Raw genomic sequence first — 56,842 nt, 5'->3', positions numbered from 1 at the left:
CGTCCGAGTTGATCGATGGCTAATTGGGCGCGCTTGCGGAGGGCTTCGCGTTCTGCGGATAATTTCTTGCGCAAGGTAGCGAGAGGCATGGACATGCGGTTCAGTGGGGCGAGTAATGCTTCGTGGCGCTCGAGGAAGCTCCAGTAGAGTGCGGTGAAGGGGCAGGAGCCGGGGCCGAGGGACTGCTTGGGGTTGAGGCTACAGCGCCCGCAGAAGTCGGACATCTTGTTGATGTAGGCGGCACCGGAGATGTAGGGCTTGGTCGCGGTGAGGCCTCCGTCGGAGAAGGTGGCCATGCCGAGGACGTTCGGCTCGACGACCCAGTCGTAGGCGTCGATGTAGGCGAACCAAAACCAGTCGGTGAGTTCGCGCGGAGAAAAGCCGCAGAGGGTGGCGAGGTTGGAGAGGACCATGAGGCGGGTGATGTGGTGCGACCAGCCGTTGGCGATGACGCCCGAGACGACGGTGTCCATGCAGTTCATGCCGCTGGGCTTGCCCCAGTAGACGGGCGGGAGTGAGAGGTTGGCGTTGAGATGGTTTGGTGAGGCTCCCACCCAGGTCTCGGAATCGTGATCGTTCTGGTCCATGCGAAAAGCAGGTCCTTCGCTCTGCTCAGGATGACAATCTTGAGGGAGGGGGTCGAGAGTGCGGAAGCCGTCGGTGGCTTCGTGGAGGTGACGCATGAACTCGCGCCAGCCGAGGACCTGGCGGATGAAGCCTTCGGCGCTGGCGAGCGGAATGAGGCCTTCGGCGTGGGCGGCAGCCACATCTTCGACGAGCTGCTGCGGACGGAGCAGGGTCAGGTTTAACAGCGGCGAGGTGAGGGAGTGGAAGAGGTCGGGATGCTGGGTCGACATGGCGTCCTCCCACGGGCCGAACCAGGGGAGGAGTCGCTCGAGGGCGAAGCGCCAGGCGGTTTCGGCGTCGGCGCGGGTGACGGCGAGATCGAAGTTGTCGAGGGAGCCGAAGGTGTCGGGATGGCGTTCGAGGATCATGGCGATGACCTCGCGGGTGAGGTCGTCGGGTGCGAAGGTCGGACGGATGGGAACGGCGATCTCGTTGCGCCAGGGCTTGCGATTTTCGGCGTCGAGTGAATACTTGCCGCCGACGGGTTTTGGAGCGGAGGTGGAGTGGGCGCGCTCCATCAGGAGGCCGGTCTTCTGGCGCATGTGGCGATAGAAGGTGTCCATGAGGTAGCGCTGTCGCAGGGGTTTGGTGGCGGCGTTGGGGAAGGCAGTGGTGAAGTCGGCGGAGGTGCTTAGCCAGGCGGTGTCGGGAGCGAAGGTGATGCGGAGGCCTTCGGCCTGGGCGGACTGGAGCTCTGTGCGGAGTTCGCGCTCGGCGGGGCGGTTGGTGGTGAGATCCTGCCACTGCCACTTGTTCTGGAGTTCGAGGAGTCCGTGGCTGAAGCTGGTAGGCGAGGCTCCGTAGACGATGCGGCAGCCGCGCTGGGCCTGCTCGAGCGCGAAGTGACGCATGGCGCTGAGGACGAGGGTGAGCTTCTTCTTGTGATATGGACGGCGCGTGCCTTTGGCGAGGGACTCCATGAAGACGAGGACGGTGTGTTGCGGGTCGGCGTCGGCGAGCGGGCCGACGGCGTCGTGGAGGCGATCGTAGGGAATGTAGATCCAGCGACGGGAGCGCGCCTCAGCGGCAGAGGGCTCTTGTGTTGCGATCTGTTCGAAGAAGGCGGCCATGAGGTTATGACACGCGAGCGGGGGAGGGATGACAAGCGCGGGCTTTGATGAGAGCAACGCTGAGGTGAGGTTGCGATGACGAAGCGGATATCGGTAAGAGGTTTCTGTTTAGCTTAGAGCGGAGAGTGCTTGAGCCTGGAGTGAGGGAGGTGGCTGCGTTATCGTTTTGAGTATGAGCGGTGAACGGGTAGTGAAGATGTGGGTGATGGTATTGGCAGCTCTGCTGACGGCGACTGCTGGTGCGGCGACACCGGTGTATGGGTACAGGGTGATGGCGACGTATCCTCATGCGACGGGGAGTTATACCGAGGGGTTCTTCTATCTGAACGGGCTGTTTTATGAGGGCACGGGATTGAAGGGGCACTCGCAGGTGGTGGCGGTGGAGCCGAAGACGGGCGTGGTGAAGCAGGTGGTGGATCTGCCGCCACAGTACTTCGGCGAGGGGATCGTGGACTGGGGGCCGAATCTGTATGAATGGACGTGGCAGTCGCATGTGGGGTTTGTGCGCGACCGCGCGACGCTGAAGGTGCTGAGCCAGTTTACGTACAGCGGCGAAGGCTGGGGCATGACGCGGACGGACAAGGAACTAATCACGAGCGATGGCACGAGCACGCTGACGTTTCGCAACCCGAAGGACTTTCACGAGGTGCGGCACATCGTAGTGAAGGACGAAGGGATAGAGGTACAGGAGTTGAATGAGCTGGAGTATGTGAAGGGCGAGATCTATGCGAACGTGTGGCACACGGACAGGATTGCGCGCATCTCGCCGAAGGATGGACGGGTGCTGGGATGGATCGATCTGACGGGGATTCTATCGTCGATGATCCAGCTGGACAGCGAGGCGGTGCTGAACGGGATTGCGTATGACGCCGAGCACGATCGGCTGTTTGTGACGGGGAAGCAGTGGCCGACGATCTTCGAGATCAAGCTGGTGCCGAAGAGCGCGGCTCGCTAGTTGCTCGATGGCTTTTCGATGTGGTCGATCACGAGGGTGTTGATGGGGCCGGTGGCGGGTTCGAGGCGCAGGCCGAGCTGCTCCTGGATGGCTGTGAGGAGCGAGGGCAGAGCGGTGTCGTCTGCACCGTTGTCTGTAGTGGGTGCGGGAGAGTCTGGTTTCCAGTTCAGAGCGTAGTCGAAGTTTCCGGTGAGGCCGGTGCGATCGATGACGACGCGATCGAGCTGACCGGCGCTGTTCAACGAGCGAATGAGCATGGCGACGGGCGCGACATGACCGGCGATCTGCCCTGTAGTGGCCATGGTTCCAAGCTGGACGTGCTGGCCCTGCGGGGAGATGTACTCAGCGGGTGGGTTGTCGCCGGAGAGTTTGAGCTTTGGGCCGCTCTTTGCGGGGACCAGCGCGTAGACGCGGCCCTGGCGGACTTCGGTGTGGGTTTTGAGTTGGAAGCGCTCTGCGAGAACGGCCTGCAGAAGCTGGCTGCGCATCTCGATGTACTGCTCGCGATTGAGATTGTGCAGCTTCGACAGGTCGGCATCTGAGACCTTGCCAACCACGTTGAACTGGTCACCAGCCCACGAGGGCATGTTGACGATGTGGTCTTCGGCGAAGTCGTTGCCGAAGGCGGCGAGAAGCAGGAAGCGGAAGGGTGCGTGCTGGACATAGATGCCGTCGGCGCGGAGGCTGATACTGCCGTCGTGGGAGTCGCTGGTGTCGGGCTTTACGGAGAGTACATCGAGTGGCGGGGCCTTGGTCGGTGTTTGCGCGTGCAGAGCTGCAGCGAGAAGAAACAGGGTGAACGACAGGAGAGGTTTGTGCCGCATGTAGGCATCGTACGCGCGAGGACAGATCGCGCACTATCGAGCAGAGATGGCTGCGCTGAGGGAAGATCGGTTGGAAGTCGATGTCCGAAAGGAAAGCGGCGATCTCAGGAGTTGAGATCGCCGCGTGATGTTGCTGCGTGCTGTTCCAGGGAGGCTCTGACTACGTTCAGTCAGGATCAAACACCCGCACCCTCCGGGGCTAAAGCCCCGAATTTTCTAACGTCTTTTTATGTACGGGCTGAAGCCCGTACCCTTCAAAGCGGGTTGGTGCAGAACTTCCCGTAGCACAGGGTGATGACTGCTTTGGGACGAGCTACTTGCCGACCACGATGATGGAGAAGGTGCCGGGAAGCATGGGTGGGCGTGCGGGACGAGCACCGGGGGTGGCGGGTTCGGGGGCCGGGCCGAATTCTCCTGTCGCGGTGATGATGTGGTCGGTCTTCGTGTCGAGGGTGAGCGTCTTGGCGCGGACTGGGGTGGTGACGGTCTGCTCTACGGAGAAGGAGGTGGGAGAGCTTTCCTTGATGATGGTCAGCGTGCCATCGCCCTGAGAGCTGAAGACTTCGCTGGTTTTGGGATTGAAGACCGCGCCGTCCGAGCCGGTGCCGATGGGCAGGGCGTCGAGGATTTTGCCGTCGGTCGCACTCAGGATGATCATGTTCTTCTTATCGCGGCATGCGGCGAAGAGAACGAAGTTTTTGGCGTCGATGGCGAGGCCAGCGCAGCCGCCGCCCTTGCTGGAGATGTCGTACTTGCCGGTCATCTTCATCGTCTTGGTGTCGACGACGGCGATGGCGTCTTTATCTTCGAGGTCGATGAAGAGATGTCCCTTGCCGTCGAGCTGGGCCTGTTCGGGTGCGCCGCCGAGATCGATGGTGCCGAGGATCGCGCCGTCTTTGGCATCGAGCACGGTGACGTTCGGCGCGGAGTGGCTGAGGATGTAGACGCGGCTGGTGGCGGGGTCGTCGAGATAGCCATCGGGATTGCCCTGGACATTGAGTGAGGGCTTGAGGACGGCAAGGGTCTTGAGGTCGAACATGGCGACACCCTTGGAGGTGGCGAAGCCGTGATGAGTGGCGACGTCTACGGCGACGCCGTGCGCGCTGATGCCGGGGATAACACCGACTTCCTTGAGGCTGTCGAGATCGTAGGCGTGAATGCTGCCTGCGGGGCCAGAGCGGGCTATGAAGAGGCGGCGATCGGTGGAGTCGGCTGCGACGTAGTCCCAGCCACCTTCGCCGCCAACCTTGACGGTCTGAAGGATCTTGTACGGGCCGCTTTGGGCGGACGCGGAGACGGCGAGGCACGACAGGGCGGCGAGAGTGAGGGCTAGGCGCATGAACGGATTATGCACTTATGGACATGAACGCCAGCTTAAGTTGCACCGTGATTTTGCGGGTGGTCGACTTTCAGCTGGCGTTCGTTGACTACTCTTCGCCGACCTTGAGGACGGCGAGGAAGGCTTCCTGCGGGATGTCGACCTTGCCGATGCGCTTCATCCGCTTCTTGCCTTCTTTTTGCTTGTCGAGCAGCTTCTTCTTACGCGAGATGTCGCCGCCGTAGCACTTGGCGATGACGTTCTTGCGGATGGCCGTGACGGTCGAGCGAGCGATGATCTTGGAGCCGATGGCGGCCTGGATGGCAACCTCGAACATCTGGCGGGGGATGAGTTCGCGCATCTTTTCAACGAGGACCTTGCCGCGATCGTAGGCGGAGTCGCGGTGAACGATGAGGGAGAGCGCGTCGACGGGGTCGCCGCCGATGAGGATGTCCATCTTCACCATGGGCGAGATCCAGGTGCCGGAGAGGTGGTAGTCGAGCGAGGCGTAGCCGCGGCTGACGGACTTGAGGCGGTCATAGAAGTCGAGGACGATCTCGTTCAGCGGGAGCTCGTAGGTGAGCATGACGCGGGTCTCGGAGACGTATTCGATGTTCTGCTGGCGGCCGCGCTTGTCTTCGACGAGCTTGAGGATGTTGCCGACGTACTCCTCGTTGGTGAGGATCTTGGCGATGATGACGGGCTCTTCGATGGCTTCGATTTCGGTGGGGTCGGGCCAGCGCGAGGGATTGTCGACGGTGAGGACGGTGCCGTCGGTCATGGTGATGTTGTACTGCACGCCGGGGGCGGTGATGATGAGGTCGAGATCGTATTCGCGCTCGAGGCGTTCCTGGATGATTTCGAGGTGAAGCAGGCCGAGGAAGCCGCAGCGGAAGCCGAAGCCGAGGGCGACCGAGGATTCGGGCTCGAAGTTGAAGCTGGCGTCGTTGAGGCGCAGCTTTTCGAGAGCGTCGCGCAACATGCCGTGGGCGTGCGAATCGACGGTGTAGAGCCCGGCGAAGACCATGGACTTGATGTCTTCGAAGCCGGGGAGCGCGTCGGCGCAGGGGCGGTCCACGTGGGTGATGGTGTCGCCGACCTTGGTGTCGGCCACGTTCTTGATGGTGGCGACGAAGAAGCCGACTTCGCCGGCGGAGAGCTCCTCGAGGACGATGGGCTTGGGCGTCATGACGCCGAGGCTGTCGACTTCGAACTGGCGATTGTTGGACATCACCTTGATCTTGTCGCCTCTGCGCAGGCGGCCATTGATGATGCGGGCGAGGATGATGACGCCCTTGTAGGCGTCGAACCAGCTATCGAAGATGAGGGCCTGGAGAGGAGCTTCGGGGTCGCCCTTGGGCTGCGGCACGAGATGCACGACGGCTTCGAGGATGTCGGCGACGTTGAGGCCGGTCTTGGCGGAGACGCAGACGGCGTCGTCGGCGGGTAGACCCACGGATTTTTCGATCATCGCCTTGGTGCGCTCGATGTCCGCGGAGGGAAGATCGATTTTGTTGATGACGGGGATGATTTCGAGGCCGTTGGAGATGGCGAGGTAGGCGTTGGCGAGGGTCTGGGCCTCCACGCCCTGGCTGGCATCGACGACGAGGAGAGCGCCTTCGCAGGAGGCGAGGGAGCGGGAGACTTCGTAGCTGAAGTCGACGTGGCCGGGGGTGTCGATGAGGTTCAGCTGATAGTTGTGGCCGTCGGAGGCCTTGTACATCATGCGGACGGTGTGGGCCTTGATGGTGATGCCACGCTCGCGCTCGAGGTCCATGGCGTCGAGGACCTGGGCCTGCATCTCGCGCTGGGTGAGTGAGCCGGTTATCTCGAGGAGACGATCGGAGAGGGTGGATTTGCCGTGATCGATGTGCGCGATGATCGCGAAGTTGCGGATGTACTTGGGGTCCATGCTTTGTTTTCTTGGGTCCGGAGGGAAAAATCCTTGAACTCTTAGGCTAACACCGCTAAGGAGGCAGGGACGGGCTAATGCGGACGTGCTACTCTGCCGATGCGCTGTACTGAGTACGTAGAGAAGAAGGTGCGCGTGGCAACCATTGAGGACGGGCCTGGAAGTGGACGAACGTTGAACCACAGGCGTCGCCTCGGCAGCCTGGATGGCCTGCGCGGTCTTGCCGCGCTGATGGTGTTGTGTCACCATCTGTGCCCGTTTCCTGGCGGGCATCCGGTGGCGATGGTGTGCGCGACGCTGTGGCTTGGGGTGGACCTGTTCTTCGTGCTTTCGGGGTTCCTGATTACAGGTGTTTTATATGACACCCTGGGGCAAAAAGGATTCTTTCGCGTCTTCTATGCAAGGCGAGCGTTGCGGCTGATCCCTCTCTATGGAGTGGTGGTGGCGATGGTGATTGCGCTGAATGCTGCGATGGGTGGGCGGCTGACGGTGTGGGCGGTGCCGTACTTCGTGTATGCCAGCAATATCGTGCGCGATATGGGGCTTCCGATCGGGGTCGTACCGAGGCTGGATGTGTCGCATCTGTGGTCGCTGGCGGTAGAGGAACAGTTTTATCTGCTGTGGCCGCTGGCGATGTTTCTGGCGCGAACGAGAGCGCGGGTGCTGTGGCTATGTGGAGCCGGGGTGATGCTTTCGGTAGGGCTCAGGTTTGTTGCCGTGGCGCATGCGGGCAGCTTTGCGTTGGGGACTCCGTATTTTGAGCTGCCGATGCGGCTGGATGGGTTGCTGCTGGGCGGAGCGGTGGCGGTGGTGCTGCGCAGTCGGGAGGGAGTTGCACGGCTGAGCGCTGCGTGGCTGTATGCGGCGATGGCTGCAGGGGCTTTGGGTGTGGTGACGAGCTTTGCGGTTGCGGGGCATGGGTCGATGTTTAGTGCGCCGATGGTGAAGTACGGGTATGGATCGGCAGCGGTACTGTTCGCGGCAGTCGTGGGGCTGGCTGCGAGGAGCGAGACGCTGGTGGCACGCGGATGCAATCAGCAGATGTTGCGGACGCTGGGCAGGTATAGCTACGGGCTGTACCTGATTCATCTGATCGCGCGACCGTGGTACCTGGAGACAGTGGCGCGGCTGCAGGGGCGATGCAGTGGAGCGTTGGCGTATGACGTGGTGAGCGTGGCGATGTTTGTCGGCTATGTGGCGTGGTGCTTCGGTGTGTCGGTGCTGTGCTACGAGTTTGTTGAGAGGCGATTTCTGCGCAGGAAGGGACGCTTCCGCTACAGCGAGGAGCGAGGCACGATGGCTGCGCGTGAGACCGAGATGCTGTTCCAGAACGGGGCCGCGATCGATGGAACGACGTGAAGCAGGAGCCGCGCATGGTTCGTGAATCGATTGCGAATCAAAGCAGCGCGATGCGGGTTAACGACGATCAGCCCGTACAATGAGAGGGTTGATGTCGAGACGCAAACCAAGTTTTTCTGAGCAGCATAGCGGGCCCCGGCCGGGAGTCGCGGCAATGGTTTTTGCCGCGGCGATCTGTGCTCCGTTGTGGTCGACGGCGGCGCGCGCAGAACGTTTTTATAGCGATCTTTCCGCACGGCCGCAGCAGAGCATCGGGGCGAAGAGTGGTGCGGCTGCGAATGGGGTGGCTGCGAGCAGTGAAGCTGCCCAGCAAGAAGCTGCGGCGCAGTACGCGCAGAAGGTGCAGGACCTGATTACGAAGGCCGAGGCGAGCTATCGGTCGGGCCTGGACAACTACAACGCCAATCATCTGGAGGCAGCGCGGCAGGATTTTGATGCTGCCGTGGACATGATGCTGTCGAGCGGCTTCGATCTGAAGAGCGACCCGCAGCTATCGGATGAGTTTGAGCGACTGCTGTCGAGCATCAACTCGCTGGAGCTGCTGGCGCTGCGGCAGGGGAACGGATTCTCGCCCGCGCTTGAAGCGGCGCCTGTCGACGCTGCGGACGAGGTGACGTTTGCGCCCGACCCGGCGCTGCTCGGCAAGGTGACAGCGGAATTGAAGACGACGACGTCGGATCTTCCACTGGTGGTGAACGACTACGTTGCAGGCTGGATCGATGCGTACAGCAACAAGCCGGCACTGCGAGCTCACCTGGTGCATTCGCTGGAGCGCGCGGGCAAGTATAAAGACATGATCTCGAAGATCCTGCGCGATAACGGGGTACCGCAGGATTTGATCTACCAGGCGGTGACGGAGTCGGGATTCCAGCCGCAGGCGTTGAACCGTGGCAGCGGAGCGGGTGGCATGTGGCAGTTCATGCCGTTTGTGCAGAGCTACGGCCTGTCGAAGAACGGGTACTTCGACGAGCGGTTCGATCCGGAGAAGTCGACAATTGCGTATGCGAAGTACATGAAGACGTTGTACGAGCTCTTTGGAGACTGGTACCTGGCGATGGCGGCGTATGACTGGGGTCCGGGACGGGTGCAGCATATCGTGAGCCGCACGGGGTATGCGGACTACTGGGAGATCTATCGGCATGGCGGGTTACCTGCGGAGACGAAGGCGTATATCCCGAGCGTGATCGCGGCAATCATCATGGCGAAGAACCCGAAGCAGTATGGGCTGACGGATTTGAACTACGATGCGCCGGTGAAGTTCGACACGGTGACGACGGAATACTCGATAGATCTGCGACTGGTGGCAGACCTGACGGATTCGACGGTCGCGGACGTGGTGGCGTTGAATCCTGCGCTACTGCGGCTGGCGACGCCGACGGACATGAGCTTCGACCTCCACATTCCGACCGGCACGAAGGCGGAGTATCTGGATCGGCTGCAGAACATTCCGGAGCGCAATCGTGCGAGCTGGCGTTTCCATGTGGTGAAGCCTGGCGAGACGCTGGATGAGATCGCGGCTGCGATGCATTCGCGACCGAGCGAGATTTCAGAGTTCAACGAGTTGAAGGCGGAGCATCCGATTGAAGAGGGTGACGAGCTGGTGATCCCGGTGGCCGCGGCTTCTTCGTCGCATGGACAGGTACGTTACACGATGCGTCGCAGCGATACGCTGGTCACGGTGGCGGACCGTTTTGGTGTGACGGTAGAGCAGCTGCGCGAGTGGAACAAGTTGAGTTCGAGCCGCGTGGCACCGGGTCGATCGCTGTATGTGGCCGAGCCGATTCGACTGGCTCCGACAAGTCGCGCAGCCCGTGGCAAGCATGGTCACACGAAGGGCTATGCATCGGCACGCGGTGGTCGCAGCACGCGTGAATCGCATGCAAGTGCGCATGCTGTTCACGGCAAGAATGCACCGGCGAAGAGGTCGAGCGCACCTACAAAGAAGAGAAGACGCTGAAGTGTTTTGCGAAGAGAGTGACGAAGAGATCGTGAGGCAAAGTTCACTACTGCAAAATTTTCGTGTTGCACCAAAAAAGATGCTTGCTATTTCCACCTGTGGAGCGTAATTCTGTCACTATCGTCCATGTGTGATCTGCGTGTTGTCCAAGCAACGCATCACACAGATGAGAGAGTAAGAGTTCCACATCAACGAAGCGCAGGATTGAAACGCTAGCAAGTTCGGAGAGATCATTCATGTTTCACGACGAAGAGACGATCAAGATGTACGCTGCTGGTTTCGACGACGATGCGTTCGATGACGACGCCAACGATGTGGACGACGAAGACCTCGACGATGAGGACGAGGAAGAAGAGGAGTCTTCGGTAGCCCCGGATACTCATGCGGAAGAGGCTGAAGTGTACGCTGCTCCGTCGACGCCGGTGGAGCCGTACGAGCCGCCGACGCATCTTTCTTCTGTTCCGGAGCCAGCTGTGGCGCCCGAGCCTGTGGCTCCTGCGGCTGTGAAGAAGGCTGCAACGAAGAAGGCACCGGCGAAGAAGGCTGTTGCGAAGAAGGTTGTCGCAAAGAAAGTTGTTGCGAAGAAGGCAGCGCCTGCCAAGAAGGCTCCCGCGAAGAAGGCGGTAGCGAAGAAGGCAGTGAAGGCTGTGGCAAAGAAGGCACCCGCGAAGAAGGCCTTGGCAAAGAAGGCCGTCAAGAAAGCTGCGGGTAAAAAGATTTCAAGTTCTGCCGCGAAGAAGTCCGGTGCTCTGCGCGGCGGTAAGACTGCCCCTAAGAAGGTGGTCGGCAACAAGGGCACCAGCAGTAAAAAATCAACTATGAGAGGTACGACCGTGGCAACTAAGAAGGCAGTAAAGAAGGCTCCCGCAAAGAAGGCAGTGAAGAAGGCAGTTGCGAAGAAGGTAGTTGCCAAGAAGGCACCCGCCAAGAAGGCAGTTGCCAAGAAGGCTCCTGCGAAGAAGGCCGTCAAGAAGGCTGTTAAGAAGGCCGTCAAGAAGGCTCCTGCTAAGAAGTAGTTCTTCTTTCTAACCACAACCAAGGCAAGCAAAAATGCCCGAGCCTCCTAGGAGGTCCGGGCATTTTTGCGTCTGCCGATGAGGTCTCGGCAGATTGATTACTTCTTCATGGAGTCGATGGTGGCGAGGACTTCGGTGCTGTGGTTGGGGATGTCCTTCACGTCCCACTCCTTGACGACCTTGCCACTAGGGGAGATGAGGAAGGTGGTGCGAGCGGCGTAGTGCATGTCGCCCATGCCCTTAAAGGGAACGCCGTAGGCATCGATAGCCTTGTGGTCAGGATCGGCGAGCAGCTTGAAGGTGAGGGAGTCCTTAGTGCAGAAGGTCTTGTGGCTCTCGACGGTATCGAACGAGACGCCGAGGACGACGGCGTTGGCGGCGTCGTACTTAGGAAGATCGCGCTGGAAGTTGTGGGCTTCGATGGTGCAGCCGGAGGTCATGTCCTTGGGGTAGAAGTAGAGGACGACCCATTTGCCTTTGTAGTCAGAGAGCGAGACCATCTTGTCTTCCTGCGAGGGCAGGGTGAAGTTGGGCGCGGCGGAGCCGAGGATGGGCATATCGGCAGCCGGAGCCGCGGCGCGGGCGATGTGGGCGGTGGCGAGGCCGAGCGCGCAGACAAGCGCACCGGTGAGGCTGAACGCAAAGAGTTTGTTACGTGTCATCGAAGTCTCCGTCGGATCTGTTGGGTGCTGCTGGTGGGAAAACTGTCGGCGAATGCCGGAGGCAGATTCGCGAAGGCCGCGTCGCCGACTCTAATCCTACGCCGGGATTGTGAGGTTGGGCAGAGGGAAGTGCTATGTGGAGGCGGGAATTGTGGTGTCGCCAACGATGGCAATGCCTGCTGCGTCTGCGGCTTCAATCATCGCTTCGCGGTCGAAGAGCAGGGTTCGTCCGGCTTCGATGCAGAGGCAGGTAGCTCCGGCGGAGCGCATGGTTTCGATGGTGGGAACGCCGACGACGGGGACATCGAAGCGCATGTCCTGCTTGGGCTTGGCGACCTTGACGACGGTGAGGCGGCGGGCGAGGGTGCTGGCGTCGGCTGCTTCTCCGGGAACATCGAGTGTGCGGAAGAGTTCGCCAGCTCGCAGCAGTTCACCCGCTCTCAAGATCGTGGCGTCGGTGCCTTCCATGGCTTCGACGGCGACGCAAGCACCTGCGGCGATGACGACGGTCTGGCCGAGGTCGAAGCCAGCGATGCAGCGGGCGACGCGGAGGCCGTAGTCGATGTCGGCGAGCTCGGTGGCGTCGGGCGGCCGTGCAGTGAGCGTGCCAGCGGGGGCGAGCATGGGCTCGAGGAAGGCAGTGGACGAGAGCAGGGTGATGCCTTCGTCTTCGAGGACCTTGGCGACGGCGCCGAGCAGCATGTCGGTGTTGCGGGTGCGAAGGTTGAGGAGCAGCTTGGCGAGGCGCCAGTCGGGACGGATGCTGGAGAAGATCTGCTTGTGCTTGACCTGACCCGCCATCACGGCACGGGTAACGCCTTCGCGCTGAAAGGTTTCGATGAGGCGGGAGAGTTCACCGAGAGAGAGCCAGTGAACGCGGATATGTTCGGGGTCGGCGGAGGCGAGGGTGTCGATCTCGGGTGAGGTCTCTTCCTTGATGGCGGCGACGACGACGCGGAGGCCGTGAGCGCGCGCGGCGTCGAGGAGCAGGAACGGGAAGCGGCCGTTGCCTGCGATGAGGCCGAGGATACGCGCGCTGTCGACCATCGTTATTTGATCACGCCGCGTTCGCTTTTGGCTACGAAGTCCGCGAGGTAGCGGACGTGGTCGCCTGCGTCGCCGGATGCGAGCATGTCGTTGATTTCGGCGAGGGCCTGGGTGGTGTTGCGCTTGCCGCTGGTGAGCAGGCGCATCGCGGTTGCGAGCTCGCGGAGTTCTTCCGGGGTGAAGCCCTTGCGCGCGAGGCCGACCTTGTTGATGCCGTAGGCATGGTTGTTGCGCTCGATGGATGTGAGCGAGTAGGGCAGCACGTCTTGCGTGATTGTGGTGCCTCCGCCGATGTAGGCGTACCTGCCGATGGTGCAGAACTGATGCACGGGAGCATTGGCGCTCAGCGTGGCGAAGTCCTCGACGGTGACGTGGCCGGCGAGGGTGGCACCGTTGGGCAGGATGCAACCGCTGCCGATGACCGAGTCGTGGCCGATGTGGACGTAGGCCATGATGAGGTTGTCGGAGCCGATCTTTGTAAGGCCTCCGCCGCCGGTGGTGCCGCGTGAGATGGTGACGTACTCGCGGATGGAGTTGTTATCGCCGATCTGTACGCGGGTCGGTTCGCCTGCGTACTTGAGGTCCTGCGGGGAGATGCCGATGCAGGTGAAGGAGTAGACCTTGTTGCCCTTGCCGAAGGTGGTGTGGCCGTCGAGGACGACGTGCGAGACGAGCTCGCAGTCTTCGCCGAGCACCACGTTCGTACCGATGGTGCAGAACGGCCCAACGGTGCAGCTCGCCGGAATGACAGCACCTTCAGCGATGATGGCGGTGGGGTGGATGCTCACGCTTACTTGGCCTCGGGCTGTGGTTCGGGCTGTGGTTCGGACTTAGGGGTACGCACGCGTGGAACCAGCGCGGCGGTGAAGGTGGCGTCGGAGACGAGCTTGCCGTCGACGGTGATCGAGCCCTTGAGCTTGACCATGGTGGTGCGCCAGTTGAGGACGGTGACCTCGATGCGCAACTGATCGCCGGGGGTGACGGGGCGGCGGAATCGTGCGGACTCGATGCCGGTGAAGACCATGAGTTTTTCTTCGCGCTCGGCGGCGGAGAACTCGGTGAGCAGCAGAGCGCCGCCGGCCTGAGCCATGGCCTCCACCTGGAGCACGCCGGGCATGATCGGGTAGTCGGGGAAGTGACCGGTGAAGTGCGGCTCGTTCATGGTGACGTTCTTGATGGCGACGACGCGGGTATGGCGCTCGATCTCGATGACGCGGTCGATGAGGAGGAAGGGGTAGCGGTGCGGGAGGATGGACATGATCTCGACGATGTCCATCGTTTTTGAGGGAGGCGGTGTGGCAGATACTTCTGGAGACAGATCACTCATAGCGTGGCTCAGAATATCACTCTGGCGCATCGCTCCGGGTTATTTGACCCTCTTCATGAGGGGTCGGTTGGGATCGAAGAGGTCGGCAGGAAGGTGCTGATTGTAGGTGATCTTGGTGAAGAAGCGCTGCTGCGTCATGTCGCCGTTGTGCAGATAGGTGATGGAGTAGGGCGTCTGGATGCCCTGGACGAGGTGGTAGTCGTCGAGCTGCTGCTCGTCGTGGTTGAGGTCTTTGTAGATGGGATCGTGCCACTGGAAGCTGATGCTGAGAGGGAGATGAGTGGCTTCTTCTAGCTCGATGGTGACGGCGTCGTTGTCGGCGGTGACGACGCTGACCTGCTCGGCGAGACGGCGCTCGACCATATTTGTGCCCTCGTAGGTGATGAGGGTGTCTGGGCGTTTCAGCCAGTCGTGGACGACGGTTTCGAGCGAGTGGGCGCGACGGCGCATGTAGTCGGCGACGTCCTTTTCGGGCAGAGGATGGGAGCCACGGTACGTGATCTCGTAGCCGTTGTCCTTGGTCCAGACCTCGGCGAGGTCCTTGTGGTTGGTGGCGATGAAGAGGCCGGAGTGGGTGATGATGATGACGCGCTCGCCGACAGGGTTGGCACGGTAGTATTCCTCGAACTGGGGGGCGTCCTGGTGGGGTAAGCCCTTGTAGAAGGTGGCGGCGCGGCCTTCGAAGGCCCAGTCCTCTCGATTGAGCCACGCGTCGCCGCCGAGTGCCTGCACCATCTCGTCGAGCTTCTTGCGGCCTTTGCTGGTCTCTCCGCTGGCGGGCTGGGATTCGGGGCCGGCCTGGGCGCTGGGGATGGCGGAGGCCTGGGCGTGTGTCTGCTGCAAGGGCGCAAGGAGCGTTGCGGCAACGATGGCGGAGAGGGAGAGACGGGTTGAGAATCGCATGGAAAGTCCTGACTAGCCGACGAGCACTGCGCCGCCGTTCACGTTGAAGATCTCGCCGGAGATGAAGCCGGCCCACGGGGTGCAGAGAAAGACGATGGGACCGGCGATCTCGTCGGGGTCGGCCGCGCGGCCCAGCGGGATCAGTCCCAGTGCTTTCTTGGACGCGATCGGGTCGCTGAGGGTTCCAGCGGACATTTCGGTGACGACCCAGCCGGGGGCGACGCAGTTGCACAGGATGCCCTGCGGGGCGAGTTCGCTGGAGAGGGATTTGGTGAAGGAGAGCAGAGCGCCTTTGCTGGCGGCGTAGTCAGCGTGGAAGGCCTCGCCGCGCTGCGCGGCGGTGCTGGCGACGAGGATGATGTGGCCGCGCGTGCCGGAGGTCACAGGCTGCTTCAGCATGTGACCTGTGGCTGCCTGGACGAGGCCGAAAACGCTGTCGAGGTTGATGCCGAGGGTGACGCGCCACTGGTCGAGGCTCATGGTGGCGATGGATTGATCGTGCGGCGGCCAGATGCCGTGGTTGACGATGAGGGCGTCGAGCTGGCCGAACTGGGCGATGGCCGCAGCGACGAGGGCCTGACCATCTTCTACGCTGGCGAGTTCCTGCTGGAGGGCGCGGCAGAGGTCGGTGCCGCCGCACTCGGCTACAAGATCGTTGGCTTGCTGCGCGGCGCTGCGATAGCTGAAGACGACGCGTGCGCCTGCGCGACGGAAGAGGCGGACGGTGGCGGCTCCGATGCCGCGCGAACCGCCGGTGACGAGGACGACTTTGCCAGCGAGCGACAGGGAGAGTCCCGGCGCGGATGTTTCGATTTGCATAGGTCGAAGCTATCGGCTGGAGGAGGCGTTTGCAAGCCGGAGCACGACATAGATATTGCTGTCACGGGAGCGAGGAGCGCTGGTAGTCTTAGGCACGCTTCAGCAAGTCCACTTCAAACACTTTGGGAGTGTCGCGCCATGAAGTATCTCTACCTCGTCTGTCGTATCCTGCTGGCCGTTGTGTTCATCGCTTCCGGAGCAGACAAGCTCTTTCGCCTGTTTCCGCATCCGGTCATGGTGCCGGGAGATCCCCAGACCATCCTCTTTACTCTGCTCTTTACCAGTGGTTGGATCAAGGTCATCGGCGTCGCGGAGCTCATTGGCGGCCTGCTCGTGCTCTACAGCGGCACCGTACCGTTCGCGCTAGCTCTGCTGGCCCCCATCACGGTGAACATTCTGGCTGTCAGCTACCTGATCGCGGGCGGTGGCAAGGCGGCGATTCCGGGGCTGGTCGTGACCGCTCTGGAACTGGTGCTGTTCTATGGGTATCGAGGGAGCTTTGCGGGGATCTGGACGACGAAGGCGACGCCGACGGTGTAGCCGACTTTCAGGCGATGACTTCGAAGGGGCGCATCATGTCGTTGGCTTCGTGCTCGAGGACGTGGCAGTGGTAGAGGTACTTGCCGGGGTAGCCCTCGAAGCGGACGATGATGCGGGTGATCATGCCGGGAGGGCACTGGACGACGTCCTTCCAGCCCATCTCGTTCGGCTCGGGCTGTAGCGGCTCGCGGATGGGGTGCATGCCTTTGTCGTTGCGGTAGGCGAAGACGTCGAAGAGCTGGCGGTCGAGCACCTGAAAGCGGACGAGATGCAGGTGCATCGGGTGCGTGTCTTCGGTGAGGTTGAGGAACTCCCAGATCTCGGTCGAGTTCAGCTTTGGCGTCTCGGTGACGGGCTCGTGCCAGTGCTTGCGGTTCAGCAGCATGAGCATGGAGTTGCCAATCTTATCGACATACTCGTTCAGCGTGATTTGGCGCGTAACGGTTGCGGAGGTGACGGGCGTGCGTTCCATAGGGCGCAGTGTCTTCGGCAAGGCGAAGGATGTCCCGGCCTCCGCTTTGGCAGCGACGCGGAATTGCAGGACTTCGAGCGCCGCGTTCTTGAGGTGTACGGTCTTACCAGCGGACTGCGAAAAGTCGACGAGGATATCGGCGCGCTCGGCGGGAGCGAGGTTGAGCTGGTGCATCGGCACAGGGGCGGCGAGCAGGCCCTGGTCGCTACCGATCTGATGGCCGGTGACGCCTTCGCTGAAGGAGAGCGCGAAGAAGCGGCTGTTGGCGGCGTTGAGAAGGCGGAGGCGGTAGACGCGAGGCTCGACGTGGACGAAGGGCCGGATCTTGCCGTTGATGAGGATGGCATCGCCGTAGAACTCGGGCACCCAAGGGTGCTCCGGATCGCCGGAGTCGAGGTAAAGCAGCTGGCCGTCGCGGGTGAAGTTGCGATCGTAGAGCGTGAGAGGTAACTCGTACTTTCCTGTGGGGAGCTGTAACGTCTCTTCGACTGCGTCGCGCACCAGGCACATCCCGACGAGGCCTGCGTAGACGTTGAGGCGGTTGAGGCCCATCGCATGGTCGTGATACCAAAGAGCGGTGGCGTCCTGCTGGAAGGGATAGTTCTGCACGCGGGATTTGCCGGGGACGTACCAGTCCTCGGGGTAGCCATCTTCAGACGATGGATTCTTGCCGCCGTGCATGTGAACGCAGGCGCGGACCTCGGGAACATCGTGGCCGCAGCCATGCAGGCTGAAATCGACGGGCAGGAAGTGTTTGGTGGGCAGATGGTTGATCCACTCGACGCGCAGGGGCTGGTTGGAGCGGGCCTCGATGAGGGGAGCGAGGGCGGTGTCGCCGTAGCTCCACATGCGGGTGGGCGGCACGTCGCGATGCACCTTGACGTGGATCTCGCGCATGGTGATGCGAATGTGCTGGCCGCTCTTGCCAGAGGAGGCGACGGCCTTCTGAGGCAAGGGCAGCTCGTCGACGAAGGGAGTGAGCTCGAGCGAGTGCAGCATGGGGACCTTGGGAGCGGCTGCACCCATAGGCATGGTCATCTGCGTGGCGAGAGTGCTGGCAGGGAGCTTGCGAGCGGCGAGCGCGGTGACTCCGGTGGCGGAGACCTGCAGCAGGAATTGTCTGCGGGTTGGGGACAAGGCGGTGGGTCTCGTTTCCGGCGGCTCGGCGGCAGCAAAAAGGCACGCACTCTGGGTTGAGAGCGCGTGCCTTCAGGCTACGTGGTGAAGATGAAGCGATTGTGAATGGGGCGCCGAGCGGGCCGCCCCGTGGAGCTAGTTGCCGGTCGTGACTGCGCCGGTGGTGGGGTTGAGCAGAACCACGTTCGGGTTGGGGGCAACGCCGTTGGTCTGCGTGAAGTTGAACATGTTCATCAGCGACCCGGCGGAGGAGTCGAACGAGCCGGTACCGATGCGCTGGCTGCTGAGGAAGATGTCCTCGATGAAGCGGGTGATCGACGCCTGCTCGGTGAGGGTGGTGTCTACATAGTTCTTCTTGGCGTAGGGGCTGATCACGAGCAGCGGCAGGCGGGGACCTTTGCCGCAGCGACCGAGAACCGGGTTGCCGTTGGAGTTGGGGCCGGCGAAGGTGGCTGCCGGAGCTGTGCTGCCCGCGACGGTGCTGTTGCAGATGGCGGCGTCAGAGCTGCTGGTGGAGCCATTCACGATGTCGGTGAGGTGGTCATACCAGCCGTCGGAATCGTCATAGGCGATGATGATGGCGGTGTTCTGCCAGAAGGGCGAGTTCTGAATGAGGTTGATCTCGTTCACGATGAAGGTCTGCTCGTCCAAGGGGTCAGAGTAGCCAGCGTGGGCATCCTGGTAGCCGGGTGCCTTGAGGAACGAGACGGAGGCCATGGTCGGGGTGGACGCGGTGAGAGCTGCGTTGAAGTCGGCGGTGTCGTACTCGTGGTTCGCGCCGGTGGCATCGTTCGCGCCGACCACTACACCCGCCGTGGGACGGTTGTGGAGCGGATTGGCGGTGCTGGGCCAGTACTGGAAGGGCTGGTGGTGGGGGATGTAGTCAGCCTTGAGGGGGTTGCCAGGGATGTTGACGGCAGCTGTGGTTCGCGCGCAGTTGGTGGTGCCGTTGGCGTTGGTGGTGCTCAGGTTGAAGCCACCTTCGAAGAAGCCCCAGGTGACGCCGGCAGCGGTCATGAGATCGCCGACGTTCTTGCCAGTCATGCTGAAGTTGGCCGTAGCCGAGGAGCAGACGTCGCCAGCAGGGTCTTCGTCGTTGATGTCGGTGTAGCTGCCCTGACCGTCGGGGATGACGCCGGAGGCGATGTTCGCGTAGGGGACGGTGTAGGTGACGCCGTTAGTCTGACCGGCAGCGAGTTCGAGAGCGCCGGGGGTCGAGGGGCCGAAGGTACCGCCGAAGGAGTGGTCGTTCATCGCGTAGTGCTGGGCGTAGTTCCAGAGGGCGCTGACGGTGTTGCCGTCGTAGTAGCCCATGGTGAGGGCCGTCGTGCTTGCGTTGCTGGAAGAGCCGGTCTGGGTGGCCAGGGCAGCTGTATCAGCTGTTCCAACGGAGAGCGGGAACATGTCCATCTTGCCGTTGTCGAACGCAACCTGCTCAGGGTTGTAGTTGTGGTCCTGGTCGGCCGTGGCTGCCTGCTGCGGGGTCAACCGGAACGGATTCGATGCGGAGTTGCCGTTGGACGAGGCGAGGTTGGGGTTCGCCGTCAGCAGGCCGGGGTTCGAGATGTAGTTGTTCGGGGTCGTCGTACCGGCCGCGGCGGTGAAGGTGGTGCCGCCGGTGTTGGCCGCGTTCGGATAGGTGCCGAAGTAGTGGTCGAAGGAGATGTTCTCACCGTAGATGACGACGACGTGCTTGATGGCAGTGGAGGGCGCAACGGCGACGGCGGTGGCCGGGGTGGTGACGGTGCCGGGCGTGGAGAGCACACCTGTGCCTCCGCAACCGGTGAGAACGAGGGCAGCTAGGGATGTGGCAGCGCAGTATTTGCGGAACATGATGTTTCGTCCTCGAGGCAAAGTGAGTGGAAGTACCTCTCACTGAATAAGCGAGGCCTATGAACGGTCGTTGAACCGGAGGTTAATTCTCACCGGGTGACGACATTTATGTAACCAAACGCGGGGAGTTGACGCGGCAGGGAAAGATTCGTCTAAGGCCAATTTGAGAGCAGTCAGTCCTGATTTTCCTGAAAATGCTATACTCGCGATTGCTCAGGTTTTGGCGATGCGTCGCCAAGGGCTCCAAATTTTGAGAAATGCATGGCCGCCATGGAGGCGAGCCGTGGAGGCTGCTTATTCCACCGTTAGATAAACGCTCCGCTAAGTCCTTTATTCGCACCAACGAACGTATCCGCGCACGCGAAGTCCGCGTGATCGACGAGAACGGTGAACAGCTCGGCGTCATGGCGCCTTTCGAGGCGCTGAAGATGGCGCGCGAGAAGTCGCTTGACCTAGTCGAGATCTCGCCGAATGCCGTACCGCCGGTCTGCAAGATCCAGGACTACGGCAAGTTCCTGTATGAGAAGGACAAGAGCGATCGCGCTGCCCGTAAGAAGCAGAAGGTCATCGTTATCAAGGAAGTGAAGTTCTCGGTCACGGTAGATGAGCACGACTATCAGACCAAGAAGAACCAGGCTGTGCGCTTCCTGAACGATGGCGACAAGGTGAAGGCGAGCCTGCGCTTCAAAGGCCGCCAGATGGCTCACCGCGATCTCGGTTACAAGATCATCAACCGCCTGATCATGGACATTGGCGATGCCGGCACGGTGGAGTTTATGCCGCGCATGGAAGGCACCACGTTGCACGCGATCATTGCGCCGACGAAGAAGGCTGAAGTGCAGGCACCGGCTCCGCCGCGTCCGCCACGCCCGGTGGTTGAGGCTCCTGCCGCTGCTGCAGCGACTCCGGCCCCGGCTGCTACCGATGCGCCTGTCGCTGCTGAGCCCGCGACGAAGTAACGATTCAATCGAACGCGCAACGCCCGCGATAATCTCTCGCGGGCGTTGTGCTGTCTGAGGCGAGATCTAGCGCTCCAGGCCCCACTCGTTGACAAGATGGAAGCCGCGGTCGAGCAGGGGATAGTGCTGCGGCAGCGGCACGCGGGAGAGGTTGAGGGTGGGCTCGGTCTTGGCGCTGTCTTTGATGGGCGTCAATATCAGATGGGTGGAGTCGGGTTTGGTGAAGGAGTAGTTCACGCCATCGTCGCCGTGCGCCTGCACGTAGAGGGTGAAGGTCTTTTTCTTGTCGTTGATGTCGGCTCCGCCACGCCACAGGGCGTTGTCGGCGGCGCGGGCCATCACTCGACCGCTGGGCTCAAAGTAGAGGTCGGTGAGCGGCAGGCCATCGCCGGTGAGGAACGGCTTGGGCTGGCCTGCGAAGGTGGCTGAATCGACGTGCCACTGGCCGGTGATGTCGGCTGGCTTATTTATGTTGGCGCGCATGTGTTTGTATTGTCCCCAGCCTTGCACCAGCGGGAGGATGGCGCCGGAGAAAAGGACGAGGGCGAGGATGGCGGGCTCGATGAAGCGCTTTTTGCCGGTCGTGCCAAGGGGCCAGGGCGACCACGGTAGCGTGGGTGCAGCTGGCCGGTGCTGCCAGAAGAACTGGAAGAGCGGACGGAGGTCGGGGATCACGAGGACTATCGCCATCAGCAACAGGTGGCTGGCGTAAAGCTTTACGGGGACGTCGAAGAAGAAGTTGTAGAGCACGACATTCGAGACGACGAAGGCCGTGAGCAGAGCGCCGAGGAGAGCGGTGCGGCGGAACAGGATCAGCAGGCCGGAGACGACCTCGACCGCGCCGCAGATCATCTCGTAAAGCGGGTTGAGGCCAATCATGGTCCAGAGGAGGGTCATGGGCGAAAGGTTGCCGAAGGGCTCGTTCAGCACGGCGAGCGAGGGTGGGGCCATCTGGAAGGGATAGAGCTTGGCGAAGCCGTAACCCATCATGGCGACCGCGAGCGTGAGCCGCAGGATGAAGCGGAACCAGCCGAAGAGTCGAGGGTAGGCAAGGCTGCGGCGGTCGAGCAGCGTCCACAGCAGCGCTGCCGTGATCGCGAGGGAGAGCATGAGGCCGGCGGCGGTCCAGTCGATGACGGTGTCGCCTGAGCCGGTGTCATGGAGCTTCGCGCCGATGCCGTGGATGTGCGAGTGATGCTGCACGAGCCATTGAGCGCCGTGCTTGAACGGCCACACGAGCCAGTTTTCGATGTGCTCGCCGATGTGGAACGGGATGACCTCCCACAGAGTCGCATTGCCGCAGCAGAGGGCGTAGAGCACGAAGTAGCAGAAGGCGAAGCGAAAGGCGATGCGGGTGGGAACATTCCAGCGGGGAGTGTCGACGAAGGTGGCGTCGTCGGCGATGGCTAGAGTCGCGGGGCCGGGAGGCAGTTCAGGCACGGGGGAAGAACCTTTCACTGAGAGATGAGGTTTGGCTTGATTCTGATGATCCGATATACGAGCGTCAACCCGATTTTGTTCGCGATCGGGCTATCAGTGGCGCAAAGATTGCAGTGCTGCTTTGGCAGCGTTATGGCCGCACATGCCGTGGACGCCTCCGCCGGGTGGCGTGGAGGCGCTGCAGAGGTAGAGGCTGGGGTTGCTGGTGCGGTAGGTGCTCATGGTGGGGCGGGCGATCAGTTGCGGCAGGGTGAGTGCACCACCGGAGATGTCACCGCCGATGAGGTTGGGGTTCCACTGGGCGAGGCTGGCGGCGTTGCTGGCGTGACGCGCGAGGACGCAGTCGCGGAAGCCGGGGGCGAAGCGCTCGATCTGGGAGTCGATGATGTGGGTGCGGTCGTCGTTGCTGCCGCAGGGGACGTGGCAGTAGGCCCAGGCTGTGTGTTTGCCTGCTGGGGCGCGTGTGGCGTCGAAGAGGCTGGGCTGGACGAGGAGGACGTACGGTTTGTCGGTGTGGCGGCCATGGAAGGCGGCATCTTCCGAGGCGGCGAGTTCGGCCAGGGTGCCGCCGAGGTGGACGGTGGCGGCCCGTGCGCAGGCGGCGTTGGCCCAGGGGATTGGCTGGCTGAGCGCGTAGTCGACCTTGAAGATGCCGGGGCCGGGTTGAAAGCTGCGGAGACGTTGCACGTAGCTGGGAACCAGGGAGTCGCCTGCGATGCGGATCAGGGCTTCGACGCTGGTATCGAAGAAGGTAGCGTCGGCGGGCGGGAGTTGGCTCAGTTGCTCGACGTCGACGCCGGTGACGATCTGGCCGCCAAGGGATTGCAGATGCTGGGCGAGAGCGTTGGTGAGCGACTGGCCGCCTCCGGCGAGGATGGGCCAGCCGCTGGCGTGGGCGGCGGCACCGAGCAGCAGGGCGGCGGCGGCGCTGGACAGGTTCGTCAGCGGCAGGACCGAGTGCGCGGCGAGGCCAGCGAAGAGCGCTTTGCTGCGCTCATCTTGGAAGGCGAGGTTGGCAAGGGCTTGCGCGGGCAGCAGAGCGGGGAGACCGAAGCGTGCGGTGAGAAACGGGTGGTGAGGGAAGCGCAGGAGTGGGCCGGTGACATCTTCGAGAAGCGCGGGGAGGTTGTGGGCCGTGGAGGCGAAGAGGGTGTGCCAGGCGCGGGCATCGTGCCGGGAGAGCTGCGTGGCCATCTCGGCAAGATTCTGCTCCTGCACGACTGCATCGCCACCATCGAGCGGATGGGCGACGGGGGCATCCGGCTGTATCCAGCGCAGGCCGTACTGTTCCAGCGGAAGTGTGCGGAAGAACGGGCTGGCTATGCCGAGCGGGTAGGCGGAGGAGCCGAGGTCGTGATGGAAGCCGGGGAGCGTGAGCTCGGCGGTGGAGCAGGCGCCGCCGAGGCGGTGATTGCGCTCGTAGAGCGTGACGGCGACGCCCTGCTGGGCGAGGGTGATAGCGGCGGCGAGGCCGTTGGGTCCGGAGCCGATGATGTTCGCGGTGCGCAGGGGCATCGTCAGGAACCGGCACCGTCTTGTTGTGGATGCTGGATGGAAAGACTTTGGTTGTGACCGCTCACTTTATTCGAGCAGCTTTGAAGGGGCGGGGCTTCAGCCCCGCCATTCACCCCCAGGTTGAATTGTGGCTTTAGCCACTGAGGGAGCGGCTGTAAGTTAAGGCTCGAATCTTTCCCGCAGATGGCGCGCCCTTCAGGACGAGCCGACAGAGCGTTCTTGCGTATGTATTCGCAGTGATGATCCCAATCGACGAGGTCGCGAACTCTATGGTCTGAGAAGCCTGCTTGCCAGATGTCTCCCTTCCACTCAAAGGCGCAGCGAGCCTCAAAGGAAAAACCAACTTTGACCAGCTGGACAGCTTTTTCAAGCGGGACTGTTTGACTGAGGAGCAGATGAATGTGGTCAGGCATGATGACGAAGTCATGCAGGTGAGTCTGTTCTTCGTAGCGCGCTAAGGTGCCTAGGAAGAGCGTAGACCATCGCTCATTTCTAAAGAAGCATTGGCGACCAGAAGTCTGGAAGGTAACGAAGTAGGTCTGGTCGGCTTGCCGGAAGAGTTCTCTGCTGGGGCGCATCCGTTCCCTCTGGGGCTGAAGCCCCTTTCTTTTCTTGGGCAGCTAACGGCGGGGCTGAAGCCCCGCCCCTTCAAAGCATGACTACTCAGTCCACTTTATTCTTACTTGCTTCTTGCCGAGACGCAGCGTCGGCGACTCGCCCAGCTCCGCTCGTGTGAGGGTCTTGCCGCTGAACTTGTCTCCGTTGACGGAGACGGCGTTTTCAGCGAGCTTGCGGGTGGCCTCGCCAGCGGAGGCTGCGAGCCCGGCTAGCTGCAGGAGCTTGGCGATGCGTAGGCCAGCGCCGTCGACGGCAGCGAGACCTTCTGCTGCGAGCGCTACAGACACCTCGGGAAGGTCTTCGGCTACGCCTTTTTGCTGGAACTGCGTCGCCCAGTTTTCTGCGGCTTGGTCGGCGTCTGCCTTGGAGTGGAAGTCTGCCGTGATGCTGTGGGCCAGATCTTTCTTGGCCTGCATGGGGTGCAGTTCTCCGTTGGCGACGCGGGACTTCATAGCGTCGATTTCGCTCTGCGGGAGATCGGTAAGGTAGGTCCAGTACTTCCACATCAGCTCGTCGTTGATGCTCATCAGCTTGCCGTACATCTCGGTCGGCGGCTCCTTGATGCCGATGGCGTTGCCGAGCGATTTGGACATCTTCTGTACGCCGTCGAGACCTTCGAGGATGGGCGTCATGAGAATGATCTGCGGCTTCTGGCCTGCGTCGCGCTGCAGGTCGCGGCCGCGCATCAGGTTGAACTTCTGGTCGGTGCCGCCGAGCTCGACGTCGCACTCGAGGGCGACGGAGTCGTAGCCCTGCGCCATCGGGTAGAGGAGCTCGTGGACGCTGATGGGCTGCTCGTCCTGGAAGCGCTTATGGAAGTCTTCCCGTTCGAGCATCTGCGAGACGGTGAATTTGGCAGCGAGACGGATCATGCCCTCGAAGCCAAGCTTGTCGAGCCACTCGGAGTTGTAACGGACCTCGGTCTTGTCGCGGTCGAGGATCTTGAAGACCTGTTCCTTGTAGGTCTCGGCATTGGCGTCGATCTCGGCGCGGGTCAGTGGCTTGCGCGTGACATTCTTGCCGGTGGGGTCGCCGATGAGCGCGGTGGAATCGCCGATGAGGAAGATGACGGTGTGGCCGAGCTGCTGAAAATGCTTCAGTTTGCGCATCAGCACCGTGTGGCCGAGGTGGAGATCGGGCGCGGTGGGATCGAAGCCTGCCTTGATGCGCAGGGGCTTGCCGGACTTGCGGGATTCTTCGAGGCGAGCGGCGAGGGCCTCAGGCGCGGAGGCGGCGGCAGGGGGAATAATCTCGGCTGCGCCCTTGGTGATGAGGTCGAGCTGGTCTTTCACCGGAAGAAATGGCACCGAAAGAAAGGGTACTGGGAGGGAAGCGGTTTGCGTGTCTGTGGGCATGATGGATAGCGTCAAAGAAAAGTATAGATGCTCGGCTCGGCTGAGATTCGGCCTGGCGGGGATTCTGATGGATGCTTGAAAGGCTGAGGTGCCTGCTTGCCGGATAAGGTTCACAAACGCGAGGTGGAGGCGGGACGCGAGCCCAAGGTGTGCGCTGCATGTGGCCGCACGATGGAGTGGCGCAAGAGTTGGGCGAAGAACTGGGACGCCGTGAAGTATTGCAGCGACAGGTGTCGCGGGGCCAAGGTGTCCGAGCAGGATCGTGAGCTGGAGCAGACGATCCTGCGATTGCTGGTGGAGCGAGGGGCGGGCAAGACAATCTGCCCGAGTGAAGCGGCGCGGGCGGTGGCTCCAGGTGAGGAGAGAGCCGCCTGGGAGCCGTTAATGGAGCCAGCACGGTCGGCTGCGCGAAGGCTGGTCGCGGAGGGAAAGCTGGTGATCGTGCAGGGTGGGCGGGTCGTCGATGGTTCTACTGCAAAAGGACCCATCCGTTTACGACTGCGATGAAACGGAGTTCGCGTGGTGATGGCTGTCGATCGGGATGTTGCTGTCTAAGTGGGGATGGCGACGAAGAAGGCAGCAAAGAAAAGCTCTAAGAAGAGCTCAGCGAAGAAGAGTGGTGGTCAGGCTTGCTGGCCGGGCTTCAAGCGGGTTCCGGGCACGAAGGCCGGAGCCAAGGGTAGCTGTGAACCGAAGGCGAAGCAGACGGCCACGGAGAAACGTGCAGACAGCAAGGCGGCTGCGGCGAGCAAGCGCGAGAAGACGGGGCACGACTAAGGTTCCTGACAGTTTCTGTCAGGAGCGAGCGATATACTCGGGCGCATGGATGCCGAACGAGCGCGGGCTTTTCTGCTGACGCTGCCGCATGTGGTGGAGACGCAGCAGTGGGGGGATAACCTCGTCTTCTGGGTGGGAGACAAGGCGATTGGCGGCAAGATGTTTGTGCTGCTCGATCTTGGCTCGGGGCTGTCGAAGGGCGTGGTTTCCTTCTCTGCTGGACCGGAGCGCTTCAATGAATTGCTGGAGCTGGAAGGGGCAATTCCTGCGCCGTACATGGCGCGCATCCACTGGGTCGCGGCGGAGCACTGGGGCGTGCTGCGGAATGCAGAGTGGGAAAAGGTACTGACGGCGGCTCATGCGATCACGCTGGGCAAGTTGCCGCCGAAGGTGCGTAGGGCGCTACTGCTTCCTCAACGGGAGCAGAAGCGGCTGATCGTGGAGCGGCGACGGTTGCTGGCGGAGCGGGAGGCGGCGAAGAAAGCGGCTGCTGCGAAGGTTCGGAAGGCAGGCTAGAGCATTTCTCCCGATGATCGGTATCTTGAAAGAGTTGTTCAGCGGCGTTTTCATCGGGGAAAACGCCGCTGAGAGCCAAATCCCTGCTCTACACCTTCGGGAGAAGTGCTCTAGCTGCGGAGGCGTTCGCGGACTTCTTCCCGGCTGAGGTAGAGGAAGAACAGCAGATCGAACAAGCCCTGCACGATGTACGGACCTGCATGCGTGCGGACAAACAGAAAGAAGTATCCCGCAGCCATGAGCGCACAGCCTGCGGTGACGATCGACCATCCCCAGCGCTTAAGGCGCAGCAGACCGAAGACGCCGATGATCATCAGGGTGCAGACGCCGAAGAGGCTATAGCGGGTGGCAACCCCTCCAGCGAACTGTCCACGCAGCGCTGCGAAGGCGTTGATCATAGCAATCAAGAGAAGGAAGACGCAGATCATCGCCATGCCGGGGAGCAGCGGCTGACGTACGGGCGGAATCTGGGGTGTGTCGGACATGCGGATGGTTCCTTACAACGTGTGCAGATAGGCGAGCAGATCGGTGATGTCGTCCGACTCGATGTTGGGCTGTGCGGGCATCATGCCGTGGCCACGCAGAATGGTGTCGGTCACGCGGGCGTCGTTGGCAGGCGCACCGGAGTGCAGATACGGCTTCTTGAAGACGCTGATCAGCGGCGGGCCATGCAGGGAGTCGTCGCGGCGATCATAGTGGCAAAGCGAGCAGCGCTGCTCGAAGACCTCGTGGCCGCGGCTCTCCTGCGTGGTGAGCTGATTGAGCGGCGTAGGCGGAGGGTAGGAGTGGCAACTACAGAGGAGGGAGGCTAGGGGAGAGAGGAGAAAAGCAAAGGCGAAGCCGCTACGAGTTCGGCAGTAGGCACCTTTCCTCACTCCTCTCTCCCTTGTCCCCTGCATTACTTCGCTACGTCCTTGAAGATTTTTTCAGCGAGGTAGTTTTCGATCTTGGCCTGATCGTGCAACATCTCGTAGTAGGCGCCGGTCAGCAGCTGGGAGCGGCTGTCGTGGAGCTGCTGGCGAATGGCCTGCTGGACGCGGGGATCGGAGAGGTCGCGTTGTCCGGCGGCGTCCTTGCTGATGAGTTTGTAGATCGAATAACCCGCAGTCTTATGCGTATTGGCATCGAGCAGTGGCAGGATTTCGGTGGTCTCACCTGGCTTGAGCTTGACGATAGCTTCGTAGGTTGCGGGGTCGCCCTTCATCTGCGACTCAGCCACAAAGCCCATATCGCCCTGGTTCGGAGCGGTGTCCTGGCGTTCGGAGAACATGGCTGCGAGCTGGCCGAAGTCTTCGCCGGCATCGATGCGGTTCTTCAGAGCCTGGATCTTCTTATGCGCATCTTCGTCGCCGTTGGCCTTGTTGTTCTGGAGGTTGCCGGAGGGAGCAGAGCCTTGATCGGTGACCTGGATCTGGGCTAGGTGATACTGCGGCTCGCGAAGATTGAACTCGGCCTTGTGCGCGTTGTAGTAGTTGGTCACGTCGCTGTCGGTGACGCTGATCTTGGAGTTGATCTCCTTGTTGAGCAGCTTGGTCTGGGTGAGCGAGCGGCGTAGGTCGCGGCGGAGCTCGTCGATGGTGAGGTTCGAGGCCTTGAGGCGCGCCTGGAACTGCTCCTCGGTGTAGGGAGCCTTCATCTCGGCGATCTTCGCGTCGACATCGGCATCGGAGGCGACAAGGTTCTGCTTGGCCGCGCGCTGCTCGACGATCTCTTCGCCGATCAGCTCCTTGAGGATGTTCAGCTTCAGCGAGTCGGACTGATCGGGCGAGGGCGACTGCTGCTGCGGGTTGGATGCCAGCTGCTGCGCGTAGACCTTATCGACTTCAGTCTGCTGAATGGGGCGACCGTTCACAGTAGCGACGACGCCATCCTGCGGGCCCTTGTGGCAACCGCTGAGCAGGACGAAGGAGGAGAGAAACAGGAGCGAGGTGTTACGACGAAACTTGACCATGGGGGAGGGCTTTTCCTGACTCAATAACAGTGAAAATCACGGCAGCTGCTGGAACGGACCGGCCGCTCTTCGACTCACTAAGTCTACAGGATTCGGGAGATTATTGGGACTGTGGCGCGGGAAGTGAAGACGGACGCAACCGGGCCCGGACGCGCTGCAAGGGAAGTTCGAGGGTGTACCGGAGAGCCGTGGCGAAGGCGAGGCTGAGGACGAAGGCCAGGGGACCGGTGAAGGTGAAGCGGTCCGGCCAGCGGCGCGTAAGCACGTTCAGGATGAAGTCGTGGCTGAGGTAGAGGACGTAGGAGATCCAGCCGAGGTACCGCAGCGGCTTCCACTCCAGCCAGCGAAGGGAAGTACGGCCAATGTTAGGAAGGATGAAGCTGAAGATGATGTAGAGGGCGAGGGCTTGCAGGGTGTAGCGCAGGGACTCCTTGTAGACGATGCTGCGGGGTAACAGCGAGGCGGCCAGCACGAGCAGAGCGGCGATAAAGGCGAGGCTCTGGTGGTGTGCAGGGAGGATGGAGCGATCCTGCTTTTCGCTGGCGCCGATGGAGACGGGGTTGTTAGTGAGTGCGAGGACTGAACCCCAGAGGATGGAGTCGAGCCGGGCGTCAGTGGCGTAGTAGGTCCAGAGGTGTTGATTGTGCAGGACGGCTATCAGGATAAAGCGCCAGAGCAGTTCGAGGAGGCAAAAGCCGATGAGCAGGCGAGTCTGGGTGGAGCGTGCGATGCGACTGCGGGCGAGGGCGAGGTAGACGAGCGGGAAGAGCAGGTAGAAGTGCTCTTCTACGCAAAGGGACCAGATGACGTTCAGGCCGAGCGGAACCCAGGCCTTGAGGTCGAGCACGACGGTGTAGTTGTAGTAGTAGAAGAGCAGCGAAAAGAAGCCCTTCCAGTTGCCCACGGACTCATGCAGTGCGAAGTAGGCGAAGGCGGCGCTGAGGGCATAGACGACGTAGAGCGGGACGAAGATGCGCAGCGCGCGGCGCAGGTAGAAGTCGCGGAGGGCGATAGTTCCGGTGGCTGCGAGCTCACGGCGCAGCAGGGTGGTGATGAGGTAGCCGGAGAGGAAGAAGAAGATGGTGACGCCGAGCGTCGCGGGGATGTAGTAGCTGATGCCGGGCAGGGCATGGGCCCAGAAGACAAGCAGAAAGGCGATGGCGCGGGTGCCGTCGAGACCCGGGATGTAGAAGCTGGGTTTTTCGTTCGCGGACAAGAAAAGCTCCTAGCTGCTGGCTCCTAGCTTTTAGCCAAGAGGCTAAGAGCTAAAGGCTAACAGCTAGGAGCTGTGACTCAGGGCGGGGATTACAGAGCGCCGAGTTCGACGACGCGGACGCTGGTGATCGCGTCGACCTTACGGAGTTCGGCGATGGCCTTGTTGAGTGCGTCGGCTGCTGGGGTGTCGATCTGGACGACGGCGAGCGCGTTGCCGTGCGTCTTGCTGCGGCCGAGGGCGAAGTTGGCGATGTTCAGCTTCGCCTCGCCGAGGATGGTGCCGATACGGCCGATGACGCCCGGGACGTCCTGGTTGCGGATGATGACGAGGGTCCCGGCGAGCTCCGCCTCGATGTCGATGCCATCGTAGCTGAGCAGGCGCGGCGAGTGGCCGTGGAGAACGGTGGCGAGCGCGGTCCAATCGCCATGCTCGCTGCCGCGCGTCCAGTGGAGGCCGAGGCGCAGGGTTGCGCCGGTGCCTCCGGAGACGTGCTCGCGCTTGTCTTCCTGCACGCGGATGCCGCGTTCGCCAGCGACGGCGGAGGCGTTGATGCGGTTGACGCCATCGGCACCATGAAGCGCACCGGAGATGGCCGCGTTGCGGATCATATCGGTCTTCAGCTGCGCGAGACGACCGTTGTAGGTGAGCGAGATGGACTCGGTGCTGCTGCTGCCGTCGCCGCCAGCGTGGCTGAGAAGCTGGCCGAGGCGGGCAGCCATCTCGATGTAGGGCGAGACTTCGCTGTACTCGTCTTCAGAGAGCGAAGCCACGTTGACGGCGTTTTGAACGACGCCGAGCTTGAGGTAATCGCGGACCTGATTGGCGAGCTGAATGCCGATGGCCTCCTGCGCTTCGTCGGTGGAACCGGCGATGTGCGGTGAGAGGAGCACGTTGTCGAGACCGAAGTAGGGGGAATCCTTGAGCGGCTCGGAGCGGAAGACATCGAGGGCAGCACCGGCGACGTGGCCGGACTTAATCGCCTCGGCGAGCGCCTCGTCGACGATGAGCTCACCGCGGGCGCAGTTCACGATGCGGATGCCCTTCTTCATGATGGCGATGGAGGTCTTATTGATGAGGCCTTCGGTCTGCGGGGTAAGACCGACGTGCAGGGAGAGGTAGTCGGACTGGCCGAAGATGTCGTCGATGGGCACGAGCGTGATGCCGTTCTCGCGCGCGATGACGGGAGCGATGAAGGGATCGTAGCCGATGAGGTTCATCCCAAAAGCTTTAGCCCGGCGGGCGACTTCGAGACCGATGCGGCCGCAGCCGACGATGCCGAGGGTCTTGCCGCGGAGCTCGGTGCCCTGGAGGGACTTCTTGTCCCACTTGCCGGCGTGCATGGTGCTGTTGGCCTGCGGGATCTTGCGGCACATGGAGATCATCAGGCCAAGTGTGAGTTCGGCGACGGCGACGGCGTTGGCGCCGGGGGTGTTCATGACGACGATGCCGCGCTTGGTGGCCTCGACGGCGTCGATATTGTCTACGCCTACGCCTGCGCGACCGATGATGCGGAGTTTCGGAGCGGCTGCGAGCAACTTCGCGTCCGCCTGCACAGCCGAGCGAACGATGAGGGCATCAGCGTCGGCGAGTTCGGCGGGGAGGTCGGTGATCTTGTCGGCGGTGATGACGTTCCAGCCAGCCTCTTTCTGGAAGATGGCGAGCGTGGCGGGCGAGACTTTTTCGGCGAGGACGATCTTCAAAGGATTCTCCGTGAGTTTTCTGACGTCATGGTCAGTTAGCTAGACACACTTGCTACCAGTGTATCCGCATGGGCTTTCCATGCGCTGCCTGTGCAGAGGGTTGGGAGAGATGGGGGGTCTATCTCTTGCGAGGTCTGCGCTTTGCCGCTTTGCGCGCAGCTGGTCTTGGAGGCGCGGCTCTTCGTGCTGGTGTCTTCACGAGTGGAGCCCTGGTGCGGGCGAGAGCTTTTGCGCCGCGCCGACCTGGCCTGGGTGCCGGTGCATGGACTTCTGGGGTCGGCAGGGCAGGCAGACCATCGAGTGCGAGCAGCAGATTGTTGGTGGATCTGAAGACGTTGTAATGGCCCGACCGGCGGCCTTCGGTGACAGCGACGAAGACGGCGGTGTTGCTGGCGTGATTCATTACGATGTAGGTCAGGAAGCCTGCGCCGCCGCCGGTCTTTTCGACGAGGTCGAGATTCGAGTTCGGATCGCCGGAGCCGGGGGTGTGCATCCATCCCAGTCCGATGCCGGTGACATCGCCAGCGTGCTCCAGGCCGGACTGGCGCTTGAGTGTGGATGGCACGACGTAGACCGCCTGTGCTGCGGGGTTCTGTGCTGGGATGCCGGCGGAGGTCCAGGTGCCGAGCAGGTATTCGAGCCAATGCGAGACGTCCAGACCGGTGGAGTAGACGCCCGCGCTGGAGGCCGAGGGCTGAGTGTCGGTGCAGGGACCTTCATTCTTGAAGCCGCGCAGCAGGCGAGCGCACTGTGAGGGCGTGGGAGTGAAGGTGGTCTCCTTCATTCCGAGCGGCTGCGTGATGTGGGTCGCGAAGAGGGTCGCGTAGGGCTGTTTGGTTGCGCGCGCGAGTGCGTCTCCGAGGAGGTCGAAGCCGATGTTCGAGTACAGAGCGATGGTGCCGGGGTCGGAGCGCAGGTGCTGCGTGGGAAGCCACTGCCAGCGGAAGTTGTAGTCGGGGAAGGTGAAGTGCGGCGTGCCGTCGGGTGCCCAGCCGACCTCGCGTGGCAGGCCAGCGGTGTGGGTCGCAAGATTTTCGAGGGTGATGAGGTGCTCCGGACGCGAGGGCACGGTGATGCCGGGGGGCGCGTAGAGCTGGAGCGGGTCCTGCAGGCGCACGATGCGCTGCGAGGAGAGCTGTGTGAGCAGGTCGGTGGCGAAGATCTTGGAGAGCGAGCAGAGGCGCAGGAAGGAGGTCGCGGAGGGAGTGACGTGGCTGCCGGGAGCAGTCTCTCCGAAGCCGTGGATGTAGACCTCGCGGTTGCGGACGACGACGAGCACCATGCCGGTGGAGCCGGAGGCGGTGAAGAGTTCTTGACCGTAGATATCGGCCTGCTGGAGGCTGGGGAGTGGTTGCTGTGTAGCGTGGGCAAGCGGGGCGAGGCCGAGAGCGAGAGCAAGTGCGTAGCGGGAGAGGGTGGTGGCCTTAATCATCGATAGCTTTAGCGTAATGGCTCGATGAGTGGGTTGGGTGTTCGATCTTTGGTTCGCCGCTATCGCAGTCGTCCCTTTAGCGGAAGAAGTGCGGGACGAAGCTGGAGAGGTTGCCGGTGATGGGCGTCGCATCTTCCCGGATGCCCATGCCGCAGCACTCCTGATCGATCATCCAGAGGCCGAGCACGGGCCAGCGAAGGGTAGGGTTTGCCGGGTTCTGGTTGATAGCGAGCGTATCGCGGAAGTTGACGGTGGGGCCCAGGCGCTGGTCGATCTGCAGGCGATCGGTGTATGGGCCGTCTGTCTTCATGACGTTGCCGTGCGGCGTGGTGAGTGTAATGTTCGAGCCTTCGCGGGAGTGCATGGGTTTACGTACCCAGCCGGGCGCGGGCTGCCAGCCGCTCCGGTGGTTGACGAAACGGGCTTCGAGTAAGAGGTCGTGGTTGGGATATAGCTCCCACAGAATGGGCAGGATGCCTTTGTTGGAGAGCAGCAGCTTCCAGATGGGCTCGATCCAGCGCATATCTTTGTAGGTGCGCAGCGCTTGCGTTGCGAAAGATTCGTCGAGCATCGTCTCCCATGGATACAGCTTGAAGATCGACTCGATGCGGTTCTCTGCGGGCTCGGTATCTACGAAGCACTGGCGAGGCTCGTTCCAGCCTATCTCTTGCATCAAGAGCTGGCGGGTGGGCAGGCCTGCCTGCTCGGCGGTGTCGCGGAGGTAGGCGATGGTGAGGCGGTCTTCGGCGCTGTCGGCGGAGGCAAAGTAGACAGGCTTGGCGAGATAGTTGTCGATGTCCTTCCACTTGGCGATGAGCTTTTCGTGGATTGAGTTGAACTGGTCGGCGTCGGGGTAGATGTCTTTGAGCCAATACCACTGGATGACGGCGGCCTCAAGGAGCGAAGTGGGAGTATCCGCGTTGTATTCGAGCAGCTTCGGGGGGCGTGTTCCGTCGTAGAGGATGTCGAAACGGCCGTACAGGGCGGGCGGCTCCTCATTCCAAGCCCACTCGATGAGCGGGACGGCCTCGGCGGGAATTTCGAGCTCGGCGTAGCGTTGGTTGTCGATGACGTGCTGCGCGGCGGCAAGGCACATGGTTTGAAGCTCGTTGGCCGCGGCTTCAAGCGTGTCGACTTCGGCGGCGCTGAACTCGTAGCAGGCGGCCTCATCCCAGTAGGGGCGGGCGTCGAGAGCGTCGCTTACGGGCGTATGGAAGATGAGGCCCTGCTGCTCGACGGTGGCCTGCCAGTTGGGTCGAGGGGTAAGGGTGAGACGCTGCATTATTCGCCGCCTCCGCCTTCGCCACCTTCACCACCGCCGAAGGATGAGCCGAACCCGTTGCGAGTGGTGCCGCTGACGGAGTAGCTGTGGCCGCTGAGGGGAGCATAGCTGCCTCCGGAGAGAACGCTGCCGAGGCCTCCGCCGATGCCGCCGTAGTAGTAGCGATAGAAGTGCGGGATGAAGATACCGTTGTTGTAATAGCCGCCGTTATTGCCCAGTCCACCAGCGACGGGCTGTCCGTTGCCGGGGAGATTTTTACAGAAGCTGGGGTCTACGACGCGGTTATTCTCGTCGACGCAACGTTGCGGCTCGGAGGAGTTACAGGAGGCGAGGAGCGCGACGGCTGCGGAGGCGAGCAGCGGCGCGATGACAGCGGAAGAACGGCGCATAGGAAGAGTCACTGAGAGTCGCCCTTATCCTAAAGCATCCTTAGGGTTACCGCATTAGCTTGTAAAACTTCCTGTCGTGACGATGACGATTCCTATAGCCGCGACAAAAAGAATATCTACTGCATATTCCGAGAAGAACGTGCCAAAACCCTCGCGGACGGTTCCCGTAAGCGAGTAGAGCTCGCCATCCTCTGGCTGGAACGCTCCATCCAATGCGATTGAGCCGACTTCGTAGCTCCCTAAACCACCGTAGTAGTAACTATAGCCATCATGCGGTATGACCGAGCAGTGCGCTGGCTCGACAACACGATTCGAAGTATCAATACACCGCTGCATCTGTACCGAGCATCCGGCCAGTAGAGTCACCGCTGTTGAAGCAAGCATTGGTGTGAGAATCGCGGCGGAGCGGCGCATCTGTGCATCGTAAAGCAAAAATCCCACCCTCGGAAGGATGGGATTTTTATGCTTTACGTTACTTGCCGGTGGGAGCGGCAGATTTGGCTGCGGGGGTAGCTGCCGGAGTCTGCGTAGGCGGTGTGGGTACCTTGTAGGGCGGCGGAGGAGTGACATTCTGCGCACGGAGGGCGTCGTCGATGACGTTGAAGATGAACTCGACGGGGACCGCGCCGTCGATCTTGGCTCCGTTGATGAAGAGCGACGGAGTGGCTTCGACACCGAGGGCTTCGCCGAGCTTGCGGCTGGTTTCGATGGTAGCGGTGTCCTGCTTCGCAATGCAGGCGGAGAGTTTTGTCTGATCGACCTTCTGTACGGTGCCGAGATCCACGGTGAGCTTATCGAGCTGCGCGGTTGCGCTGGCGAGGGTCTTTTCTGCCTTGGGGTCGGAGGGGTTCGCGCCGATGTCCGAGGCATGGGCGTGGATGTAGTCGATCTCATCCCAGTAGCCGGTGGGGGACTGAGCGGCGAGGCAGTTTACGTCGACTGCTGCGCGCATGGCCCAGGGGTGCTGCTCGATGGGAAAGTCCTTATAGACGATGTGAACCTTGTCTCCGTAGCGCTGGGTGATGAGCGGAAAGATGGAGGCGTGGAGGCGGGCGCAGTAGGGGCACTCGAGGTCGTCGAAGCCGACGATGAGAACGGGGGCGTTTGCCGGGCCTCCGCGGGACGGGCGGCCGTCGGCGGAGACGAGTTCGCGCGGGTCTCTGGAGATGTCGAACTTGGTGAACTGCGCCATGGTCTTACCGTCGGCGGAGAGCAGGAAGTTGATGGGCCGCGAGGTGTTGCCTTCATTCGTGAAGGTGATGCTCAGGGCGGAGTAGCCGGGAAGTTCCGAGGCCGTGGGAACGCCGACGTTGATGGTGGAGTCGGGCGGAAGATTGGCCTTCTGGCGGAGGAGAACTTCCACGCGGCGGGTGGTGTTGAGGGAGAGCGGCTTGCCGGGGGTGACAGCGTCAGCGGCAGAGGGTGCCTGGGCACGGCAGCCGATGCCAGCGAGCGTCACTGCGAGGAGGAGAGGGGCGAAGTTGCGGAGTTTCAGCACAGGTTGATTATCTCAGAGCAGGGGGATAGGGATAGACAGGGTAGGACGGTCGGGAGTGGAGAAAGGAGAGCGGTCGCACGGGGCGAGAGAGTTGCCGAGCCTGCCCGTGTCCGAATATCTGGGACACGGAGCACCCAGTTTTGTGTCTGGCTAGAAGAGGGCTTCGGCGCGGCGGAGGTTTCCGGCGGAACCGATGTTGGCGAGGGTGAAGTTGAAGCGATAGGCACCTTCGTCGCGGATGGGGCCGAGGTTGTACTGGCGATACTCGACCGAGAGGCCGCAGCAGTTCCAGTTGTAGCCGCCCTGGATGGTGGTGTATTGCGAGTCCTTGTTCTTGAGGTCGATGCCGGAGCCGCCAGCTATGGAGAGGCCGGGGCGGCTAGGTCTGCCGTAGCCGATCAAGAGTCGCATCTGCGAGAAGTTAGAGGTAGCCGAGCTGGTGACGCCGGTTACCGTGTTGGTCACCGAACTGATGTTGGCTGTAAGGGAGCGTCCGGGCGCGCTGAGGTGAGCCCAGGAAAAACCGCCGAACCAGCTGCCTTCATGGATGTCGAAGAAGGTGTTGGAGCTGTTGAATTTCTTGGCACCGGGATCGTAGTCGAAGTCCCATTCGACGTCGGCATGGCTGGAGGTGCGAAACCGCATGCGGGAGATGACGGGCGCGATGGCGCGTGGCTGGGTAAGAAAGGCTATACCCGAGAAGTCGAGGGTGGTAGAGAAGATGTTGCGGCGGCTGTCGATTACGGCTCCGCCGAAGTTCTGGGCGAAGAAGGTCTTCTGGGCGAGCTCCCAGCTGAACCACTCCTGCTGCGGAGCCGGGCCTGTGGGCGCGCAGGGGTCGGCGGCGTGGCGGACGTGGGTGCGCGTGGGCTGATCGGGCGCGCTGGTGTCGGCTGTAGGGATGCCGTTGGCATCGGTAGTGGCATGGGGTTCCTCTTCATCGAGGTACGGCTGCGGTGTCAGGTCGAGGCTCGGTTCGATCTTGTTGCCGGTCTTGACGGGAACGACGGGGCAGCCGGGATGGGGCTTGGGTTTGCGGGGACGGAAGTAGAGATGCTGCAGGACGCCGTATTTGAGTTCGTCGGTATCGCTGACGAGGTCGGCGTCGTCGAAGCGCAGGATGGAGAGGAAATTATCGACGCCGTGGACGTTGCGGTAGGCGATCTCAGGTTCGATGGTGTGGCGCACCTGCGTACCGAATAGCCATTGAAGGTTTTCCGGGGTCTTGAAGGTGCGTTCGATGGCGGGCGGACGAATGTCGACGTTGATTTCGAGATCGGCGCGGTTGACCGGGTTGCTGAGTTCGACCGGCGTTGCACCGTTGCCGTAGGGGGCCTTGCGGGAGCGCGAGTAGAAGCTTTCGCGGACGGCGATGCTCGACATCGTATGCCAGCCTTTGAAAGCCAGCGGCAGCGACAGTTCGGGTCGAAGGTCGAGGCGTTCGGTGATGCCGGAGGAGACGAAGTTGGGCTGAATGCGCTTGAGGCCCGCAGCCGACGCGTCTACGTTGTAGATCAGCGGGGTGCCGGCGATGCGGTGATCGATGCCGGAGAAGTCGATCGAAGGGGCGTGGAAGATCTTTACCTCTTCGCCAGCATGATTGGCGACGGGGATAACCTTCTCACCTTCGTAGCGGTCGAAGCGCACATCGGTAGAGAGGCCGTCTTTCTGATGGGCGAGGTAGAGCACCGAGGTGATGTCGGAGCTGACGGCCTGGTTGAAGTTTTCGGTGAAGGCCGCGCGGTAGATGTAGGACGAGAGGTATTCGACGTCGCCGACACCGCGTGTAAAAGGGGTGAAGCGGTAGCGGAAGGCGGTGGTGATGTCGGTGCCGCTCTGGTTAATGTGGACGTTGCTGATGATGGGCACGCCTGCGGGCGTGGTGCCGGTCTGGGTGGCCTGCTCAAAGCCACGGTCCTGCAGCGAGGTGAAATGACCGGTAAAGAAGTCGTCGCCGGGGCCCTTGTAGCGGATGGTGCCGTTCTCCGAGAAGCCGCGCAACGAGTAATAGATGATGCCGACGGTGAGATCGACGGAGCGGTTCACGACGAAGTAGCCCTGCTCGCCGATGGTGAGGCCCTTGGAGCCGGTGTCGTTGCTGGCGCTGGAATAGCCGAAGACGGGGATCAGCAAGCCGGACTGGCGCTCGTTGGGGTCCGTGGGGTGCGAGACGTAGGGCAGGAAGAGCACCGGAACGCCCAGTAACCGGAAGGTCGAGTTCGCGGCGTGGGCCTTGCCGTTGTCGAGGGTGAACTTGCCGCTGTAGAGCTGCCAGTCGGGATGTGGGAGCAGGCAGCTGGTGACGGAGCCGTCGTAGACGACGTAGTCGGTGGGGCCGGTCTTGACGACCATGCGGCCGCGGAAGAGGAAGGGGTTGGTGTTGGTGTATGCCTGGCGCTGCGGACCATTGGAGGCGCCGACGACGGTGGTCGTGGTGGCCTTATCGGCCGCGACGGCACGCACCTGGATGGATCCGCTGACATCGTAGAAGCGACCAGTGCCGTCCTTGACGTTGTAGGTGGCGTGCGAGGCTTCGATATGCTCGTCGTTTTCGCCGCCGACGATCTTGACGTGGCCTTCGAGGGTGAGCTCGTTGGTGTCGGTGTCGAGGGTGATTTTGTCGGCGTAGAGGGTGTGGTCGCCGAAGACAACGACGACGTGTCCCTCGAGGGTGTAGATGCTTTCATCGAGGCGCTGGGTGTCGGAGTCCCAGGAGATGGGCAGCGGGGCTTTGGCGGGAGGCAGCGGCGTGGCGCGCGGAATATCCTGCGAGGCTGTGGAAGCTTCTGTGGAACCAAGCGCATCCGAAGAGGGTGTGGGCGCGGATGGCAGCGCCGAAGTTTGCGTTGTATCGGGCGGGAGTATCTGTGTGGGTACGGCCTGCGCATGCAGATTTATGTGTCCCACGAACAGTACGATGGTAAGTATGAGAAGAGGCAGGGTTTCCTGCGAGTGAGGCAGGGGCTTCTGCGCGCGAAGCAGACACGCCTGCGGGCGCTGAAGTAAGTAAGAAAGCTCTTGCAGGGCTTTGCGGCAGGCGTTGGGTTTGAGATGCGGATCCACTGACTTGAGATTAGACGATCCGCAAGCACGACAGTTGCGAAGGAACGCAAAAACAGAGTTGCAGCGGTTTGTTGTCGTTCGTCGAACCTCAACAGATTGCGCTAATGGTTTTTAGAGAGAGGCCGCCGACCGGCCCGTATGAAGTGAACAGGCAGAGCTTATGAGTAGCAGCGCCCAGCATGATTTGTATGACGAGATGTTTGATGAGCAGGCCGTTCTCGCAGCAACGGGAACGGATCGTGCAGCCGCGCTGCGTCGAGTAGCAGCGGAACGGCTGGCCGCGCACCGCAATCGCAGGGTTGTGAATGAGGTCCGCGTGGCGGAGTCGCCGCAGGCCGTCCCCGCGATCTCTGCGGCAGCGCAACGTGTGCGGGATGCTGTCGCGGCGCGCTACCAGCAGGCACCCACCTTTCGCGATTTTATGGACACACGCCCGGCCGCAGTGCCGGTCACGCCCGTTTCACAGTGGGTAGAAGAACCGGTCCACGTGGCTCAGCCCGTGGCAGCCATGTCGATTGCGCCGGAAGAAAGGCCGCTGGAAGCTTCAGTGGTAGAAAGAGTTGCGGCGGACCAAGACGCCCGTGTGTTCGAGGCTGTGAATCCTCAAGCGGCCACGCTGTCGCAGCTGCAGGTTTCAGCGCCTGATGCTGCGCTGGCGGAAAAAACCTGGGACTGGCAGCATAGTGCTGAACCCTTTGCAGGCGAACTGGAGGTGCGGCCTTATGCAGATCTGCCGCAGCCGCAGCCGCTACCGGAACGCAGTTATATGGCCCAGGCAGGCCGTCCCGAGGAACTGGAAGGGCTCGAGGAAGAGATCGAGTTTCGGCTGGCACCGGAGTTTGTAGAGCATCACATCGAACCGTTGCCGATCCAGGCGAACATCATCGAGTTTCCGCGGCAGCTGGTGGCGGCGAAGAAGGCGCGTCCCCGCCTGGCGGAAGGCCCGCTGCGCACGGAAGAGGGTGACACGCAGGAGCAGGCTCCGGTGCTACAGGAAGAGCAGCCGCAGGGCTTCCAGATGCGGATCTTTGAGGTGGAAGACGCGGTGATGGCCCAGGTGGCGGAGCCGGAGATCGTGGAGGTAGCCGAGATCCTGATGGAGGCTCCGCTCGCGCCTGCCGTACCGGAGTGGCAGGGGCTGGTGCTGGATACGCCGAAGCCGGTGTACTCGCAGAAGGCACATGCTGAGGACAGCGATGAGCCAGAGAGACTGCAGGAGGTGCCGGTTGCGTCGTTCGAGCTGCGCCTGATGTCGACGGTGGTGGATGGCGTGTGCATTGCGGTCAGCTTCGTGGTGTTTGTCTCGGTATCGCTGTGGATGAGCGGGCACGCGGCAGAGATCGCGCTGAAGGGGCTTTCCTTACCGATGCAAATCATGGCTTCGGCGGGTCTGCTGGCGGGACTGGCTATTGTGTATCAGGCGGTTTTCTTTTCGCTGGGTGCCGGGACGCTGGGCATGACGTACTCCGGGCTGGAGTTTATGACGTTGACGGGGAAGAAGCCTTCGCGCGACATGGTGCGGCGGCGTATCGGAGCGAACTTTCTGGCAGCGGCTCCGCTGGGTATCGGACTGCTGTGGAGCATCATCGACCGCCAGAAGCTTGGCTGGAATGATCGGATGTCGGGATTGTTTCTGCGAGAGTTTTAAACACAGGAAATCGCGAATAGACAGAAGGGCAGGCATGCTGGATTCGGTGCCTGCTCTTCGATTGTTTTGGGGTAAAGTGGACACTATCGATGCTTTTGGAGGAGTTTGCCGCGTGACCTTGGAGAGTGGTTTGGACGTTCAGCGTAAGTTGGCTTCCGTTGCGATGTGGAAGCGTGTGATGGTGGGCACGGGAGTGATGTCGCTGGCGGCGACCGCCGTGTTGTGGCAGCCGCATACGGTGGCTGCGGCCCAGATGCCCGATCCGGGAACGGTTGAGTTCTATCAGCAGAAGGTCAAGCCGATCTTTGAGGCGAACTGCACTCGCTGCCATGGCGGCGAGAACCATCGCGGCGGCTTGAATATCGATACGATGGCCGGGTTGCTCAAGGGTGGACACGATGGCTCGGTACTGGTGGTGGGGCATCCTGAGCAGTCGCTGCTGATCAAGCTGATTCGCCACGAGGGTCCGGCGGACGATCCGATGCCGATGCCTCCCAAGGGCAAGTTATCTGATGACGACATCGCGACGGTGACGGCCTGGGTGAAGGCCGGCGCAAAGATGCCTGAGTAGGGAAATGAGCAAGTTGCAAAGAGACCTCGGTGAGACTTCATCGGGGTCTTTTTGTGCCTGCTTTCCACATGGCGAAAGTGCATCCTTCTCGCCACTATCGCCGGTCCACGGTGCCGCGATATCCTGAAAGGGCTCTGGGGGCTTCGCGGCCGCCTTTACAACTAGATATGAATCAGCCGCTGCCAGGGGTCCTTATCCCGCGCTTCCGTTCCATCTTTAAGCTGAAGGCTTGCACTGCCGTCGTCGGTTTGACGGCGCTGCTGTTGAGCTGCGCGTGGACTACGCCTGCTTCGGCGGCTCCGCCCACAAAGACGCGAAGTGCCCGCGTGCGTAGGAACTCTGCGGTGCCGGTGGAGACCTCGCATTCGAGCAGGAAGTCCAAGTCCGAGTCGAAGAGGCAGGCGGGCAAGCGTGCGGGCGCGAAGTCGACGCAAGGGCGGCAATCGGAGTCCAGACAGTCTGAATCAAGGGCCAGAAGCTCTGCTCCGCTGAAGCCGGGCGCGAAGTCGCGGCGACGGGCGCGGGTCGTAGACGATCCTCCCATGGATATGCCGACGATGTATCGCGTGCGCGTGGGTCGCCACGGTCGGACGCGGTTGTTGACGACGCGGGAGCGACTGGCGCTGATCCGGCGGACGGCGATTCGGGGAGCAGCGTTTGAGGCGGCTGCTTCGGCGTCTCCATTGAGAGGCACGCACGAGGTGCTGGTTCACCAGAACATCATGGCGATGGGTGAAGGTTTGACGCGCATCCAGGATGATGAAGATCTGGACCGCATGCGAGGGAGTGGGCAGCTGGTGGACTTTACGCAGAGCAGGAGCCTACGTGTGAATCCGGAGCTACCGGAGAACCGGCGCGTGGCGCGGCCGTGGACAGTGACGTTTGCGCAGGACCTGGGGCAGGAGTTTTACGAGAAGTTTGGCGAGCCGCTGATGGTGACCTCGGCGGCGCGGTCGGTGAATTATCAGCGCCGGTTGACGCATGTGAACGGGAACGCTGCAGGAATTGAAGGTGAGGCCGCTTCGCCGCATCTGACGGGTCAGGCCATCGACATCGGCAAGCGGGGCATGACCCGTGCGCAGCTGGCGTGGATGCGCGACCGGCTGCAGGCGATCATGCAGGCGGGGGAGATCGATGTGGAGGAAGAGTTTCGGCAGGCGTGCTTCCACATCAGCGTGTATCGCACGTATCTGCCGTCGGAAGGACCTGTGATGAAGCAGGACCTGGCGCAGTTCCCTGTGCCGACTGTGGAAACACCGGAGCAGACGCAGCCGTAGTTTCGAGTCACGAGTAAGAGATGAGAGGAGCCTAAGGGCTCCTCTTATTTATTGGGATTGGGCGGAACCTTGGCGCCCTTCTTGCGGGCCTCGGACAAGGCAATGGCGATGGCCTGCTTCGGGTTGGTGACCTTCTTACCGCTGCCCCCGCTCTTGAGCTTGCCTTCGTGCATCTCGCGCATTTCGGTTTCGACCTGCTTGCTTACGGAGGGACCGTATTTGCGGGCGGTCTTTTTGGCCGGAGACTTTTTGGCTGGTTTCTTAGTTGCCTTCTTTGCGGTGGCCGTCTTGACGCTTTTCTTCGCTACCTTCTTAGTTGCCATGGTGTTGCCTCCCGGTGGTAGGAGCATGATCGATGCAGCAGCGTTGTATTGCACTGCACTTTGCTAGTTACGGTTTAGCCGGTCGCGCTTGCTGACGGAGGAGACCACTGCCGCGAGCATGGCAAGCACGATGGCGACGGCCCAAAAGATATAGACGCGCCAGTCGTGCTGGCCTTCGAGCTTTCCTTGCTGCCATGCGGTGTAGGTGGCATTCAGGTCAGCAGAAAGGCCAGGGATGGTGATGGCAGCGAAAGGCTCCGCTCCTTTTGCGGCAGGGACCGGAAGAGAACCGAAGATGCGCTCGGGGCCGGGTGCATGGCCGTCGCGGTCTTTGGGAATGATGCGGAAGAGGGAGTTGATCTCCGCGTCTCGGGAGTCGGTGAAAAAGCTCTCGTCCGCGGTATTGGGATAGAGCGTGGTGGTGCCGGTGAGCGCGTGCTCGATGGCGGAGACGCCGTCCTGGCAGACGCCGAGAGCATAGTAGCCGCCGAAGGGCAGCGCCGGATGTTTCTGGTGCAGGTGCATGTAAGCGATCGTGAGCAGCGAGGCGAGACGCGTGGCTTCGACGGCCTGCTTGCCGGTGTAGGCGTGGGCGTCGCGCTTGAGCACCCAGGCCTGATCGAGCGTGTCCATGGTGCGCCATTCGGATTTGCCGTCGATGCCGAAGTAGTAGCTGATGTCGGCATTGAGATGGGGGCCATGGATGTGCCATTCGAGTTCAGCGTGCGAGACAGGGACGAGGAGGGGACGACCGTGGCTATCCGGCACCTTGAGGCCTGTGTTGATCCAGAAGGGTGCCATGACGTCGTCGCCCTTATAGTGCAGGTGCGCGAAGTTGGCGAAGTAGCGGGCGTCGTTGACGGTGACGGTGTGGCCGGTCTGCTGCAGCAGCGTGATGAGCTGGTCGGGCGTGGAAGCCGAGAGCGACTTCGAGTCGGGAAAGAGCTCATGGAACACGGCGCGATCGGCTTTCGATGCCGGCGTTGCGGCTGGGGGTACATGGGCGACGCTGACGGCAAAGGTTTGCGCGCCCTGAAGCTGATTGGCTGCGAGCCGGTTGAGGATGTCGGCGAGGCGCTGCGAATCGGCGTGCTCCGGAGCGAGAGCGTTGGGGCCGTCTCCGCGGATGATGTCGTTGCCAATTTTCGTAACGATGCCGTCGGTGGTGAAGGGTGGCAGCGTGCTGGGGGTGTCGAGCGCAACGGTTTCGGCCTTATCGAGAGAGTAAGGGCCGAGGTCGAGATACTGGGCGGCAGTCTGCGCCTGCGCTGCCGAGATGGGGGTGCCGGGATGGACGGCAGAGGCGGCTTCGAGCTTCTGATCCTTGCCTGCAAAGTGGCCAACGACGCGGACGGTCGGATTGATCTCGCGCATGGTCCAGCCGGGGAAGCGATCGAGGCCAGACCAGTCCTTGCCGAGGATGCGGTTGCGGAGCTCGGTGAGGAGTTTGGGGGTGAGGAGGGCTGGACCTTTTTTGCCACCGCTATCGAGCTGATGGATGAGAGCGTCCGTGAAGCCGGGCTGTGAGGAGAGCTGCCGCATCATCTGCGAAAGCAGGGTAGTGTTGGGCGGCATAGGCGTCTCGGGCGGCGTGTACGGGGGTTTGCGGCAGCCGAGAGTGAGCAGGGTAGCGAGGAGCGCGAGCGTGCGGGGTAGGCGCATAGAGAGATTAGACGCGAGTTTTCGACATCGTGAACAGCTCGATGACGCACACAATGCCTGCCGGGTGGTATTGTCAGGGCACTCTGTGATTTTCAAACTTTCATGTTTTCTCTCCAAGCCCGAAACAGGCGAAGACGCCGAAGAGGTGAACTATGTCGGATCGAGGTCGCGGCCTTTTCCTGGGGCTGCTGGTTTGCTCCTTGAGCGCATTAGCCATCGCACCGGCGTTACGCGGACAGACAGCCGCTCTGCCCGAGGCACCAAAGCCTCAAGAGCTTCGTACGCGAGAGAAATCACCCCCTGATCAAATCGCGATGGTCAACCACAGGCCGTACGTACCACCTACGCAGAAAGAACTCCGGCATGACTACCTAAGGGACACCTATGGGCTGTGGGGGGCGTTGTCGACCACCATACGGGCAAGCTACAGTCAGGCGCGTGACAAGCCCTCAGGCTGGGGACAGGATCTTCCGGGCTTCGGGCAGAGGTTCGGCTCGTCCTTCGCTGTGACCTCGATCAACGGCTCGGTGCGCTACGGGATGGAAGAGCTGTTCCATGAAGACCTGCGCTACATCCCCTGCCACGGTTGCTCCGTAAAGCACAAGGTAGAAAACGCGCTGCTGGCGGAGATCACCGCCCGTCATGAGAGCGATGGACATAGGGTGTTTTCGCTCACGCCGACGGTCGCAGACTTTTCAGGGCCGATCATCGTTCATCAGGCATGGTACCCGGGAAGCAGCCAGGGACCGTTGAGCGGCGTGGTGAGCGCCCGCGTCGTCTTCGCGACGCGAGTGGGAGTCCATCTCTTCAGAGAGTTTGTTTTGGAGAGAAGACATAAAGATGAACCGGAAGGGTAATCGTCGAGTCTCATACAAGTAGGGCCCCGATTTTTCTATGGCAACACCAGCACAGCTGACTTATCCCGGAATTGCCATGGCTGTGTTCGCACAGCAGTTCTGCCTGCCGGTGCCGTCGTTACTGCTGTTAATGACGGCGGGAGCGCTGGCGGCGCAGGGAGATGGAAATCTGCGATTGTGGCTGGTGCTCCTGTCGGGCATTGTGGGATGCCTGGCGGCGGACGGGTTCTGGTTCTGGCTGGGACGTCGCTGGGGCAGCGGCGTCATTCGGCTGGTGTGCAGCTTTACGCCCGATCCTCGGCGTAGCCGCGAGAAGGCAAAAGGAACGTTCGATCGCTGGGGCTTGCGGCTGCTGCTGGTGGCGAAGTTTGTGCCGGGGTTGGATGGAATCTCGCCTCCGCTGGCAGGAGCGGAGGGAGCAACGGTGCGGGGCTTCGTGCTGTACGACGCCGCAGGCTCGGCGATCTGGACGGCGACCTATGTGGTGATCGGATACATCTTTGCGAACCAGATGGACGTCGTCATGCATGGCCTTCAGCGCTTTGGACTGTTGCTTATAGTTCTGGTCGGCGGCCCTCTGCTCGGCTATGTGCTATGGCGCGCGATGAGGATGGTGCGGATGATTCGTCACTTGCGGTTGCGGCGCATCAGCCCGGCGCTGCTGCAGGCGAAGCTGAACGAGAACGACAGGGTCGCGGTGATAGACCTACTGAACTATGAGGCGGACGAGCGGGTGACCGCGGGCATACCAGGGGCACTGCGAGTGGACCCGGCGCGTCTGCGGCTGCAGCCGAAGCTGATTGTGCCAGAGGGTGTAGACGTGGTGCTGTACTGCTCGACGAAGAACGAATTTGCCAGTGCGCGGGTGGCGGAGTCGCTGGGGAAGATGGGCTTTGCGGATGTCTGGGTTCTGGAGGGTGGACTGCAGGCGTGGGTGCAGGAGGGGCGGCCGGTAAGTATCGAGTTGAACACGCCGGAACAGTTTGCCGAACGGTTGGGTATTGTGCGATCGGAAGACGCGCGGTAGCGGCTACGGCTTCGTCTCTGCGGCCTGTTTCATGCGGAAGAGGTAATAAAGTGTCGTCGCCGTAATGACGAGGAACGCTACCAACGTAAAGCCTGTGCTGAGATCATGCGTGCGGTGGTGCGCAATGGAGAGAATGGACCAGACGAGCCAGGCGAAGGTAAGAACGATCTCCAGGCGCAGCCAGGCGACGAGTTCTTTCCCGAGGGCTTCCGCGCGAGCGCGGCTGGAGCCATTGCGCGGCCCAGGCAGATTGAAGAGGCGGGGGAATTGCCCGACGACCGTGAGCAGCAGGTAAAGAACGGCGGAGATGCCGAGGATGAACCAGAGAACTCCTCGAGCGGCGAAGCGGTCGGGCTGGCCGCTGAGTGAGAAGTGACTCGGAATTAGCGAAGGCAGCGACGAATACGTGATCGCGAGGTAGATCGCAGGCAGTACAAGGCCAAGCAGAGTGATGGCTTCGCGCAGAGGCTTCATGAGGATGAGAATACTGCATCACCATGTAGCAAGCAGGATGCAGTACTAGGCTTGGAAGAGGAACGCGACCTTCTGCGCGCTGGCCTTGGCCCAAGCGGTATTCGAGACGATGCCGCAAGCAAAGACGAGCAAACCTGCCGCGACCATGAGCCACCAGATGGGGTGCGTGGCGAGCGCGAGGTCGGTGTGGTGCGCGTGACTGAGGCTGACGACGGTGCCTGCGATCGCAACACCGAGGGCAGCACCGACCTGTCGGCTGGTGGAGGCGATGGCTGCGGCGACGCCTGCCTGCGAGAGCGGCATGCCTTCGACGGCACTGTTAGAAATGGCGGGGTTCACCATACCCAGTCCGATACCGAAGAGTACGTAGGCGCTGAGCACGATGAAGAGCGGCGTGGTGGTGGAGAGATTCGTGAGGATCAGCGTGCTCGCCGTGAAGCCAAAGCCCGCCAGCAACAGCGACGGGCGTGGACCGCGGCTACCAACGAGACGACCGGAAAGCGGAGAGCAGATCATCATCGTGACAGCGAGTGGCAGTGTGCAGAGCCCGGTCGTGAAGGCTGCGAGATGGCGGACCTGCTGCAGGTAAAGCGTGTTGAGGAAGAGGAAGCCAGCGAAGCAGCCGAAGGCGCTGATGCCGAGCACCGATGCTGTCGAGAAGGGAACGCTGCGGAAGAAGCGCAGGTCGACGAGCGGGTCGGTCTGTGACAGCTGGCGGCGGTGCTCGTGCAGAAGGAAGAGTAGGAAGAGCACGAGGGCAGAGCCGAGCATTGCGAGGATGTGCGGTGCGCGCCAGCCGGCGATGGGACTATCGATGACGGCGTAGGTAAGACAGCAGAGGAAGCCGAAGATGAAGAGCTGGCCGAGCGGGTCGGGGCGACGGGCGCGGGGAGCTTTCGACTCCGGCACGAAGAGTGCGGTGAGAACGATGGCCGCGATGGAGATGGGCAGGTTGATCCAGAAGATGGCTCGCCAGCCGACGGTCTGCACGAGCGCGCCGCCGATGAGCGGGCCGAGCGCGAGTGAGGCGCCGGCAACGGCTCCCCAGATGCCGACAGCGCGGGCGCGTTCCTTCGGCACGGTAAAGGCGTTGGCAATGATGGAGAGCGCAACGGGGTTCAGCATGGACGCGCCGATGCCTTGCAGGCCGCGGAAGAGAATCAGCGTGTGGATGTTAGGCGCGATGGAGCAGAGCAGCGAGCCTAGCGAAAACATGGCAAGGCCGATCTGGAAGATGCGGCGTCGACCGAAGCGATCGGACATGGAGCCGGAGAGCATCAGCAGGCTCGCAAGCACGAGCGTGTAGGCGTCGATGATCCACTGAAGCTGAGCGACAGAGGCGTGTAGTTCGTGCTCGATGGAGGGTAGAGCGACGTTGACGATCGTGACGTCCATCGCAATGAGCAGCAGGCTCATGCAGCAGATAGAAAGTATGACGTTGGGGTGGGTCGGTTTCTTGGGGTTCTCAGGCATCTGCAGATTGGATTCGTTCGCGGGGCGACAGGATGCGCTTGATGTTGTCTCTACGCATAAATTGGCGAGAAAGACGCGCGATTTGCTGCGAAAAAGAGGAGATGCCCCTAAAATCGAATCCAGTTTCCGTCTGAAAAATCGGCTCAGTGAGATCCCCTTATGGCCACCCTGATTGCGCGTCCTGCAGTGAAGCGTGCTGACGATGTTTTCTTCACGACCCTCTCGTTTTTTATGCTGCTGACCGTGGTGGTCGGGTTCGCGCCCAGCTACTTTCTCAGAGGTGCAGTCTTCGCTCATCTGCCGAGCCTGCTGGTGCATCTGCATGGTGCCGTGTTTTCAACGTGGATTATTCTCTTCGCTGTGCAGTCGAGTCTGATCTCGGCGGGGAACGTTCGGCTTCATCGCAAGCTCGGTGTGTTTGGGGCGGTGGTTGCTGGGCTGATGGTGGTGCTCGGTGTGCTGGCACCTTTTGGTACGCTGCGCCGAGGAGCGCAGCTACCGGCGTTCTTCACGCCGGAGTCGTTTCTGATCGACAACGTGATCGGCATCCTGATCTTCGGTGCGTTCGTCGCTGTGGCGATCTGGAAGCGCAACCACCGCAAGGTGCATAAGCGGCTGCTCCTGATCGCGAACGTGATGCTGCTGCCTCCGGCGCTGTCGCGCATTCCGTTGGTGCAGCATCACTTTTTTCTTGTTCCCGTGGTCTGCCTGGGCATCATCGGGTTATTGTTTGTTTTCGATCTGTTTACGTGGAGGCGTCCGCTGCTGGTGACGGTGGTTGGCGGGCTGATCTTTATCGGAGCCAATCCGGTAATGAGCGTGGCGGATCACTCCGCGTGGGGAAAACGGCTTACGGTATGGGCACAGCATCATCCATGAAAAGAATCGGCGCACCCGCCTGGGATGCGCCGATAGTTTACCTACCTTCAGAGAGAGCTACGCGTCGAGCTTCTTGACGACCAGCTCGTTGAGCAGGGCGGGATTTGCCTGCCCCTTGCTCAGCTTCATCACCTGCCCGACAAAGAAAGCGCTGACGGTGCGTTTGCCGCCCTTGAACTGTGCGACCTGCGCGGGGTTCGCGGCGATGACCTCGTCGATCATGGCTTCGATGGCGGAGGTGTCCGAGATCTGCTGGGGCTTGTCGCGGTCGTAGATGAAGGCGAAGTCCTTGCTCTCGGTGAAGCAGCTATCGAGCAGCTGCTTGAGCTGCTTGGAGCTGATCTCGCCCGCTTCGGCGAGGTCGGCTGCGAGGACCAGGCCGTTGAGGGACACCGGGGATTGGCCCAGTACAAGTTCGCCGCCGCGGAGGCGCATGGTGATCTCGGAGAGCAGGATGGCGGCGACGCGTTTGGGACTCTTCGCGAGCGCAGCTGCCTGCTGGAAGAAGTCGCCGAGTTCGCGGTCGGTGGTGAGTGTGGCCGCGTCCTGCGTGGAGAGACCGTACTCGGAGGCGAGACGCGCGCGGCGGGCTTCGGGAAGCTCGGGCATGGCGCTGAGGATGTTTTTCTGCCACTCGGCACCGACGACGAGTGCAGGCAGGTCGGGCTCGGGGAAGTAGCGATAGTCGTGGGCCTGCTCCTTGGAGCGCATGGAGTAGGTGCGGCCTTCGGCGTTGTTCCAGAGGCGGGACTCCTGCACGACGCGACCACCGTCTTCGATGACGCCGATCTGGCGCTCGATCTCGTATTCGACCGCAGCGCGGATGTAGCGGAAGCTGTTGACGTTCTTGACCTCGGCCTTGGTGCCATAGGCGGCCGTACCGCGCGCCTCCCAGTCGGACTTCAGCATCACGGAGACGTTGGCATCGCAGCGGAGCGAACCTTCCTCCATGTTGCAGTCGGATACGCCGGTGTAAAGCAGGATTTCCTTGAGCTTGGTGAGGTATTCGAACACCTCGTCGGCGGTGCGGAGATCCGGCTCGGAGACGATCTCAACGAGGGGAGTGCCGCAGCGGTTAAGGTCGATGTAGGTGCGTGAAGCGGAGTCGGCAAAGCCGTCGTGGAGGCTCTTGCCGGCGTCTTCTTCCATGTGCAGGCGCGTGATGCCGATGCGCTTGGAGATCGCGTTGCCAGCGGCGTCGAAGCCGGGAACGATCAGCTCGCCGTTCTCGGCGATGGGCTTGTCGAACTGGGAAATCTGGTAGCCCTTGGGGGAGTCGGGATAGAAGTAGTTCTTACGCGAGAAGATACTGGTCTCGCGAATCTCGCAGCCGATGGCCTTGGCTGCGAGAACGGCGTACTCCACGGCCTGCTTGTTGAGTACAGGCAGAGCGCCGGGCAGGCCGAGGCAGACGGGGCAGACGTGGGTGTTGGGCTCGCCGCCGTATTCGTTCTTGCAGCCGCAGAAGGCCTTGGTCTTGGTCAGCAGCTGGACGTGGACTTCAAGCCCGATGACGGGCTGATATTTGGCGAGGACTTCGGGCGAGAGTGCGAGCGCTGCTGACATTGCTTCGATTTTACCAACCTGAGGCGGATTTCGAGGGCGTGAGTGCATCTGAAGAGGGAACTGTCAGATTAGGCGAGGTACGACTGTGTCGAACGAGAACGAAAGCCCCAACCAGGAAGAAAAAGTAGAGAGCGGCTGGGCTACACCGGAAGAGGCGACATCCGCGCCGGCAGAGGGTGGCGAAGCGGACGGTTCGGCCTCGCACCAGAAGAACCTCTCCCGACCGAGCGCCACGGAGATCTACCAGCAGGTGGCGAAGAACGCCCGCGAAGAGTTGAAGCGGACGACGGTGTCGCTGGCGATCTCGGGTGTGACGGGCGGCATCTTTATGGGACTGTCAGCCCTGGGCGTAGGCGTGGCAATCGCTCACCTCGGGACGGCGGGCGGTGCGTTTATGATCTCGCGGATGTTCTATCCGCTGGGCTTTATCGTGGTGATTCTGGGGCGGAGCCAGCTGTTTACGGAGAACACGCTGTACCCAGTGGCACTGGTGCTGACGGAGCCACGGCAGATATGGAACACGCTGAGGCTGTGGGCCACGGTGCTGCCGTCGAATATCGTGGGAGCGCTTGCGTTTGCGAGCCTGGCTGCGCTGACACATGCCATTCCCGCTGATGTGGTGCAGGCGATGGCGGGGCTGGGACTGGCGGCTGTCCACGAGCCTGTGAGCACGATCTTCTGGAGCGGCGTGGTCGGTGGATGGATTATCGCGACGGCTGCGTGGCTGGTGTCGGGGTCGCATTCGATCACCGGCTCGGTGATGATCATCTGGGCGCTGACGTTTGTGGTGGGTCTGGGGAACTTTGCCCACTGCATTGCAACGAGTGGCGAAATCCTGATTGCGGTGCTCACGCATCAACTGCCTTGGTCGGCCTATCCGCAGTGGCTCGGGCCAGCGGTGGCGGGCAATATCTGCGGTGGTGTGTTCATGGTGACGCTGCTGGAGTATGGGCAGGCGATCCTAAGCGAGAATGTGGAGACGGAGGCAGATGGCGAGATTCGTGAGCTGTAGCCATCGCGACTTATCACCGAATAGGACGAGTGAAGCCACCTACCGGATAGAATCGTAGAGGTATGATTCTTCCTTTCGTCCGCGAATTGATGGCGGACCTGGAGTCCTCCGCAGCCTTTGAGCGTGTGCGTCGCCACCTGGCGGGCGGCACGGGTCGGAGACGTGTGTCTGGACTCACGGCTACGGCGCGTGGGCTGTATCTTCCGTACTTCGTAAAGGCCGCGCAGGCTCCTGCGCTGGTGTTGGTCGCTGATAACAAGGCGGCAGAGGCGCTGCATACGGCAGTGCTCGCGGCGTGTGAGCTGACGGGTGCGCTGAAGCCGGATGAAGTGCTAAGACTGCCAGCGCATGATGTGCTTCCGTTTGAGAATCTGTCGCCGCATGGAGAGATCCAGGAGCAGCGAGCGGCTGCATTGTGGAAGCTGGCCAGCGGTACGGCGAAGGTGGTGATCGCTCCGATGGAAGCTGCGTGCATGCGGCTGTTCGGTCGCGAGTATTACGCGGCCCTGGCGCTGCGGCTGGCCGTGGGCGAAGAACATATGCCGGACATGCTGGTGGAGCATTTGATCCAGGTGGGCTACACACGCGTGGACGTGGTGGAGATGCCAGGGCAGGTGACGATCCGCGGTGGCATTCTCGATGTGTATGGGCCGGAGATGGAGCGGCCGGTGCGCATCGACTTCTTTGGCGATGAGATTGAGTCGATCCGCAGGTTCGATCCAGAAACGCAACGCTCGGCTATGGGTACCGGCCATGTAGATGAGGTTCTTCTGCTGCCGCTGACGGAGACACCGGCGACGAATGAGCTGCTGGGCAAGATCAACGCGCGTTTGACGAAGAAAGGAACGCAGAGCGTCGAGCTTGCGGATGGACAGCCGAGCACCACGGAGAGCGGAGCCACAATCTTTCCTGGTTGGGAGTTTTATGCGGCGGTGGCAGGGGCGAAGTCGAGCCTGCTGGAGCTGATGGGCAAGCAGGCGAGAGTGTTTGTGGAAGAGCCTGCGATGGTGGCGAATCAGGGCGAGCGCTGGTGGAACAAGGTGGAGCAGCGACATGAGCGCGCGGGCATCGGCTCGCTGGTAGGGCCGGGGGATCTGTACCTTTCGCCGTGGGAGCTGGAGGACCAGGTGCGCGGCTATAGCGGCTGCGATCTCGATCAGCTAGGCGCTGTCGATGTGCTTGAAGGCGACCGCAGTGACGGTAGTGAAATCGAGTTCGCAACACGGCCGACGATGCGCTTTCACGGCTCGATCCCCGCAATGATCGACCAGCTGAAGCTTTGGATGGAGAGCGAGGCGCGAGTGCTGATTGCTGCTCCAAATCAGGGCGAGGTAGAGCGACTCGCTGGGCTGATGCAGGAGTATGGCGTCGCGTATCGCATCGGCTCGCGGGTCGAACAGGGTCAGTCGGCGTCGGTGTACTCGGAGTCGAGTTACCTGGCGGGTGACCTGCGCACGCCGGTGATCGTGCGCGCTGCGATCAGCAACGGCGTGCAGGTGATGGACCTCGAACGCAAATCGGCGCAGCAGGTGATCGTCGTTGGCGCGAATGACCTGAACGACGATGCCGACGTGAATGCGCGACCCGCTCGCAAGAAGTCGAAGACTGCGGCATTTGTTTCGGACTTCCGCGATCTCGCCGTCGGCGATTTTGTCGTTCATGTGGAGCACGGCATCGCGCGCTACGACGGTTTGCGGAATCTCGAGCAGGGCGATGGCTCGAACCTCGAGCTGATGATCCTCACCTTCGCGGAAGAGGCGAAGCTCTATGTTCCGCTGACGCGGCTGGATCTGATCCAGAAGTATCGGTCAACCGATACAGGACCTGCACCGCAACTCAACCGGCTGGGGAATCCAGCGTGGGCGAAAACGAAGGCTCGTGTGAAGAAGGCCATGCAGGACATGGCTGAAGAGTTGTTGAAGCTTTACGCACAGCGCAAGGCTGCTGAAGGCTATGCCTTCTCGCCCGACAACAACATGATGCACGAGTTCGAAGACGCGTTCGACTACAACGAGACCGAAGACCAGCTGAACGCGATCAAGGACATCAAGAATGATATGGAGACCACGCAGCCGATGGACCGGCTGCTATGTGGCGATGTCGGCTACGGCAAGACTGAAGTTGCGATGCGCGCGGCGTTCAAGGCCGTGCAGGACGGCAAGCAGGTCGCCATTCTTACGCCGACGACCGTGCTGTGCTTCCAGCACTTTGAAAGTTTCAAGCGTCGGATGTCGAAGTTCCCCATTGTGGTGGAGATGCTGTCGCGCTTCCGCACGGCGAAGGAAAAGAAGGATGTGATGGAGCTGTGCGAGCAGGGCAAGGTGGACATCCTTGTGGGCACGCACGCGCTGCTGGGGCAGGGGCTGAAGTTTCAAGACCTCGGCCTTCTGGTGGTGGATGAGGAGCAGCGCTTCGGCGTGAAGCACAAGGAGCGGCTGAAGCAGATGCGGGCGTCGATTGATGTCTTGTCTATGTCGGCCACGCCCATCCCGCGCACACTGCATATGTCGCTCGTGGGGCTGCGCGATATGTCCGTCATCGAGACGCCGCCCAAGGACCGTATGGCGATTCAGACGATTGTGGCGAAGTTCGATGAAAAGCTGATCCGCACTGCGGTCGAGGTGGAGCTGGAACGCGGCGGACAGGTGTACTTCGTGCACAACCGCGTCGAGACGATCTACGAACTCGCTGCGAAGATTCGTGAGCTGGTGCCGCAGGCGCGTGTCGTCGTCGGGCATGGTCAACTGCCAGAGGCCGAGCTTGAACGCACGATGCTCGCGTTCATGGATGGCGAGTACGACGTGCTCTGCGCGACAAGCATCATCGAGAACGGCCTGGATATTCCACGCGCGAACACGATCATCATCAACCGCGCAGATCGTCATGGGTTGAGCGAGTTATATCAGCTACGTGGCCGCGTGGGACGCTCGAATCGTAGAGCGTACGCCTACCTGCTGATTCCGCCGGAGCAGCAATTGACGGAGATTGCTCGGCGTCGACTCGCGGCGTTGAAGGAGTTTTCAGATCTTGGCGCCGGCTTCAAGATCGCTGCGCTCGATCTCGAGCTGCGCGGAGCGGGCAATATGCTCGGTGGCGAGCAGTCGGGACACATCGAAGCGATTGGCTTCGAGATGTACACGACGATGCTCGAAGAAGCCGTCAGCCGCCTGAAGGGCGAGGGCCGCGAGGAGCGGCCGCAGGTGACAGTGAATTTGGGGATAAGTCTGCGCATCGACGAGGCGTATATCCCTGAGGAGGGACAGCGGCTGCGCATGTATAAGGCGATCGCAGGCGCAGAGACGGCGGCGACTCTGACGGAGGTGCGCGCGGAGTTGGAAGACCGCTACGGTAAGCCACCGGAGACGGTGCTGCATCTGCTCGCCGCGGCGGAGATTCGCCTCACGTGCGAGCAACTGGGAATTGCTCAGTTGGAACGCAAGCGCACGGCGATAGAGGAACCGAAGAAGGTTGCTGCTCCGGCAAAGGCGCCGGTGAAGACGGTACCTTCGTATGGGCGACCGGCGACTCCGCTGTGGGGCAGGCATGGGCAGGCCCCGCAGACGGCAAACTTGCAGTTTTCAAGCCGCGCTGCGCTGAACCGACCGGAGTCGAATGCAACGCGAGCGCTGAGAGAGACAGCAGCGGTGCGACCGGCTGGAGCGCCGGCGGTGAAGGCCGGGCAGATGAAGCCTATGCGCGAGATGCTGTACGTCACCTTCAGCGAAAAGCTGCATGCTGCGCCGGCAGCTGACGGCAAAGGCATCAACGCAGGCATGCTGATGAAGCTCGTTGCAAAGAACGCGAAGAATGGCGCGCAGTTCACGCCGCAGGGTGTGCTGAAGTGGCCGCTAAGCGGAGCGCAGGCGGACGTGGTGTTGACCGAGACGCGCGAGCTGCTGGAGCTGCTGGCGAGTTCGTAAGCTCAGAGTAGCTGCGCGCTTGATTAAGGCTCACGACGCTGCAGGCGTGTATGCGTGATGCGGTGGCCAACACGAATCAGCGGCTTCTCAAGGCCGAAATAACTCGCTGAGGCGATTGCAAAGACTGTCGGATAGCGCCACACTGAGTTCGTCAGTGCGAGCAGCCAGTGCGCATGGGGATTGGCGAGGGGCATATTGAACGGTAGCAGCAGCATCTGCCAGAGATAGAGGCTGTATGACATGCGGCCGATGAAACGTAGCGGAGACCACTCCAGCAAGCGGCCGGGCAACGAGTGCGGGCGTGCCAGCGTGCTGAGCACCAGCGGCGTGTAAATCAACAACATAGCGTCGCTGGTCACGTAGGTGGTGTGATCGTAGCAAACGATCGAAAGTACAGCTGCCGCCAAAAGAACAAGGTAGGGGTTGAGCCAGCGTTCACACCACGCCCGCGCCGCTTGCCGCTCCACCAGCACCGCAGCGGCGGCAGCGATCAGGATGCCGCGGACCGCAATATCGGTATGGAAGGCCGGCCACCAGCCGAAGGTTAACGCCGGATGCACCCCGGCGAAGCGCTGCCAAACGCTCAGCAGAAGAACAAGGCTCAAAAGGATTGCCACGCGCAGACGATGCCGACGCACCAGCAGAAGAAATGCTGGCAGGAAGA

The 56,842-nt window shown here is 61.7% G+C and carries 51 protein-coding genes (2 of these 51 running past the window's edge); 17 read left to right on the top strand and 34 right to left on the bottom strand.

Translation table 11 applies throughout. The features are described from left to right. Positions 1-1,697 carry the 5' portion of a cryptochrome/photolyase family protein gene (locus OHL14_RS17280; RefSeq protein WP_263380627.1) on the bottom strand. It extends 19 nt beyond the left edge of the window, so 1,697 of the gene's 1,716 nt are visible here — the first part of the coding sequence; it begins with the start codon at positions 1,695-1,697; the stop codon falls past the left edge of the window. A 172-nt stretch (positions 1,698-1,869) separates the two neighbouring features. Here OHL14_RS17280 and OHL14_RS17275 point away from each other — a divergent pair, with 172 nt between their 5' ends. Beyond that, positions 1,870-2,652 carry a glutaminyl-peptide cyclotransferase gene (locus OHL14_RS17275; protein ID WP_263380626.1) on the top strand — a complete coding sequence of 261 codons (783 nt, stop codon included), beginning with the start codon at positions 1,870-1,872 and terminating at the stop codon, positions 2,650-2,652. Here OHL14_RS17275 and OHL14_RS17270 read toward each other — a convergent pair. The 3 genes from OHL14_RS17270 to lepA all read right to left on the bottom strand — a co-directional run bounded on the left by OHL14_RS17270 (position 2,649) and on the right by lepA (position 6,706). Further along, a complete protein-coding gene (locus tag OHL14_RS17270; RefSeq protein ID WP_263380625.1) occupies positions 2,649-3,476 on the bottom strand; it encodes a TIGR03435 family protein in 828 nt (275 codons plus the stop codon). The two genes, OHL14_RS17275 and OHL14_RS17270, sit on opposite strands and share 4 nt — an antisense overlap. Positions 3,477-3,789: 313 nt before the next feature. Next, positions 3,790-4,815, bottom strand: a complete 1,026-nt coding sequence (locus OHL14_RS17265) for a YncE family protein (RefSeq protein WP_263380624.1) — start codon at positions 4,813-4,815, stop codon at positions 3,790-3,792. Between the two features lie 88 nt (positions 4,816-4,903). Continuing rightward, positions 4,904-6,706: a translation elongation factor 4 gene (gene lepA / locus OHL14_RS17260; RefSeq protein WP_263380623.1), complete on the bottom strand. Its 1,803-nt coding sequence runs from the start codon at positions 6,704-6,706 to the stop codon at positions 4,904-4,906. Positions 6,707-6,841: 135 nt separating this feature from the next. On the opposite strand from lepA, the gene OHL14_RS17255 reads away from it, so the two are divergent. From OHL14_RS17255 to OHL14_RS17245, 3 genes are all read left to right on the top strand, one after another. Beyond that, positions 6,842-8,065, top strand: a complete 1,224-nt coding sequence (locus tag OHL14_RS17255; RefSeq protein WP_263380622.1) for an acyltransferase family protein — start codon at positions 6,842-6,844, stop codon at positions 8,063-8,065. A gap of 154 nt (positions 8,066-8,219) precedes the next feature. Continuing rightward, the gene (locus tag OHL14_RS17250) at positions 8,220-10,022 is read left to right on the top strand and encodes a lytic transglycosylase domain-containing protein (RefSeq protein ID WP_263380621.1); all 1,803 of its coding nucleotides are present in this window, start codon (positions 8,220-8,222) and stop codon (positions 10,020-10,022) included. Between the two features lie 236 nt (positions 10,023-10,258). After that, positions 10,259-11,038 (top strand): hypothetical protein, encoded by a 780-nt coding sequence (locus OHL14_RS17245; RefSeq protein ID WP_263380620.1) that lies wholly within the window; start codon positions 10,259-10,261, stop codon positions 11,036-11,038. 98 nt (positions 11,039-11,136) lie between these two features. Here OHL14_RS17245 and OHL14_RS17240 read toward each other — a convergent pair whose 3' ends face one another. The 6 genes from OHL14_RS17240 to OHL14_RS17215 all read right to left on the bottom strand — a co-directional run bounded on the left by OHL14_RS17240 (position 11,137) and on the right by OHL14_RS17215 (position 15,796). Further along, complete coding sequence (locus OHL14_RS17240; RefSeq protein WP_263380619.1) at positions 11,137-11,700, bottom strand: peroxiredoxin; 564 nt, start codon at positions 11,698-11,700, stop codon at positions 11,137-11,139. A 132-nt stretch (positions 11,701-11,832) separates the two neighbouring features. Beyond that, the gene (locus tag OHL14_RS17235; protein ID WP_263380618.1) at positions 11,833-12,747 is read right to left on the bottom strand and encodes an LpxI family protein; all 915 of its coding nucleotides are present in this window, start codon (positions 12,745-12,747) and stop codon (positions 11,833-11,835) included. A 2-nt stretch (positions 12,748-12,749) separates the two neighbouring features. Further along, a complete protein-coding gene (lpxA, locus tag OHL14_RS17230; RefSeq protein WP_263380617.1) occupies positions 12,750-13,535 on the bottom strand; it encodes an acyl-ACP--UDP-N-acetylglucosamine O-acyltransferase in 786 nt (261 codons plus the stop codon). A 2-nt stretch (positions 13,536-13,537) separates the two neighbouring features. Continuing rightward, the gene (gene fabZ, locus OHL14_RS17225; protein ID WP_263380616.1) at positions 13,538-14,074 is read right to left on the bottom strand and encodes a 3-hydroxyacyl-ACP dehydratase FabZ; all 537 of its coding nucleotides are present in this window, start codon (positions 14,072-14,074) and stop codon (positions 13,538-13,540) included. A gap of 39 nt (positions 14,075-14,113) precedes the next feature. Further along, a complete protein-coding gene (locus OHL14_RS17220; protein WP_263380615.1) occupies positions 14,114-14,977 on the bottom strand; it encodes a hypothetical protein in 864 nt (287 codons plus the stop codon). 12 nt (positions 14,978-14,989) lie between these two features. Beyond that, positions 14,990-15,796, bottom strand: coding sequence for an SDR family NAD(P)-dependent oxidoreductase (locus tag OHL14_RS17215; protein ID WP_263380614.1), 807 nt, complete (start codon positions 15,794-15,796; stop codon positions 14,990-14,992). 138 nt (positions 15,797-15,934) lie between these two features. Here OHL14_RS17215 and OHL14_RS17210 point away from each other — a divergent pair, with 138 nt between their 5' ends. Further along, the gene (locus OHL14_RS17210) at positions 15,935-16,336 is read left to right on the top strand and encodes a DoxX family membrane protein (protein WP_263380613.1); all 402 of its coding nucleotides are present in this window, start codon (positions 15,935-15,937) and stop codon (positions 16,334-16,336) included. A gap of 7 nt (positions 16,337-16,343) precedes the next feature. Here OHL14_RS17210 and OHL14_RS17205 read toward each other — a convergent pair whose 3' ends face one another. After that, the gene (locus OHL14_RS17205; protein WP_263380612.1) at positions 16,344-17,945 is read right to left on the bottom strand and encodes a multicopper oxidase family protein; all 1,602 of its coding nucleotides are present in this window, start codon (positions 17,943-17,945) and stop codon (positions 16,344-16,346) included. 135 nt (positions 17,946-18,080) lie between these two features. After that, positions 18,081-19,778, bottom strand: coding sequence for a phospholipase C (locus OHL14_RS17200; protein ID WP_263380611.1), 1,698 nt, complete (start codon positions 19,776-19,778; stop codon positions 18,081-18,083). A 257-nt stretch (positions 19,779-20,035) separates the two neighbouring features. On the opposite strand from OHL14_RS17200, the gene infC reads away from it, so the two are divergent. Continuing rightward, positions 20,036-20,737: a translation initiation factor IF-3 gene (gene infC / locus OHL14_RS17195; RefSeq protein WP_263380610.1), complete on the top strand. Its 702-nt coding sequence runs from the start codon at positions 20,036-20,038 to the stop codon at positions 20,735-20,737. A gap of 66 nt (positions 20,738-20,803) precedes the next feature. Here infC and OHL14_RS17190 read toward each other — a convergent pair whose 3' ends face one another. The 4 genes from OHL14_RS17190 to tyrS form a co-directional block, all read right to left on the bottom strand. Then, positions 20,804-22,177: a hypothetical protein gene (locus OHL14_RS17190; protein ID WP_263380609.1), complete on the bottom strand. Its 1,374-nt coding sequence runs from the start codon at positions 22,175-22,177 to the stop codon at positions 20,804-20,806. Between the two features lie 93 nt (positions 22,178-22,270). Beyond that, positions 22,271-23,692, bottom strand: coding sequence for a phytoene desaturase family protein (locus OHL14_RS17185; RefSeq protein ID WP_263380608.1), 1,422 nt, complete (start codon positions 23,690-23,692; stop codon positions 22,271-22,273). A gap of 2 nt (positions 23,693-23,694) precedes the next feature. Next, a complete protein-coding gene (locus OHL14_RS17180) occupies positions 23,695-24,270 on the bottom strand; it encodes a transposase (protein ID WP_263380607.1) in 576 nt (191 codons plus the stop codon). A gap of 81 nt (positions 24,271-24,351) precedes the next feature. Continuing rightward, positions 24,352-25,665, bottom strand: a complete 1,314-nt coding sequence (gene tyrS, locus OHL14_RS17175) for a tyrosine--tRNA ligase (RefSeq protein WP_263380606.1) — start codon at positions 25,663-25,665, stop codon at positions 24,352-24,354. Positions 25,666-25,761: 96 nt separating this feature from the next. On the opposite strand from tyrS, the gene OHL14_RS17170 reads away from it, so the two are divergent. The 3 genes from OHL14_RS17170 to OHL14_RS17160 are packed head-to-tail and all read left to right on the top strand — an operon-like array spanning position 25,762 to position 26,958. Then, entirely contained in the window at positions 25,762-26,172 is a 411-nt protein-coding gene (locus OHL14_RS17170) for a DUF2256 and DUF3253 domain-containing protein (protein WP_263380605.1), read from the top strand. Between the two features lie 54 nt (positions 26,173-26,226). After that, positions 26,227-26,442, top strand: a complete 216-nt coding sequence (locus tag OHL14_RS17165) for a hypothetical protein (protein ID WP_263380604.1) — start codon at positions 26,227-26,229, stop codon at positions 26,440-26,442. A 45-nt stretch (positions 26,443-26,487) separates the two neighbouring features. After that, positions 26,488-26,958 (top strand): MmcQ/YjbR family DNA-binding protein, encoded by a 471-nt coding sequence (locus tag OHL14_RS17160; RefSeq protein ID WP_263380603.1) that lies wholly within the window; start codon positions 26,488-26,490, stop codon positions 26,956-26,958. 110 nt (positions 26,959-27,068) lie between these two features. On the opposite strand, the gene OHL14_RS17155 is transcribed toward OHL14_RS17160, so the two are convergent. The 11 genes from OHL14_RS17155 to OHL14_RS17105 form a co-directional block, all read right to left on the bottom strand. Further along, positions 27,069-27,443, bottom strand: a complete 375-nt coding sequence (locus tag OHL14_RS17155) for a hypothetical protein (RefSeq protein ID WP_263380602.1) — start codon at positions 27,441-27,443, stop codon at positions 27,069-27,071. A gap of 12 nt (positions 27,444-27,455) precedes the next feature. Continuing rightward, positions 27,456-27,833, bottom strand: a complete 378-nt coding sequence (locus OHL14_RS17150; RefSeq protein WP_263380601.1) for a c-type cytochrome — start codon at positions 27,831-27,833, stop codon at positions 27,456-27,458. Positions 27,834-27,856: 23 nt separating this feature from the next. Further along, a complete protein-coding gene (locus OHL14_RS17145) occupies positions 27,857-28,909 on the bottom strand; it encodes a SurA N-terminal domain-containing protein (protein WP_263380600.1) in 1,053 nt (350 codons plus the stop codon). A gap of 100 nt (positions 28,910-29,009) precedes the next feature. After that, the gene (locus OHL14_RS17140; protein WP_263380599.1) at positions 29,010-30,125 is read right to left on the bottom strand and encodes an acyltransferase family protein; all 1,116 of its coding nucleotides are present in this window, start codon (positions 30,123-30,125) and stop codon (positions 29,010-29,012) included. Positions 30,126-30,214: 89 nt separating this feature from the next. Beyond that, entirely contained in the window at positions 30,215-31,825 is a 1,611-nt protein-coding gene (serA, locus tag OHL14_RS17135; protein ID WP_263380598.1) for a phosphoglycerate dehydrogenase, read from the bottom strand. Positions 31,826-31,943: 118 nt separating this feature from the next. Beyond that, a complete protein-coding gene (gene ampH, locus OHL14_RS17130; RefSeq protein WP_263380597.1) occupies positions 31,944-33,257 on the bottom strand; it encodes a D-alanyl-D-alanine-carboxypeptidase/endopeptidase AmpH in 1,314 nt (437 codons plus the stop codon). Between the two features lie 76 nt (positions 33,258-33,333). Then, positions 33,334-34,539, bottom strand: a complete 1,206-nt coding sequence (locus OHL14_RS17125) for a glutathionylspermidine synthase family protein (protein ID WP_263380596.1) — start codon at positions 34,537-34,539, stop codon at positions 33,334-33,336. Beyond that, entirely contained in the window at positions 34,539-34,928 is a 390-nt protein-coding gene (locus OHL14_RS17120) for a hypothetical protein (protein ID WP_263380595.1), read from the bottom strand. The genes OHL14_RS17125 and OHL14_RS17120 overlap by 1 nt, the downstream gene beginning before the upstream one ends. 54 nt (positions 34,929-34,982) lie before the next feature. Next, positions 34,983-35,342, bottom strand: coding sequence for a hypothetical protein (locus OHL14_RS17115; RefSeq protein ID WP_263380594.1), 360 nt, complete (start codon positions 35,340-35,342; stop codon positions 34,983-34,985). 58 nt (positions 35,343-35,400) lie between these two features. Beyond that, the gene (locus tag OHL14_RS17110; protein WP_263380593.1) at positions 35,401-36,426 is read right to left on the bottom strand and encodes a DsbA family protein; all 1,026 of its coding nucleotides are present in this window, start codon (positions 36,424-36,426) and stop codon (positions 35,401-35,403) included. 150 nt (positions 36,427-36,576) lie between these two features. Next, positions 36,577-39,333, bottom strand: a complete 2,757-nt coding sequence (locus tag OHL14_RS17105) for an LPS-assembly protein LptD (RefSeq protein ID WP_263380592.1) — start codon at positions 39,331-39,333, stop codon at positions 36,577-36,579. A 316-nt stretch (positions 39,334-39,649) separates the two neighbouring features. Between OHL14_RS17105 and OHL14_RS17100 the strand changes: the two genes are divergently transcribed. Both OHL14_RS17100 and OHL14_RS17095 read left to right on the top strand, forming a co-directional pair. Further along, positions 39,650-41,137: an RDD family protein gene (locus OHL14_RS17100; protein WP_263380591.1), complete on the top strand. Its 1,488-nt coding sequence runs from the start codon at positions 39,650-39,652 to the stop codon at positions 41,135-41,137. A gap of 130 nt (positions 41,138-41,267) precedes the next feature. Beyond that, positions 41,268-41,708, top strand: coding sequence for a c-type cytochrome domain-containing protein (locus tag OHL14_RS17095; protein ID WP_263380590.1), 441 nt, complete (start codon positions 41,268-41,270; stop codon positions 41,706-41,708). A 172-nt stretch (positions 41,709-41,880) separates the two neighbouring features. Here the strand turns inward: OHL14_RS17095 and OHL14_RS17090 are convergent, their stop codons facing one another. Beyond that, positions 41,881-42,252 (bottom strand): hypothetical protein, encoded by a 372-nt coding sequence (locus tag OHL14_RS17090; RefSeq protein WP_263380589.1) that lies wholly within the window; start codon positions 42,250-42,252, stop codon positions 41,881-41,883. Here OHL14_RS17090 and OHL14_RS17085 point away from each other — a divergent pair. Beyond that, the gene (locus tag OHL14_RS17085; protein WP_263380588.1) at positions 42,251-42,985 is read left to right on the top strand and encodes a DUF5715 family protein; all 735 of its coding nucleotides are present in this window, start codon (positions 42,251-42,253) and stop codon (positions 42,983-42,985) included. The two genes, OHL14_RS17090 and OHL14_RS17085, sit on opposite strands and share 2 nt — an antisense overlap. Positions 42,986-43,029: 44 nt before the next feature. Here OHL14_RS17085 and OHL14_RS17080 read toward each other — a convergent pair whose 3' ends face one another. Together OHL14_RS17080 and OHL14_RS17075 are read right to left on the bottom strand one after the other, a co-directional pair. Then, the gene (locus OHL14_RS17080; RefSeq protein WP_263380587.1) at positions 43,030-43,308 is read right to left on the bottom strand and encodes a DUF6496 domain-containing protein; all 279 of its coding nucleotides are present in this window, start codon (positions 43,306-43,308) and stop codon (positions 43,030-43,032) included. Between the two features lie 63 nt (positions 43,309-43,371). Continuing rightward, positions 43,372-44,970 (bottom strand): hypothetical protein, encoded by a 1,599-nt coding sequence (locus OHL14_RS17075; RefSeq protein ID WP_263380586.1) that lies wholly within the window; start codon positions 44,968-44,970, stop codon positions 43,372-43,374. 200 nt (positions 44,971-45,170) lie between these two features. Between OHL14_RS17075 and OHL14_RS17070 the strand changes: the two genes are divergently transcribed. After that, positions 45,171-45,827, top strand: coding sequence for a hypothetical protein (locus OHL14_RS17070; RefSeq protein ID WP_263380585.1), 657 nt, complete (start codon positions 45,171-45,173; stop codon positions 45,825-45,827). Positions 45,828-45,864: 37 nt separating this feature from the next. Beyond that, complete coding sequence (locus OHL14_RS17065; protein WP_263380584.1) at positions 45,865-46,854, top strand: VTT domain-containing protein; 990 nt, start codon at positions 45,865-45,867, stop codon at positions 46,852-46,854. A 3-nt stretch (positions 46,855-46,857) separates the two neighbouring features. On the opposite strand, the gene OHL14_RS17060 is transcribed toward OHL14_RS17065, so the two are convergent. Together OHL14_RS17060 and OHL14_RS17055 are read right to left on the bottom strand one after the other, a co-directional pair. Beyond that, positions 46,858-47,328 (bottom strand): DUF1648 domain-containing protein, encoded by a 471-nt coding sequence (locus tag OHL14_RS17060; protein ID WP_263380583.1) that lies wholly within the window; start codon positions 47,326-47,328, stop codon positions 46,858-46,860. A gap of 45 nt (positions 47,329-47,373) precedes the next feature. Then, the gene (locus OHL14_RS17055; protein ID WP_263380582.1) at positions 47,374-48,801 is read right to left on the bottom strand and encodes an MFS transporter; all 1,428 of its coding nucleotides are present in this window, start codon (positions 48,799-48,801) and stop codon (positions 47,374-47,376) included. A gap of 159 nt (positions 48,802-48,960) precedes the next feature. On the opposite strand from OHL14_RS17055, the gene OHL14_RS17050 reads away from it, so the two are divergent. Next, complete coding sequence (locus OHL14_RS17050; RefSeq protein ID WP_263380581.1) at positions 48,961-49,680, top strand: hypothetical protein; 720 nt, start codon at positions 48,961-48,963, stop codon at positions 49,678-49,680. A 57-nt stretch (positions 49,681-49,737) separates the two neighbouring features. Here OHL14_RS17050 and gatB read toward each other — a convergent pair whose 3' ends face one another. Then, positions 49,738-51,246, bottom strand: a complete 1,509-nt coding sequence (gene gatB, locus OHL14_RS17045) for an Asp-tRNA(Asn)/Glu-tRNA(Gln) amidotransferase subunit GatB (protein WP_263380580.1) — start codon at positions 51,244-51,246, stop codon at positions 49,738-49,740. Positions 51,247-51,331: 85 nt separating this feature from the next. Here gatB and OHL14_RS17040 point away from each other — a divergent pair, with 85 nt between their 5' ends. Next, positions 51,332-52,258, top strand: a complete 927-nt coding sequence (locus OHL14_RS17040; RefSeq protein WP_263380579.1) for a formate/nitrite transporter family protein — start codon at positions 51,332-51,334, stop codon at positions 52,256-52,258. A gap of 62 nt (positions 52,259-52,320) precedes the next feature. After that, on the top strand, positions 52,321-56,178 hold the full coding sequence (mfd, locus tag OHL14_RS17035; protein ID WP_263380578.1) for a transcription-repair coupling factor: 3,858 nt from the start codon (positions 52,321-52,323) through the stop codon (positions 56,176-56,178). Positions 56,179-56,201: 23 nt separating this feature from the next. On the opposite strand, the gene OHL14_RS17030 is transcribed toward mfd, so the two are convergent. After that, positions 56,202-56,842: the 3' portion of an acyltransferase family protein gene (locus OHL14_RS17030; RefSeq protein ID WP_263380577.1), read on the bottom strand. Its footprint extends 478 nt past the window's final position; the window shows 641 of its 1,119 coding nt (coding positions 479-1,119); its start codon lies beyond the right edge, outside the window; its stop codon occupies positions 56,202-56,204.

Origin of the sequence: Granulicella paludicola (assembly GCF_025685545.1) — a bacterium.
Lineage (GTDB): Bacteria > Acidobacteriota > Terriglobia > Terriglobales > Acidobacteriaceae > Granulicella > Granulicella paludicola.
Note: the sequence above shows the minus strand (reverse complement) of the source record. Positions and strands in the feature narration are given on the sequence as shown.

Coding starts and splice junctions, on each gene's coding strand:
- OHL14_RS17275 (WP_263380626.1), top strand. CDS start 1,870: ATGAGCGGTGAACGGGTAGTGAAGATGTGGGTGATGGTATTGGCAGCT.
- OHL14_RS17270 (WP_263380625.1), bottom strand. CDS start 3,476: ATGCGGCACAAACCTCTCCTGTCGTTCACCCTGTTTCTTCTCGCTGCA.
- OHL14_RS17265 (WP_263380624.1), bottom strand. CDS start 4,815: ATGCGCCTAGCCCTCACTCTCGCCGCCCTGTCGTGCCTCGCCGTCTCC.
- lepA (WP_263380623.1), bottom strand. CDS start 6,706: ATGGACCCCAAGTACATCCGCAACTTCGCGATCATCGCGCACATCGAT.
- OHL14_RS17250 (WP_263380621.1), top strand. CDS start 8,220: ATGGTTTTTGCCGCGGCGATCTGTGCTCCGTTGTGGTCGACGGCGGCG.
- OHL14_RS17245 (WP_263380620.1), top strand. CDS start 10,259: ATGTTTCACGACGAAGAGACGATCAAGATGTACGCTGCTGGTTTCGAC.
- OHL14_RS17240 (WP_263380619.1), bottom strand. CDS start 11,700: ATGACACGTAACAAACTCTTTGCGTTCAGCCTCACCGGTGCGCTTGTC.
- OHL14_RS17235 (WP_263380618.1), bottom strand. CDS start 12,747: ATGGTCGACAGCGCGCGTATCCTCGGCCTCATCGCAGGCAACGGCCGC.
- fabZ (WP_263380616.1), bottom strand. CDS start 14,074: ATGAGTGATCTGTCTCCAGAAGTATCTGCCACACCGCCTCCCTCAAAA.
- OHL14_RS17220 (WP_263380615.1), bottom strand. CDS start 14,977: ATGCGATTCTCAACCCGTCTCTCCCTCTCCGCCATCGTTGCCGCAACG.
- OHL14_RS17215 (WP_263380614.1), bottom strand. CDS start 15,796: ATGCAAATCGAAACATCCGCGCCGGGACTCTCCCTGTCGCTCGCTGGC.
- OHL14_RS17210 (WP_263380613.1), top strand. CDS start 15,935: ATGAAGTATCTCTACCTCGTCTGTCGTATCCTGCTGGCCGTTGTGTTC.
- OHL14_RS17200 (WP_263380611.1), bottom strand. CDS start 19,778: ATGTTCCGCAAATACTGCGCTGCCACATCCCTAGCTGCCCTCGTTCTC.
- infC (WP_263380610.1), top strand. CDS start 20,036: ATGCATGGCCGCCATGGAGGCGAGCCGTGGAGGCTGCTTATTCCACCG.
- OHL14_RS17185 (WP_263380608.1), bottom strand. CDS start 23,692: ATGCCCCTGCGCACCGCGAACATCATCGGCTCCGGACCCAACGGCCTC.
- OHL14_RS17180 (WP_263380607.1), bottom strand. CDS start 24,270: ATGCGCCCCAGCAGAGAACTCTTCCGGCAAGCCGACCAGACCTACTTC.
- tyrS (WP_263380606.1), bottom strand. CDS start 25,665: ATGCCCACAGACACGCAAACCGCTTCCCTCCCAGTACCCTTTCTTTCG.
- OHL14_RS17165 (WP_263380604.1), top strand. CDS start 26,227: ATGGCGACGAAGAAGGCAGCAAAGAAAAGCTCTAAGAAGAGCTCAGCG.
- OHL14_RS17160 (WP_263380603.1), top strand. CDS start 26,488: ATGGATGCCGAACGAGCGCGGGCTTTTCTGCTGACGCTGCCGCATGTG.
- OHL14_RS17155 (WP_263380602.1), bottom strand. CDS start 27,443: ATGTCCGACACACCCCAGATTCCGCCCGTACGTCAGCCGCTGCTCCCC.
- OHL14_RS17145 (WP_263380600.1), bottom strand. CDS start 28,909: ATGGTCAAGTTTCGTCGTAACACCTCGCTCCTGTTTCTCTCCTCCTTC.
- ampH (WP_263380597.1), bottom strand. CDS start 33,257: ATGATTAAGGCCACCACCCTCTCCCGCTACGCACTTGCTCTCGCTCTC.
- OHL14_RS17125 (WP_263380596.1), bottom strand. CDS start 34,539: ATGCAGCGTCTCACCCTTACCCCTCGACCCAACTGGCAGGCCACCGTC.
- OHL14_RS17120 (WP_263380595.1), bottom strand. CDS start 34,928: ATGCGCCGTTCTTCCGCTGTCATCGCGCCGCTGCTCGCCTCCGCAGCC.
- OHL14_RS17115 (WP_263380594.1), bottom strand. CDS start 35,342: ATGCGCCGCTCCGCCGCGATTCTCACACCAATGCTTGCTTCAACAGCG.
- OHL14_RS17100 (WP_263380591.1), top strand. CDS start 39,650: ATGAGTAGCAGCGCCCAGCATGATTTGTATGACGAGATGTTTGATGAG.
- OHL14_RS17085 (WP_263380588.1), top strand. CDS start 42,251: ATGGATATGCCGACGATGTATCGCGTGCGCGTGGGTCGCCACGGTCGG.
- OHL14_RS17090 (WP_263380589.1), bottom strand. CDS start 42,252: ATGGGAGGATCGTCTACGACCCGCGCCCGTCGCCGCGACTTCGCGCCC.
- OHL14_RS17080 (WP_263380587.1), bottom strand. CDS start 43,308: ATGGCAACTAAGAAGGTAGCGAAGAAAAGCGTCAAGACGGCCACCGCA.
- OHL14_RS17075 (WP_263380586.1), bottom strand. CDS start 44,970: ATGCGCCTACCCCGCACGCTCGCGCTCCTCGCTACCCTGCTCACTCTC.
- OHL14_RS17065 (WP_263380584.1), top strand. CDS start 45,865: ATGGCAACACCAGCACAGCTGACTTATCCCGGAATTGCCATGGCTGTG.
- OHL14_RS17060 (WP_263380583.1), bottom strand. CDS start 47,328: ATGAAGCCTCTGCGCGAAGCCATCACTCTGCTTGGCCTTGTACTGCCT.
- OHL14_RS17055 (WP_263380582.1), bottom strand. CDS start 48,801: ATGCCTGAGAACCCCAAGAAACCGACCCACCCCAACGTCATACTTTCT.
- OHL14_RS17050 (WP_263380581.1), top strand. CDS start 48,961: ATGGCCACCCTGATTGCGCGTCCTGCAGTGAAGCGTGCTGACGATGTT.
- gatB (WP_263380580.1), bottom strand. CDS start 51,246: ATGTCAGCAGCGCTCGCACTCTCGCCCGAAGTCCTCGCCAAATATCAG.
- mfd (WP_263380578.1), top strand. CDS start 52,321: ATGATTCTTCCTTTCGTCCGCGAATTGATGGCGGACCTGGAGTCCTCC.